Annotated in this window: 38 protein-coding genes (1 of these 38 running past the window's edge); 24 read left to right on the forward strand and 14 right to left on the reverse strand. The window is 51.7% G+C overall.

The features are described 5' to 3' along the window. Together GGR95_RS13745 and GGR95_RS13750 are read left to right on the forward strand one after the other, a co-directional pair. Window positions 1–602, forward strand: partial view of a heme ABC transporter ATP-binding protein gene (locus tag GGR95_RS13745; RefSeq protein WP_184566798.1) — the 3' portion only. The gene continues 178 nt to the left of window position 1, outside the view; only the last 602 of its 780 coding nucleotides appear in the window; its start codon lies beyond the left edge, outside the window; it ends in the stop codon at window positions 600–602. A gap of 81 nt (window positions 603–683) precedes the next feature. Continuing rightward, a complete protein-coding gene (locus GGR95_RS13750) occupies window positions 684–929 on the forward strand; it encodes a DUF1289 domain-containing protein (RefSeq protein WP_184566800.1) in 246 nt (81 codons plus the stop codon). 41 nt (window positions 930–970) lie between these two features. Here GGR95_RS13750 and GGR95_RS13755 read toward each other — a convergent pair whose 3' ends face one another. After that, window positions 971–1,444 carry a Dps family protein gene (locus GGR95_RS13755; RefSeq protein WP_184566802.1) on the reverse strand — a complete coding sequence of 158 codons (474 nt, stop codon included), beginning with the start codon at window positions 1,442–1,444 and terminating at the stop codon, window positions 971–973. 111 nt (window positions 1,445–1,555) lie between these two features. Next, window positions 1,556–2,011: a hypothetical protein gene (locus tag GGR95_RS13760; RefSeq protein ID WP_246423384.1), complete on the reverse strand. Its 456-nt coding sequence runs from the start codon at window positions 2,009–2,011 to the stop codon at window positions 1,556–1,558. A gap of 267 nt (window positions 2,012–2,278) precedes the next feature. On the opposite strand from GGR95_RS13760, the gene GGR95_RS13765 reads away from it, so the two are divergent. Further along, window positions 2,279–4,774: a cation:proton antiporter gene (locus GGR95_RS13765; RefSeq protein ID WP_184566804.1), complete on the forward strand. Its 2,496-nt coding sequence runs from the start codon at window positions 2,279–2,281 to the stop codon at window positions 4,772–4,774. Window positions 4,775–4,858: 84 nt separating this feature from the next. Here the strand turns inward: GGR95_RS13765 and GGR95_RS13770 are convergent, their stop codons facing one another. Next, window positions 4,859–7,645, reverse strand: a complete 2,787-nt coding sequence (locus tag GGR95_RS13770; RefSeq protein WP_184566806.1) for a bifunctional aconitate hydratase 2/2-methylisocitrate dehydratase — start codon at window positions 7,643–7,645, stop codon at window positions 4,859–4,861. A 308-nt stretch (window positions 7,646–7,953) separates the two neighbouring features. Between GGR95_RS13770 and GGR95_RS13775 the strand changes: the two genes are divergently transcribed. Together GGR95_RS13775 and GGR95_RS13780 are read left to right on the forward strand one after the other, a co-directional pair. Continuing rightward, window positions 7,954–8,661 carry a 3-oxoacid CoA-transferase subunit A gene (locus tag GGR95_RS13775; RefSeq protein ID WP_184566808.1) on the forward strand — a complete coding sequence of 236 codons (708 nt, stop codon included), beginning with the start codon at window positions 7,954–7,956 and terminating at the stop codon, window positions 8,659–8,661. Then, window positions 8,658–9,344 (forward strand): 3-oxoacid CoA-transferase subunit B, encoded by a 687-nt coding sequence (locus tag GGR95_RS13780; RefSeq protein WP_184566810.1) that lies wholly within the window; start codon window positions 8,658–8,660, stop codon window positions 9,342–9,344. The genes GGR95_RS13775 and GGR95_RS13780 overlap by 4 nt, the downstream gene beginning before the upstream one ends. A 46-nt stretch (window positions 9,345–9,390) precedes the next feature. On the opposite strand, the gene GGR95_RS13785 is transcribed toward GGR95_RS13780, so the two are convergent. After that, window positions 9,391–10,302, reverse strand: coding sequence for a LysR family transcriptional regulator (locus GGR95_RS13785; RefSeq protein ID WP_184566812.1), 912 nt, complete (start codon window positions 10,300–10,302; stop codon window positions 9,391–9,393). Between the two features lie 124 nt (window positions 10,303–10,426). On the opposite strand from GGR95_RS13785, the gene GGR95_RS13790 reads away from it, so the two are divergent. From GGR95_RS13790 to argE, 4 genes are all read left to right on the forward strand, one after another. Continuing rightward, entirely contained in the window at window positions 10,427–11,404 is a 978-nt protein-coding gene (locus GGR95_RS13790) for a tripartite tricarboxylate transporter substrate binding protein (protein WP_184566814.1), read from the forward strand. A 66-nt stretch (window positions 11,405–11,470) separates the two neighbouring features. After that, a complete protein-coding gene (locus GGR95_RS13795; protein WP_184566816.1) occupies window positions 11,471–11,980 on the forward strand; it encodes a tripartite tricarboxylate transporter TctB family protein in 510 nt (169 codons plus the stop codon). Between the two features lie 12 nt (window positions 11,981–11,992). Continuing rightward, window positions 11,993–13,474, forward strand: a complete 1,482-nt coding sequence (locus GGR95_RS13800) for a tripartite tricarboxylate transporter permease (protein ID WP_184566818.1) — start codon at window positions 11,993–11,995, stop codon at window positions 13,472–13,474. Window positions 13,475–13,478: 4 nt separating this feature from the next. Next, window positions 13,479–14,672, forward strand: coding sequence for an acetylornithine deacetylase (gene argE / locus GGR95_RS13805; RefSeq protein ID WP_184566820.1), 1,194 nt, complete (start codon window positions 13,479–13,481; stop codon window positions 14,670–14,672). Window positions 14,673–14,819: 147 nt separating this feature from the next. Here argE and GGR95_RS13810 read toward each other — a convergent pair whose 3' ends face one another. Continuing rightward, a complete protein-coding gene (locus tag GGR95_RS13810; protein ID WP_184566822.1) occupies window positions 14,820–15,266 on the reverse strand; it encodes a GNAT family N-acetyltransferase in 447 nt (148 codons plus the stop codon). A gap of 415 nt (window positions 15,267–15,681) precedes the next feature. Here GGR95_RS13810 and GGR95_RS13815 point away from each other — a divergent pair, with 415 nt between their 5' ends. Continuing rightward, window positions 15,682–17,286 carry a class I adenylate-forming enzyme family protein gene (locus tag GGR95_RS13815; protein ID WP_184566824.1) on the forward strand — a complete coding sequence of 535 codons (1,605 nt, stop codon included), beginning with the start codon at window positions 15,682–15,684 and terminating at the stop codon, window positions 17,284–17,286. A gap of 125 nt (window positions 17,287–17,411) precedes the next feature. Here the strand turns inward: GGR95_RS13815 and GGR95_RS13820 are convergent, their stop codons facing one another. Then, window positions 17,412–18,041, reverse strand: coding sequence for a TetR/AcrR family transcriptional regulator (locus tag GGR95_RS13820; protein ID WP_246423385.1), 630 nt, complete (start codon window positions 18,039–18,041; stop codon window positions 17,412–17,414). A 350-nt stretch (window positions 18,042–18,391) separates the two neighbouring features. On the opposite strand from GGR95_RS13820, the gene GGR95_RS13825 reads away from it, so the two are divergent. The 7 genes from GGR95_RS13825 (at window position 18,392) to GGR95_RS13855 (ending at window position 26,666) form a co-directional block, all read left to right on the forward strand. Continuing rightward, window positions 18,392–19,546 (forward strand): C4-dicarboxylate TRAP transporter substrate-binding protein, encoded by a 1,155-nt coding sequence (locus tag GGR95_RS13825; protein WP_184566828.1) that lies wholly within the window; start codon window positions 18,392–18,394, stop codon window positions 19,544–19,546. 193 nt (window positions 19,547–19,739) lie between these two features. Continuing rightward, window positions 19,740–20,879, forward strand: a complete 1,140-nt coding sequence (locus GGR95_RS13830) for a C4-dicarboxylate TRAP transporter substrate-binding protein (protein WP_246423386.1) — start codon at window positions 19,740–19,742, stop codon at window positions 20,877–20,879. A gap of 192 nt (window positions 20,880–21,071) precedes the next feature. Continuing rightward, a complete protein-coding gene (locus GGR95_RS13835) occupies window positions 21,072–22,223 on the forward strand; it encodes a C4-dicarboxylate TRAP transporter substrate-binding protein (RefSeq protein WP_184566832.1) in 1,152 nt (383 codons plus the stop codon). Window positions 22,224–22,292: 69 nt separating this feature from the next. Continuing rightward, window positions 22,293–23,444: a C4-dicarboxylate TRAP transporter substrate-binding protein gene (locus GGR95_RS13840; RefSeq protein ID WP_184566834.1), complete on the forward strand. Its 1,152-nt coding sequence runs from the start codon at window positions 22,293–22,295 to the stop codon at window positions 23,442–23,444. Window positions 23,445–23,515: 71 nt separating this feature from the next. Next, entirely contained in the window at window positions 23,516–24,064 is a 549-nt protein-coding gene (locus GGR95_RS13845) for a TRAP transporter small permease (protein ID WP_184566836.1), read from the forward strand. After that, window positions 24,061–25,368: a TRAP transporter large permease gene (locus GGR95_RS13850; protein WP_184566838.1), complete on the forward strand. Its 1,308-nt coding sequence runs from the start codon at window positions 24,061–24,063 to the stop codon at window positions 25,366–25,368. Before GGR95_RS13845 ends, GGR95_RS13850 begins: the two co-directional genes overlap by 4 nt. Window positions 25,369–25,847: 479 nt before the next feature. Next, window positions 25,848–26,666: an acyl-homoserine-lactone synthase gene (locus GGR95_RS13855; RefSeq protein ID WP_246423387.1), complete on the forward strand. Its 819-nt coding sequence runs from the start codon at window positions 25,848–25,850 to the stop codon at window positions 26,664–26,666. Between the two features lie 5 nt (window positions 26,667–26,671). On the opposite strand, the gene GGR95_RS13860 is transcribed toward GGR95_RS13855, so the two are convergent. Further along, window positions 26,672–27,199, reverse strand: coding sequence for a response regulator (locus tag GGR95_RS13860; protein WP_184566840.1), 528 nt, complete (start codon window positions 27,197–27,199; stop codon window positions 26,672–26,674). Window positions 27,200–27,655: 456 nt separating this feature from the next. On the opposite strand from GGR95_RS13860, the gene GGR95_RS13865 reads away from it, so the two are divergent. Continuing rightward, complete coding sequence (locus GGR95_RS13865) at window positions 27,656–29,026, forward strand: sensor histidine kinase (RefSeq protein WP_246423388.1); 1,371 nt, start codon at window positions 27,656–27,658, stop codon at window positions 29,024–29,026. A 254-nt stretch (window positions 29,027–29,280) separates the two neighbouring features. Here the strand turns inward: GGR95_RS13865 and GGR95_RS13870 are convergent, their stop codons facing one another. After that, window positions 29,281–29,778 (reverse strand): hypothetical protein, encoded by a 498-nt coding sequence (locus GGR95_RS13870; protein ID WP_184566842.1) that lies wholly within the window; start codon window positions 29,776–29,778, stop codon window positions 29,281–29,283. Window positions 29,779–30,047: 269 nt separating this feature from the next. Continuing rightward, on the reverse strand, window positions 30,048–31,415 hold the full coding sequence (locus tag GGR95_RS13875) for a cytochrome P450 (protein ID WP_343042288.1): 1,368 nt from the start codon (window positions 31,413–31,415) through the stop codon (window positions 30,048–30,050). Between the two features lie 491 nt (window positions 31,416–31,906). Here GGR95_RS13875 and GGR95_RS13880 point away from each other — a divergent pair, with 491 nt between their 5' ends. The 3 genes from GGR95_RS13880 (at window position 31,907) to GGR95_RS13890 (ending at window position 36,660) form a co-directional block, all read left to right on the forward strand. After that, a complete protein-coding gene (locus tag GGR95_RS13880) occupies window positions 31,907–32,890 on the forward strand; it encodes a response regulator (RefSeq protein WP_184566844.1) in 984 nt (327 codons plus the stop codon). Between the two features lie 229 nt (window positions 32,891–33,119). Continuing rightward, window positions 33,120–35,981, forward strand: a complete 2,862-nt coding sequence (locus GGR95_RS13885; RefSeq protein WP_184566846.1) for a PAS domain S-box protein — start codon at window positions 33,120–33,122, stop codon at window positions 35,979–35,981. Window positions 35,982–36,288: 307 nt separating this feature from the next. Further along, entirely contained in the window at window positions 36,289–36,660 is a 372-nt protein-coding gene (locus GGR95_RS13890; RefSeq protein ID WP_246423389.1) for a response regulator, read from the forward strand. A 173-nt stretch (window positions 36,661–36,833) separates the two neighbouring features. Here GGR95_RS13890 and GGR95_RS13895 read toward each other — a convergent pair whose 3' ends face one another. The 5 genes from GGR95_RS13895 to GGR95_RS13915 all read right to left on the reverse strand — a co-directional run bounded on the left by GGR95_RS13895 (window position 36,834) and on the right by GGR95_RS13915 (window position 40,379). Continuing rightward, the gene (locus GGR95_RS13895) at window positions 36,834–37,163 is read right to left on the reverse strand and encodes an Hpt domain-containing protein (RefSeq protein ID WP_184566848.1); all 330 of its coding nucleotides are present in this window, start codon (window positions 37,161–37,163) and stop codon (window positions 36,834–36,836) included. Beyond that, entirely contained in the window at window positions 37,163–38,143 is a 981-nt protein-coding gene (locus GGR95_RS13900) for a response regulator (protein WP_184566849.1), read from the reverse strand. The genes GGR95_RS13895 and GGR95_RS13900 overlap by 1 nt, the downstream gene beginning before the upstream one ends. Window positions 38,144–38,484: 341 nt before the next feature. Continuing rightward, window positions 38,485–39,078 carry a TetR/AcrR family transcriptional regulator gene (locus GGR95_RS13905; protein WP_184566851.1) on the reverse strand — a complete coding sequence of 198 codons (594 nt, stop codon included), beginning with the start codon at window positions 39,076–39,078 and terminating at the stop codon, window positions 38,485–38,487. A 2-nt stretch (window positions 39,079–39,080) separates the two neighbouring features. Further along, the gene (locus GGR95_RS13910) at window positions 39,081–39,734 is read right to left on the reverse strand and encodes a DsbA family oxidoreductase (RefSeq protein ID WP_184566853.1); all 654 of its coding nucleotides are present in this window, start codon (window positions 39,732–39,734) and stop codon (window positions 39,081–39,083) included. A gap of 90 nt (window positions 39,735–39,824) precedes the next feature. Then, a complete protein-coding gene (locus GGR95_RS13915) occupies window positions 39,825–40,379 on the reverse strand; it encodes a carboxymuconolactone decarboxylase family protein (RefSeq protein ID WP_184566856.1) in 555 nt (184 codons plus the stop codon). Window positions 40,380–40,739: 360 nt separating this feature from the next. On the opposite strand from GGR95_RS13915, the gene GGR95_RS13920 reads away from it, so the two are divergent. The 3 genes from GGR95_RS13920 to GGR95_RS13930 all read left to right on the forward strand — a co-directional run bounded on the left by GGR95_RS13920 (window position 40,740) and on the right by GGR95_RS13930 (window position 45,875). Continuing rightward, complete coding sequence (locus GGR95_RS13920; protein ID WP_184566858.1) at window positions 40,740–41,903, forward strand: Na/Pi symporter; 1,164 nt, start codon at window positions 40,740–40,742, stop codon at window positions 41,901–41,903. Window positions 41,904–41,920: 17 nt separating this feature from the next. Beyond that, on the forward strand, window positions 41,921–42,175 hold the full coding sequence (locus GGR95_RS13925; RefSeq protein WP_184566860.1) for a hypothetical protein: 255 nt from the start codon (window positions 41,921–41,923) through the stop codon (window positions 42,173–42,175). 724 nt (window positions 42,176–42,899) lie between these two features. Continuing rightward, window positions 42,900–45,875 carry an NACHT domain-containing protein gene (locus tag GGR95_RS13930; RefSeq protein WP_184566862.1) on the forward strand — a complete coding sequence of 992 codons (2,976 nt, stop codon included), beginning with the start codon at window positions 42,900–42,902 and terminating at the stop codon, window positions 45,873–45,875. The last annotated feature ends 227 nt before the right edge of the window (window positions 45,876–46,102 follow it).

Raw genomic sequence — 46,102 nt, forward strand, 5'->3', positions numbered from 1 at the left:
AAGGGGCAAACATCGCCAAAATGCCCGCGTGGGAACTGGCGTCACGTCGCGCAGTCCTGCCACAAGCCAGCACATTGGCCTTTCCCTTTACTGTGATCGAAGTGGTGCGCATGGGGCAGCAAAACGGCAGCTCGGGTGGGTTTGAACCAATAGCGATGGCCGCGTTGGCCCGCGTGGGTCTACAGGATTATGCCAACCGCTTCCTTCAGGACCTGTCGGGTGGCGAACAACAGCGCGTGCAATTGGCGCGGGTGCTGGCGCAGGTGTGGTTCCCTGTGGTGGATGGCATGCCGCGCTGGCTGTTCTTGGATGAGCCTGTCTCGGCGTTGGACATCGGGCACCAATTGCAAGTGATGCAAATCATGCGCGACTTTGCGCAGGCGGGGGGCGGCGTGATCACGGTGATGCATGATCTCAACCTGACAGCCATGTATGCGGACCGCGTTATGATGATGTCTGGTGGGCGTTTGATTGCCAATGATGCACCTGCGCAGGTGCTGACGGATGACATCCTGTCGCGGGCTTATAATTGCGATTTACAGACCAATGTACTGCCTGCGGCAGGCGTGCCGTTCATTCTGCCGCATATGGCGCAGGTTTAGCGCCGGCGCGGTGCGAATTTTACTCGCTTTAAAGGGGGAAGGTTTGATAAGGGGACGTGAAACACCCTGAGTAGGTTCCCCATGTCCAAGATTCCCAGCCCCTGCATCGACGTATGCAAATTTAGACGCGAAGGTCACTGTATCGGGTGCTCAATGACCAAAGCACAAAAATCTCTGTTCAAATCCATCAAGAAGGACGCGCAGCGCAAGGGGTTTGTTGAGATGTTGACTGCGCAGCAAGAGCGGATGGGGAAGTACAGCCATTGGGAAATCAAATACCGCAAAATGCTGCTGAAAAAGAAAATCGCGGCCGAGACTGTTCTCTGACCGCGATGTTCCGTATTCTTAGCGTGCTATCTGAGCAGGGTTTAACCCGCGAGGTGTGAACGCAGGAACCAAGCAAATTTCTCATGCACAGTGCCGCGTGCAATGCACAGATCTTCGGTCAGCGTATCGCCGTGTTCGGCTGCCAATTCACCACAACCAGCCAGCGTGGCTGCCAGTGTTTCTTGGGCCTCTTTCATCATGCGGATCATTTCAACGTCGCTGGCAGTGCCTTCATATTCGGCAACCTTAGAGCGTTTGAGCATACCGGACAAAGTGCCTTCGGCGTGAACGTCTAACATGCGAACACGTTCGGCCAAATCGTCTTGGGCGATAAAGTGATCTTCGTAGATTTTCTGGAACAGGTCGTGCAGGGGGCCGAAGGCCATGCCCTTAACATTCCAGTGGAAATTTTGCGCAAGCATTGTTGTGACGGCTGTTTCCGCAACGGATTGGTTCAGCGCATCGGCAATTGCGGTTTTTGCGTCGGTGGTCAACGCGGAAGCTGTTTGTGTCATCGATACACCTCAGAATCTAAATTGGGATTTAGCTGGCTGGCGTGATGCTGGCTCGCTGTGTTTCTAAACATAGCGACGAATTTTGATTTGCCAAGGCCTTTTAGAATAATTCTAAACTTGAGGAAATTGCTCGGATATCCGCCCGAGCAAATAGCCGATGTATCTGCGGTCTGGTGCTGCGATGCGTGACCTCAGCAAAAATGCCAGACTGCTGGTGTCATTGTCCTCGATCGAGGCAAGGCAGCGCATGACCCATGCCTCGTCAAAAGACAATTCACTGGCGCCCGGTTGAAACCACTTGATCGGCTTGTTCACAGCATCTGGAAGACACTTTACCAAAGTCGCAACAAAGGTGCGTTTGGCGTCTTCACCCTCAAGTGTAAGTAGCGCGCAGGCCTCAAATAAATCGGTACGCGCCGCAACACGGCAGCCCATCGCCGACAGGCGTAAATGGTTCAGAAGGTCCCGTGACCTGTCACTGATCCTCTGGGGATTTAACCCGGCAGGCAGGTGGGCCTGTGATGTATAAGGCACTTCAATGTGACGCAGCATATCAAGATATTCCATGCACCGAGGTAGGGTGTTTCGTTTAATTCTGACTTTATATGTAAGGTATTCGTGCGCGTAAAAAAAGGGGGAAGTTTTGACTGCTTTTTTTTGGGGGGGAAATTGCGGCGGACCGGGCATTTCACAGCAGGGGAGGTCGCCAATTTATCGGGCGTTTAGGCCGGATTGGCCTGGGCAGTGCAGATTGGTCGATATTTGTACAAAAAATCCCTCATGGGATGAACGAGCTTGATTCCCTCTTAATCTAAACTCTGTTAAATCATCCACATGAGCATTATTTTAATCACCGGGGTTATTGCCTCACTCTTCCTTGTCATCGCAATTGCAGAGCCGATTGCCGAACGATTGCGCCTGCCGTACAGCGTTATTCTGGCTGTTTTGGGCATTCTGATTGGCGGCGGTGCGATATTTTTCCTGCGAACGGATTTGACGGATGCGCTAAATCCTGTGGCCGAGGCCATTTTGGGCCTGCCGATCCGCTCTAATGTGTTTTTGTATGTGTTCCTGCCGACATTGTTGTTTCAGGCGACGCTGGGGATGAATCTGCGGCGGATGCTGGATGATTGGGTGCCGATCCTTGTGCTGGCTGTGGTTGCTGTGGTCGTTGCAACGCTGGGCGTGGGGTATGCGCTGGCATGGGCCAGCGGGTTGCCGCTTGCGGCTTGCCTTCTCATCGGTGCGATCGTTTCAACAACAGACCCGTCAGCGGTTGTGTCGATCTTTCGGTCCATTTCTGCGCCGCGCCGTCTGGCGCGGATTATTGAGGGGGAAAGCCTGTTGAACGATGCGGCGGCGATTGCGCTGTTTGGTTTGTTCATGGGGTTTGTGATGCTGGGAGTGCCAGACCCCACGCTAACTGATGCATTAGGCCAATTCCCGAAATTGATCTTTGGCGGTGCCGTAACGGGGTGGTTTGCTGCGCGGCTTGCGGTTTGGGTCATGGCGGGTTTTGGCCGTCATGAACGCGCACAGATTTCCGTATCGGTGGCGCTGCCGTATCTGGCCTATATCGGTGCTGAGCAGATCGTGGGAGCCTCTGGTGTGATCGCGGTTGTGACGGCGGGCCTGACGATGAATCTAACAGGCCCGCGCCGCCTGTCGCCGCTGACATGGACCAACCTCAACGAGGTGTGGAACCTTTTGGCGCATTGGGCAGGGGCGTTGATCTTTATTCTTGCCGCCCTGCTGATCCCGCGCCTGCTGGAGGCTGTGCGCCCGACGGATTTTGCCCTGATCGGTGTGGTGATCTGCGCGGCTGTGGTGGCGCGTGCGCTGATCTTGTTCGGGCTGTTGCCCTTGCTGACGCGCCTGCGGCTGTCCCCTGCGGTTGAGCGGCCATACCGCGCTGCGATTTTGTGGGGCGGCCTGCGTGGGGCGGTTACGCTGGCGCTGGCGCTGGCGGTCACCGAGAGCCTGCTTGTGCCTATTGAGATTAAAAGGGTGGTTGGTATTCTGGCCACGGGGTTCACATTGTTCACGCTGCTTGTGCAGGGGACAACACTGCGCAGTGTCATTGGCTGGTTGGGCCTTGATCGCCTGTCGCCGATCGACGAGGCGCTGTCGCGGCAGGTGGTGGCGGTTGCGCTGCAAACCGTGCGTGAAGATGTGTCGCGCGTCACTGAAAACTACGATCTGACCCGCGAAATCGTGCGCTCCGAAGCAAAGGGTTTTGGGGAGCGTCTGGAAGAAACCGTTGGAGCGGCGGAAGACGGTGCAGAAATTCTGGACCGTGACCGCATTACGCTGGGGCTGATCGCGCTGGCGGGCCATGAACGCGACACCGTGTTGGTGCGGATGCGCGAACGGACGATTTCACAGCGTATGGCGGAGCAGGTGCTGTCAGATGCCGACCGCTTGATCGAGGGGGCGCGCTCTGGCGGGCGTAACGGCTACCAACGCGCGGCACGGCGCAGTGTAGGTTATGGACGTGGCTTTCAAGTGGGGGTGGCCCTGCAGCGGCGTTTGAACCTGTCAGGGCTTCTGGCGCGTATGACCGCCGACCGTTTTGAATTACTGCTGTCACAACGGCTGATCCTACGTGATTTGGGGGCGTTCATTGACGGGCGTATTCGCCGTATTCACGGGCGCCGCGTGGCTGACCTGCTGCATGAACTGTTGGCGCGGCGCGTTGAGACGATGGAGACCGCGCTGGAAGGTCTGCGCCTGCAATACCCCGGATATGCAGAAGAACTGGAGCGCCGTTTCATCCGCCGTACCGCGCTGCGGCTTGAGGAACGTGAATACACCAATATGCGGGAGGACGGGCTGATCGGGGCCGAGGTCTATACCTCATTGATGCAAAACCTGAATGCGCGCCGCGCCGCGACAGAACAACGTCCGACACTTGATATTGCGATTCAACGTTCCGAATTGGTGCGGCGTTTCCCGCTGTTTGTGGACCTCGACGAGGCTGCTCTCAAGCAATTGGGTAAGTCACTCAAGACCTTTTACGTCAATTCCGGCAAGTGGATTTTGCGTAAGGAAGATGCCGCCGAGAGCGTGTTTTTCATCGCCTCTGGTGCTGTTGAATTAGAAAGCGCAGGCCAGACATGGCGTCTGGGGGGCGGTGAGATGTTTGGCCAGATGGCGATTGTGACCAAGAAGGCGCGCCGTGCTCAGGTGCGGGCCATTGCACCGTCTACGCTGATGGTGCTGGATGCCGAACGTTTCCGCCGCTTGCTAGAGCGCAGTCCGACCTTGCAACAAAGCATCCGTGCCAGCGCCGAGCAGCGTGGCATAGACCCGACTGTATTGATCATGTGAAGGGGAGGGGGCGGCCTAGGCCGTATGTGCAAGCAGGTAGTGTAGAGAAGGGGCTTGGACCATTACAGTCCAAGCCCTTTTTTCTTAGAAGTGGGCGGAACGTGCGCCTGCTACTTTTTCCACTGGAGGAGAGAACTTGGTCAGGTCAATGCCCTCAACCGCAGTCTTGTATTCCTCGATGGTTGGCGTGCGCCCCAAGACGGCAGCCAGAACAACAACCGGAGTAGAGGCAAGCAGGGATTCGCCTTTCTTCTCGGTTGTATCTTCTACTACGCGGCCTTGGAACAAACGTGTGGAAGTCGCCAGAACGGTATCGCCCTTTGCGGCTTTCTCTTGGTTGCCCATGCACAGGTTACAGCCTGGACGCTCAAGATAGAGAATGTTCTCATACTCGGTGCGCGCTGTGGCTTTGGGCATAAAGTCATCAAACTCAAAGCCTGAGTACTTCTGCAAGATTTCCCAATCGCCTTCTGCTTTCAACTCATCAATGATGTTGTAGGTCGGGGCCGCAACCACCAAAGGCGCTTTGAACTCGACCTTGCCGTTCGCTTTTTCAAGGTTCTTCAGCATCTGGGCAACAATCTTCATATCGCCTTTGTGAACCATGCATGAGCCAACAAAACCCAAGTCCACTTTCTTGTCGCCACCATAGTAGGAAACGGTGCGGATCGTGTCGTGAGTATAGCGCTTTGAAACATCAGCGTTGTTCACGTCAGGGTCCGCGATCATGGGCTCGTCGATGATGTCCAGATCAACAACAACTTCAGCGAAATACTTGGCGTTGTCATCCGGTGTCAGCGCGGGTTTGCTGCCAGATTTGATCTCGGCGATCCGTGCATCGGCTTTGTCGATTAGGCCTTGCAGGGTCTGGGCGTCATTCTCCATGCCTTTGTCGATCATGATCTGGATGCGGCTCTTGGCGATTTCCAGTGATTCAACCAGCGTGTCGTCTTCTGAAATACAGATCGACGCTTTGGCCTTCATCTCGGCTGTCCAGTCGGTAAATGTGAAAGCCTGATCCGCCAGCAAGGTGCCAAGGTGCACTTCGATGATGCGGCCTTGGAAGACGTTATCGCCGAATTGCTTGAGCATCTGTGCTTGGGTTGCGTGCACAACGTCACGGAAATCCATGTAGCTTTTCATCTGGCCTTTGAACGTCACTTTGACGCTTTCAGGGATCGGCATTGTTGCCTCGCCCGTTGCCAGCGCCAGCGCCACAGTGCCCGAATCTGCGCCAAAGGCCACGCCTTTGGACATACGAGTGTGGGAATCGCCGCCGATGATGATGGCCCAATCATCCACAGTGATGTCGTTCAGCACTTTGTGAATCACATCCGTCATGGCGTGGTATGCGCCTTTCGGATCACGCGCAGTGATCAAACCGAATTTGTTCATAAAGCTCATCAGCTTGGGGATGTTGGCCTGCGCCTTGAGGTCCCAAACAGAGGCGGTGTGACAGCCCGACTGATACGCGCCGTCTACCGTTGGCGAAATGACCGTGGCAGCCATGGCTTCCAGCTCTTGCGAGGTCATGAGGCCTGTGGTGTCTTGTGAACCGACGATGTTCACCATGACGCGCACATCTGATCCCGCATGCAAAACCGCACCCGGAGACACACCGCGTGCGTTTTTGTTAAAGATTTTCTCAACAGCGGTCAGGCCTTGGCCCTCGTGCGAGATTTCTTTGGAGGGGGCAAAGGCAGATTTCAATTCTTGGCCAAGGGTTTCGGCAGCAAATGTTTGCAGCTTCTTACCAAAGACCACGGCGTATGAACCGCGCGCTTTGATGAACTCAACCTTTTGGGGCGTCAAAGAGGAGGAGATATCAACCAGTTCTTTATCGCCTTCATAGAGTTTTTTGGTTTTGGTGTTGATGGTCAGAACCTTGCCTGTTTCAACGGAATAGGTTTGCTCCAGCACCGGATCGCCGTTTGCATCCATTACTGTCTTGCCATCTGCATCCAGCTTTTTAACCCAGTTTTTCAGGTCAATGCCGATGCCGCCCGTCACGCCAACGGTGGTCAGGAAGATCGGGGAAATGCCGTTGGTGCCGGCCACGATGGGGGCGATGTTCACAAAGGGCACATAGGGGCTGGCCTGTTTGCCAGTCCAGAGTGCAACGTTGTTCACGCCAGACATCCGTGACGATCCAACGCCCATGGTGCCTTTTTCCGCAATCAGCATCACACGCGCATCAGGGTGTGCCTTTTGCAATTCCTGAATTTCAGCCTGTGCCGCAGGGGTGATCATGCATTTGCCGTGCAGTTCACGGTCCGAGCGCGAGTGCGCCTGATTGCCCGGTGACAGCAGATCGGTTGAGATGTCACCTTCGGCAGCGATGTATGTGATGACTTTGATTTCTTCTTCAATCTCGGGAAGTTTGGTGAAGAATTCGGCCTTGGCATAGCTTTCCAGAACATCTTTGGCGATGGCGTTGCCGTCTTTATAGGCCGCTGCAAGGCGCTCCATATCTGCGTCATAAAGGAAGAATTGTGTTTTCAGGACTTCAGCGGCTTGTTGTGCAATCGCTTGGTCGTTGCCCAAAGACAGTTCCAGAAGGGCGTCAATGGAAGGGCCGCCTTTCATGTGGGACAGTAATTCAAAGGCGAAGGTCGGGGTGATCTCGGCAACGGTTTGCGAACCCAGAATGATCTCTTTGAGGAAAGCCGCTTTGACAACGGCAGCGCTGGTTGTACCGGGCAGGGTGTTGTAAATGAAGAAGTTCAATGCGCCTTCACGGTGGGCATTGCCTGTGTCTTTGATCAGGGAAATAAGCTCGGCTACCAATGCGCCATCGTCGATGGGCTTTGGGCTCAGATCTTGTGCTTTACGTGTTCCGATTTCGTCGAGGTAATCTGTGTACAAACTCATGTTTATCCTGCCGGTATAAAGTTGGATTTAGCTTGGAAATGCGGGGGAAGCATACTGACTTCTACCGCTGGTGTGATTTAGTTGTATGCAATGGTATACTGAATGGTGACGGATTGCAATATAGGCTCGGGGTCTGGTAGCCGCGAGGCTTGTCTTTTTCCAGATGATTTTCTCCAACGCGGGTGCTTTTGAAAAGGCCGTTGCGTGAAAACATGATGGGGTCTTGCTGATGGTTACTGCTCATTATTACGTGGCTCATAGCGGTAATCATGTGCAAACATGGCGCAGGCCACAGGTGGAGGGACGGAATGGATAAAAGAAGTGCAAGCGTAGCGGATGCCGTAGCGGATATCCCTGACGGGGCGACGGTGATGATTGGCGGCTTTGGCGGCTCCGGTGCCCCGATCGAATTGATTCATGCGTTGATCTTGGCTGGGCCAAAGGGGCTGACAGTGGTCAATAACAACGCGGGTAACGGCCATGTGGGTTTGGCTGCTTTGATTGAACAAGGACAGGTAGACAAGCTGATCTGCTCGTTCCCGCGTTCTGCTGATCCAAAGGCATTTACCGATTTGTATCAGGCGGGCGGGATTGAGTTGGAACTGGTGCCGCAGGGCACTTTGGCTGAACGCATCCGCGCAGGTGGGGCAGGGATACCAGCGTTTTATACGCCGACCAGCTATGGCACCGATCTGGCCAAGGGCAAACCTACGGCTGAATTTGACGGGCGTACCTATGTGCAAGAACGATGGCTGAAGGCGGATTATGCCCTGATCAAAGGTGAGCTGGGTGATCCGATGGGCAATTTGACCTACCGTATGGCAGCGCGCAATTTCAATCCAGTTATGGCGATGGCAGCAACCCGCACCATCGCTCAGGTCTCGCGCTTTGTAGAGACGGGGGGGATTGAGCCCGAAGTAGTGATCACACCGGGTATCTTTGTGTCGACAGTCGTCGAGGTGCCAAATCCTCAACAAGAAGAAGTCCTGATCCGGCAAAAGGCGGTTTTCCCATGAGTATCAACCTAGAAAACATCCAGTTGAACAACGCCCAAATCGCATGGCGTGCAGCGCAAGATATTGAAGACGGGGCTTATGTGAATCTTGGCATCGGCTTTCCTGAAATGGTTGCGCAGTTCCAGCCCGAAGGGCGTGAGGCGATTTTTCATACGGAAAACGGCGTGCTGGGGTTTGGCAAAGCCGCCGAGGCGGGGGAAGAGGATTGGGATCTGATCAATGCGGGCAAAAAGGCAGTGACGATCAAGCCGGGAACGGCGTTTTTTCATCACGCCGATAGTTTTGCGATGGTCCGCGGCGGGCATTTGGATGTGGCCATTTTAGGCGCTTTCCAAGTGGCCCAAAATGGGGATCTGGCAAATTGGTCAACGGGGCGCGGTGGGGTGCCGGCAGTGGGCGGTGCCATGGACCTTGTACATGGTGCGCGCCGCGTTGCGGTTATCACTGATCATGTCACCAAAAAGGGCGCACCTAAGTTAGTGGACGCTTGCACGATGCCGTTGACTGGCGTTGGGTGTGTGACGCGGGTCTATACATCGCTTTGTGTTGTGGATGTTGTAGAGGGGCGGTTTGTCTTGCGCGAGAAACTGGCGGCGATCTCTATGGATGATCTGCAATCTGTGACGGGGGCTGTCTTGCATGTTGGCGACACGGTGAAAGACCTTACTACGCCCAGCCTGTGATGTGCTGGGTCAATGCCGTTTGAGGCAACCCGCATCACCTGTGTTGCTAAAAGATGATGCCGTCGGATTTGAGCTTTTCGATCTCGGCGGCAATGATGCTGGAAAAGGCGTGCCCGATGCCACTCAGGGGGCGCTCTTTGGGCACAAACTGTGCAATGTCCCAGCGAATTGACGGCAGGAGCGGGTGGTCTGCAACGGTGTCGGGGTTGCACAGCAAACGCGCCACTGGGTCCACAATCGCAACGCCCAATCCGGCCTCAACCAGTTTGACGACACCGTGCAGGGTGCGGCACTCGGCGGCGATGTTTCTTTCAAACTCGATGGTCTGCATAAGGTAATCGATACGCGTTCTCAGCGGGCTGCCAGCGGAGAGGTCAATGAAAGGTTCGTCTCGGATGCGGGGGAGGGGAATTGCGCCCGGTGCATCCAGATGGTGCCCTTTCGGCAGGATGCAGCGTGCCTCGCAGGTCGCCAACCGCGTGACAGAGGCCCCGTAAGGGTCGGCGTCAAGGGTGATGCCAAATGCCAGATCGCAACTGCGCTCGCTGATCATCCGCAACATCTCACTCATCCCGACATCCAGCAATCGCACGCTGACATGCGGGTGTGTTTTCCTGAATTCCTGTAGGGCGCTGATGAGAAACGTATCGCAAAATATCGGTTGGGCCGCGATGACAAGATGGCCGCGCTGGTTGTTGGCAATAGCACTGGCTTCCTCGGCCATGGCGCGCATGCTGGCAAGGCTACGTGATACGGTTTGGTGAAATTGAAAGGCTTCGGGTGTGGGGACCAGCTTGTTTCGTTTGCGTAGAAATAAGGCAAACCCCGTTTTCTCCTCAAGCGCAGTCAGGAGGCGGCTGATCATGGGTTGGCTTAAACCGCAGTCTTTTGCAGCGCTTTTTACACCTCCAAGGCGCATATAGGCGTCAAAGGCCTTCATTTCTTGAAATTTGATCATGGAGTCGCCTCAGTATGCACTTTGGTTATACTTTAGGTTTCTGTTGCGGGAAATAGAATACTGTGAATTCTCCGTCCTCACATTCCAACAGGTCTTCCGGACCAAGAAAAATGAGGTTCCAAAAATGAAGAAGATTCTCTCGACCCTCGCTATTGCAGCGACGATGACCGCTGGTGCAGCCGCTGCCGACAGCGGCTATCCTGACCGTGCGATTACACTGGTTGTGCCTTACGGTCCGGGTGGTGCATCTGACCTTGCTGGCCGTGCCTTGGCTGAATCGGCAAAGCCGTTTCTGGGCCAGCCAGTGACAGTGATCAACAAACCGGGTGCAGGCGGCATGAACGGCGCACGTTCGGTTGTTGAATCCGATGCGGATGGCTACACGGTGCTGCTCGCACGTGTGGGCATGGCGTTGACGCCTGCTGTGAACCCGCAAGCAACCGTAGATTGGGATGCCTATACGTTCCTGTCCGCGCTTGAGGCCACACCAATGATCCTCGCGGTAAAGGGCGATGCGCCTTACAATACCGTTGAGGAACTGCTGACAGCGATCAAAGACAGCAACGGCGCGATGTCTTATGCGGCGTCTGGCGCGACCGCGATTGACGGTTTCTCTACACAGGCTTTGTTGTCAGATGCGGGCCTTGACCCCCTCACAGCAGCAACGCTGGTGCCCTACAAAGGTGGCGGCGCATTGGCGACGGCACTGTTGGGTGGTCACGTTGACTTCCTTGCTGTTTCCGCTGGTTCCTTGCTGCCGCATGTTGAAAGCGGTGACATGAAAGCATTGATGGTTTACGCGCCCGCACGCATGTCAAAACTGCCCGACGTCCCAACAGCAGCCGAGCTTGACTATGAGCAAGCCGGTCAAGTGACAGGCTGGAGCGCGCTTTATGCTCCTAAAGATCTGCCCGCAGATGTACTGGCGAAATGGCAGGATGTTTTGGGTCAGGTTGCGACGGATGAGACATGGCTGACACTGGCTGACCGCCGAGGCTCTATCTCTACTGTCGGAACTGTCGACATGTCTGCTTATGCCCAAGAACAGTATGAATTGTTCAATGGCTTGGCGAAGAAATTCGGCTACCTCCCTGCTGAATAAAGATTTGTTGTAAAAACGGGGCCGCGACCGCTTGAGGTCGCGGCCTTTATTTTGGGGACACCAGAGATGAACTTTAATATAAATCGTGGCCCGCTGTTGCGCGGAGTGGCTATTGTCGTGTTTTTCGCCTTTGTTGCTCTTGTCCTCATACCAGCCTACGTACCACGCCCGGCGTTTATTCCCGGATTTGCACCGCCGCCTGATATGTGGCCCCGCACCGTTTCGATCACCGGCATTGTGCTTGGGCTGGTCGTGATTGTGGGCGCGTTGACAGGGCGTGTGGCCCCGCAAGACCCCATTGATACAGACGGCGGCTCGTCAAAAACGCATTTGATGCGCTTTGCTGCTGTGGTGCTGTGCTTTGCGGGATTTATTGTGCTGGTGCCCTACATCGGTTTCTTGCTGTCGACGGCACTGCTGACGGGCGCAGCGATCTATCTGGCCGGCGAACGCCGCCACTGGATTTTGGCGCTGGCCATTTCATTATTGGGCCCTGTGTTGCTCATTAGCTTTTTCTCATCCGTGCTCGGAACGCAGTTTCCTATGGGCGCTTTGACCAAACCCTTTGGCTTCTGATCGGAGCTCATGATGTTGACTGAAATTCTCTCTGCCTTTCAGGCTGTTGCCACATGGCAAAACCTACTTATCATGACTGCCGGCATATGGGGCGGCGTGATTGTGGGCGCGATCCCCGGTATGACGGGGACAATGGCGGTGACGCTGGCGCTGCCCTTTACCTTCTACATGGCACCAGTGCCTTCCATCTTGCTGCTGGTCGCTTTGTACAAAGGCTCGACCTACGGCGGGTCGGTTTCTGCGATCTTGATCAAGACACCGGGCACCGCGTCTGCGGCTTGTACAGCACTGGACGGGTATCCGCTGGCGCAGCAGGGTAAGGCAGGCAAAGCGCTTAACATGGCGCTTTATTCCTCGGTGACGGGCGATTTCATCTCAAACCTGTCGCTGATTTTTCTGGCGGCGCCGTTGGCTATTCTGGCGCTGCGTGTCGGGCCGCCTGAATATTTCATGCTGATGCTTTTTGCACTTTCTACCGTTGCCGGTGTGTCGGGGAATTCTTTGTTGTTGGGCGTGGTATCTGCCTCTTTAGGTCTACTGCTCGCCACTGCGGGAGAGGACCTTTACGGCTCGTTCCGCTTTGCATTTACCGATGACATGCAGGCGGGCCTGTCGGTCGCACCTGTGTTGATCGGCCTCTTTGCGCTTCCTGAATTGATCAAGCTAATCGTCTTTCGGGCGGCAAACCGTGACGTGGCCGCAAAGCTGGGGGACCAGCAGGTCACCCGTGCAGAGTTTATGGGCTCGCTCAAATCCATTTTGCGCGGCTCGGGCATCGGTGTCATCATGGGAGCCATCCCCGGTATCGGACCATCGGCGGCGGCTTTCTTTTCCTACGGCGAAGCGCAACGCAGCTCGAAAAACGGCGAGAATTTTGGTAAGGGTGAGCTGGAAGGCATCGCAGCGTCGGAATCCGCCAACAACGGCGCTTGCGGGGCCACGATGATCCCGCTTTTGGCGCTAGGTGTACCGGGTGACGTGATCACCGGTGTCATGCTGGGGGCCTTTATGATCCAAGGGCTGACCCCTGGGCCGCTGTTGTTCCAGACCAATATTCACGAAGTGTACATGCTGTTTATCGGCATGCTGATGTCTTCTGTGTTGCTGTTCGGGGCAGGTAAAATGACAATGCGGATGTTCTCTTATGTCTCGCATATTCCGCAGACCCTTCTGACGCCAGTTGTTTTGCTTCTGTGTCTGTTCGGAATTTATTCCATCTCGTCCAGCATGTTTGATGTGACCATCTTGTTGATCATGGGGGTTGTCGGATTTTTGATGTTCCTGATGAACATCCCTGCGGCACCTTTCCTCATCGCCTTTATCCTAGGCCCGATGATCGAGGAAAACCTGCGCCGCGCGTTGGCGATCTCACGCGGGGATCCGATGGTCTTGTTGTCTTCGCCGATCACATGGATTTTTGCTGTGTTGATCGTGTTTGTTGTCGGGTTGACCATTCGACGCGAAATTTCCAAATCCAAAACCAGAAAGGCCTAATCAAATGAGCCTCCCCCTCAAAGCCACCGATAGCCACCCTGCATTGGAGAACACCAAAGCGCATCTGCGGGCGCTGATTGGTTTTGACACTGTGTCCAAAAATGCCAACCTTGGGCTTATTGATCATATGGCCGCGCATTTTGAGGCGCTGGGGGGCGAGGTGGTGATTTTGCCTGACGAGACAGGGCAAAAGGCCAACCTTGTTGCGCGGTTTGGGCCAGCGGATGTGGCGGGTGTGGTTCTCTCAGGGCATACAGATGTCGTGCCCGCTGAGGAAGGCACGTGGATCACGCCGCCTTTCAATATGGATGAGCGCGAGGGCCGTCTGTACGGGCGTGGCACCTGCGATATGAAAGGGTTCGGTGCCTGTGTGATGACAGCAGCTGAGCAGTTCTCAAAGATGGAGCTGAAGCGCCCCCTGTGGCTGTGTTTCTCGCATGACGAAGAAGTTGGTTGTCTGGGTGCACCTGCGATTGCGGCGTTTCTGGCTGCGCAAGACGTGCCGCCGGAACTGGCGATCATAGGTGAGCCGTCAAACATGCGGTTGATCACGGGGCAAAAGGGCAAGATTGCGATGCGGGTCCATGTCAAAGGGACGTCGGGCCATTCCTCCTTTGCGCCATCGCACGTCAATGCCATTGAGTACGCATCGCGTATCATCGGTAAGATTGCAGAGCGCGCAACGCGTTACGGCATCGAAGGCCCGTTGGATGAAGATTTCAGCGTGCCACAAGCAACAATGTTGACCACGATGATCACAGGCGGTGTCGCAACCAATGTGACGCCAGAAGCCTGCCAGTTTACGTTTGAGCTTCGTTCAATCAGCGGCATGGACCCCGAGGCAGATATGGCAGCGCTTATCAGCGACATTGATGCCGAGATTTCCGCCGAGATGGCAGAACGGGCCGAGGGCTGCGGCGTCGAATGGGAACGCATTTTCGCATATCCCCCCATGGGCGAAGCACGCGAAAGCGCTGGATACGCGCGTTATGCTGACCTCATGCCCGAGTGGGGTGGGAAAGTGTCTTATGGGTCAGAAGGGGGCGTGTTTGAAATCACGGGTAAAATCCCTTCGGTCATTATCGGGCCCGGATCTATTGACCAAGCACATAAAGCCAATGAATTCGTTGAATTGACACAGCTTTCGGAGTGTCTGAATTTTCTGGAAAACTTGTCGGACGCTATGACACGGGGCTAACGGGCCGACCTTTTGTGAAAGGTCAGATGCGTCTGGGCTTTGCATTATGTAACTGACCTAACTGTCCCTTGTATTGTAGAGGGGCAGTTGAGGTTGTTCAAAATGGGTCGTTTTTGGGAGCCCTCTTTGATTCAAAAAACGGCAAGGTTACAGCGTCTTTTCGAGGTTTAGATTGCCCTTTCTCGTAGCCTGATAGCCGCATTTCTCATAGAAATTCTTAGCTGTTTCGGTGCTTTCCAGAAAACACTGATGAACATGCTGGCTGCGGGCAAACTCTTCTAAGGCGTTGAGAATTGACTTGCTCACGCCGGAAAAGCGTGCGTCAGGTCGCACATAATTAAGCAGGATTTCCCCGCATTGGTCCACCATTCCAACACCAACAATTTCGTCTGCAATCTCAGCGACATAAACTGCAGCATCTTCTCTGTTGACCCATGATTTCCACGCCAATTCGGTCTTGTTCGCAATCCAGCCTGCTATTTCTCGTTCGTCATCATTGTGATCGGGGCTGCATAGCTCTGAGATCGAAGCGCGCAATACTTTGATGGCTGATACAGCATCAGATTCATCTCCACTCCGAACCAAAAAATTCAAATGCCCGACTCCTTCAAATTCCTTGAGAACCATAACAAATGGGAGTGGCTGGGCAACGGAGACTTGGTCGCACAGCCATCATTTGCCGAGCGTTCCAGAAACCCTCCTTTTGGGCACAAGCAAAAGCGGCCCCGTTTAACACCACCAAAAACCCCGTTCACAACCTAAGTAGTTGTTGAAGGTTTTTGGCGTAAGTGGAGAAGCCGTGTTGAGCGATGGGGGGCTGATATGTTCGGAGTTACCTCTCCTAAATTCTAAAATATGTGAGGTCATGTCATAGGGTGCTGGCATTCGCATGGTATGGCGTTGCCGTTTTTCCTATAATTCGCAGTTATTTAGTGGTGATCCTCATGTTTGGCAGTTGAAGTTTTTTTAACTTCGAGCAATGAATGGCGCGAACTATGGGAGAGTTTAAATGCCAGAATGGTCCAGTGCGATTGTTGATCGTATCCAGATGGAAACCCACTTTGACGGGAGAGAGTTGAAGTGTTTTACGGATCGGCCTGCCGATCTTAACGCGATGTTTGCAGCGGCTGTTGCACGCGCGCCAGATGATGAAGCGGTGGTGAGTGGTGAGACACGTTTTACCTACACAAGCTTTGATCACGTCGTGGGGCGCATTGCTGCGGGTCTGAAGGCGAATGGCATCGTAAAGGGCGACCGTGTTGCGCTATTGATCAGCAACCGGTGGGAATTTACCGCAGTGATGATGGGCTGCCTGCGCCTTGGCGCAATTGCTGTGCCGATCAACATCCGCGAATCTGCGCCCGAGCTTGAGTTCATTTTGCAGCAATGCGGCGCGCGGATCGTTGTGCATGGGATGGATGTGGCGGATCGCCTGCCAGAACGCAGGGCTCTGCCTGCGCTAGAGCACATTTACTGCGTTGGCGGGGATGTTGATGGGTCACAGCCGTTTTCAGATTTGATGGCTGACGCTCCGTTCACTGGCGTTGTTGAGGTGGACGAAGAGGACGTCGCCGTTATCCTCTATACTTCGGGAACCACGGGCCAACCCAAAGGGGCAACGCTTACCCATTTTAATATCGTGCACTCGACACTTCACTTTGAGGCGGCGATGGAGTTGGGGGCGAATGAGCGGTCTTTGCTTTGTGTTCCTGCCAGCCATGTTACGGGTCTGATTGCAACGGTGTTCACCTCTATCCACACGGCGGGCTGTGCCGTCATGATGGAAACATTCGCAGCGCATGAATTTCTGACACTTGTGGCAGATGAGAAGGTGACGCTGACCTTGATGGTTCCCGCGATGTACAACCTGTTTTTGCTGCGTTGCAATCTGGCTGATTACGATCTGGCTGCATGGCGGATTGGGGGGTATGGCGGGGCGCCCATGGCGCAATCTACAATTGCGGAACTCTCCGAAAAACTACCGAACCTTTGCTTGATGAACGCCTATGGCGCGACGGAGTTGACCTCGGCTGTCACGATCCTGCCCATTGGGTATGGGGTCTCGCGCTCGGACAGCATCGGTGTCGCGATGCCTTGCGCCGAGATTCGACTGGTGGATGAAAAAGGCCAAGACGTACCTGAGGGCGAGCACGGAGAACTGTGGATCAAAAGCCCGATGACCGTCCCTGGATATTGGAATAACCCTGAGCGCACGCAAGGCGAATTCCAAGACGGCTATTGGAAAAGCGGCGATATGGGATCGCGGGACGCCGAAGGCTTTATCTGCCTGCATGACCGCCGCAAGGATATGATCATTCGGGGCGGGTATAACATCTATAGTGTTGAGGTTGAAAATGCGCTGATGGCGCATCCTTCCGTGATTGAATGCGCGGCCATTGGCCGGCCTGATCCTGTGCTGGGAGAGAAGATGCATGTCTTTATCCACACAACAGACACAACATTGGACCGCGATGCCATTCGTGCTTTTGCCAAGTCAAAAATGGCAGATTACAAAGCGCCGGATTTCGTGACATTTGATCCTGAACCGCTGCCTCGCAATGCCAACGGCAAGATTGTGAAGAATACTTTGCGAGCGTCTTTGCAAGAGAGCTAGGGCAGGGCGGTTTACTGGCCCCAAAGGTTAATTTGAGGTCAGTAAAGACGTGCCGAAAAACAGATGTCAGGCCACCCTCTATCGGGTGGCCTGTACGCCACCTTTATGTTTTGTGCTGCGGCGTTCTATGCCTTGATGCCGTGGATAACTGTGTCAGCAAGGTTTTGGGCGATGGCTTCGCGTTCTTCTTGGCTTTGATCCGGGCGGATGCGGTACCAGTCACCCAACCCGTTGAGCGCACCCAGCAGGGCGCGGGTGGCCATCGCAACATCCGGTACGTTTAGCGTGCCTTCTTCGATGCCTGTGCGGATGACATCACGGAACAGGTTTTCATATTGATTGCGCGCGTCAATCAGCTTGCCCATGATCTCGCGTTCTTCTGTGGTGCTCGAACCCAGCAAATAGATGTCCACGCTTAGGCGTACACTGCGTTGGAACGGGAAAGTATCCATAATGACGTTGGCATGTGCCACTGCCATCTCCAACAGCTTTTGGTCCGCAGGAATATCTCTGGCAATCAATGGATTGATTGTATTCGATAAAGACTGCATCGCTTGATTGTGCACTTCGATAAGAATTGCATTTTTAGACCGGAAATGATGGTAAACCCGACCCTTGGTTGAGCCAAGCAGGCTTGCAACGTCATCAATCGTTGCTTTTTCTGGCCCCTTCGCCATGAAACACTGTGCCGCAGCATCAATGATCTGCTGCACGCTGTCTGTCTTGCCTTCTGGCAATGTCCCTAGATCGCTCATCGCCCCTCCCATATAACGTTGACGGCTTGGCCGCCTTATTCATTAGAACTAGACGGCGTTTTGTTTCCTGCTTCCTCCCGAAACAGAATGCCGTGTGTGATCAAAACTATGACCCAACGTTACAGGGCATACACGAAATTCGCGCTAGTAACTCTATTAATTCGAGTTGACACTTCGGGCGGCATGTAAGTTAACATACTCTGGAGAATGTTTCCCGCTTTAAGTGATTTGACAGGGTACATGTGGCGACTCGGGAGTGTGGGTCGTGGTGGGAGACAGAGGACAAAAAAATTGGTCTGGCAGCCGTCGATTTATATCGCACGGCGCTGGATTTTGCTTGGAGGAGCATCATGAGAAATTCTGGAATCAACCTAACCCTAGCGGCAACGCTTGTCGCAACTGCAATTGCTGGACAGGCCGCTGCCAAAGAACGGCTTAACTTTGCTTACGGCTATCCGAACAACTCGGCCATCGGCCTTGCTGTCGATGATTATGCCGCTGCGGTAGAAGAGCGTTCAGGTGGCAATATCACCAGCACGGGTTTCCCCATGTCGTTGCTGAGCCTTTCCGAGACCAGTGCAGGCGTGCGCGATGGTCTGGCGGATGTGGGCTTTGTTCTGACACCTTATTTTGCGGCGGAATACCCGACCAACCTGTTCCTGCATGAATTGAACCTGTTGATCAATTTGATTGAAAAGCCAACTGGTAAAGAGCCATTGGCCTATACTGGCGCGATGCTGGAATACACGTTGAACGACTGCCCCGAGTGCTTGGAAGAATTCAAGGCGCAGAACCAAGTCTATACAGGTGGCGGTGTGACCCCGCTTTATAACCTGCTGTGCAAAGACGTGAAGGTGACATCGGTAGAAGACCTGAAAGGCAAACGTCTGCGTGCAGGCGGTGCTGGTTTTGTGCGCTTTGCCGAGCATTTTGGCGCCACTGGTGTGCGTCTGCCCGTCAGCGAAGTGTACGAAGCGCTTGATCAAGGTATCCTTGACTGCGCCATGCTCAGTGCGCCGGAATTGACCAACTATAACCTGCATGAAGTTGTCACAGACATCACTCTTGGCGTGCCGGGCGGGGCCTTTGCTGGTGTTGCCAGTGCCAACGTGAACCTTGATCGCTGGAAGGGGATGGATGATGAATCCCGCGCTGCGATGTTGTGGGCAGGCAGCCACATGACGGCTGATGTGTCATGGAATTTCTATTCGGACGACACTGCTGCAATCCAACATGCCCGCGAAAATGGCATCAACATCTATCAGCCAGAGCCAGAATTGGTGGCCGCTGTGCAAGAGTTCATGAAGCAGGATCTTGATACTGTTTCGACCCTGTTTAAGGACAATTACAATGTGGCCCGGGCCGCAGAGATCACGGCCGCTTTCCCAGCACTTTTGGAAAAATGGGGTGGCCTTGTTGCTGATGTTGAGAGCAGCGAAGAGCTGCAGGAGCTTTTCTGGACCGAAGTTTTGTCCAAGATCGATCCAGCGACATACGCCCAGTAATTTAGGGCGTTAAAGGGGCTGGAGACGGATTTCCGTTTCCAGCCACGCAATTTTTCTACGTGGTTAGGGGGCACCCTGATGCCAGTAGAAAACACATTAATCAATGTTCATTCGCTATTGCCAGCGGCGGAGGTCTGCTCTGAACGGCGCAAACAGCGAATGACGGCTATGGAGAAAATTAATGAGTCCCTTGATGAAATTCACTTTGCTTGCGTCAGTCGCAACCGCACTTATTGGCAGCAGCGCAGTTGCCAAAGAACGGTTGAACTTTGCATATGGTTTCCCTGTAAATTCAAACGTTGGCAAAGCCGTTGAGGCCTATAAAACAGCTGTTGAAGAACGCTCAGGCGGTGAAATCGTCGTCACGGGCTTTCCTATGACACTGCTGAGCACTTCAGAATCCAGCGCAGGTGTGCGTGATGGATTGGCAGATGTGGCGTTTGTCCTGCCGCCGTACCACGCGGCCGAATATCCGACCAACCTGTTCTTGCATGAATTGAATCCCATGCTGAATCTGATGAAGCACCCCAAAGGTAAAGAGCCTTTGGCCTATGGCGGTGCCATGCTGGAATATACGCTCACCAAATGCCCCGAGTGTCTGGACGAGTATAAAGCGCAAAATCAGGTCTATACAGCCAGTGGTGTGACACCGCTTTATGGTATGTTGTGCAAAGACACCAAGGTGTCAAACCTAGACGAAATAAAAGGCAAACGCTTGCGTGCGGGTGGTGCTGGATTTGTCCGTTTTGCCGAAAACTTTGACGCAAAAGCTATCCGGATTCCAACCAGCGAAGCCTATGAAGCGCTGGATCAGGGCATCATTGATTGTGCGATGATCTCTATTCCTGAATTGACCAACTACAATCTTTACGAAGTTGTGACAGACATCACCCCCGGTGTTCCGGGCGGTGTGTTTGCGGGTAACTCCTCGGCGAACGTGAACCGCGACCGTTGGTTGGCGATGGATGATGCAACCCGCGAAGCAATGTTGTGGGGCGGTGCCACCATGAGCGCGAGCGCGACTTGGTTGTCCTATCTTGATGATGCTGACGCGACCGCAAAAGCACGTGAATTGGGGATCAATTTCCATGAACCAGCGCCGGAAATGGTCGCAGCGGTTCAGGAGTATGTGAAGCAAGATCTTGCCAATGTGGCCAAGCTTTTCAAGGAAAACTACAACGTGGCCCGCGCCGATGAAATCACCGCTGATTTCACTCCGCTTCTCGAAAAGTGGTACGGTCTGGTTGATGAAGTCGAGAGCTTTGAAGACCTGCGCCAAGTCTACTGGGATGAGGTTTTGTCCAAAGTTGATCCAGCGACATACGCTCAATAACCATTTTTAAACGCTCCAGTCGGGCACTTGGTTTACAGGTGCCCGACTGGAAACCATCGGGAAATAACGTGAGAAATTATTACTAATTATCATATCGGTCAGGAGGATTGGCCGAAGTGTTATGTCAAACGTCGAGCCGAGCAGCGCATAATTTTCGCGTCGTTCAGCCTGACATCCTAGGGAGGGAAAAACATGACTGCATTTAATAAAAAAGTACTGGCCGTGGCCATCGCGGCAAGCTGTATCGCAGGTACAGCTATCGCCAAAGAGCGGTTGAACTACGCGTACGGCTATCCAATCACCTCAAATGTCGGCAAGGCATTTGAAATCTATAGCGCGGCTGTGACCGAACGCTCAAAGGGTGAAATTGTCATGACGGGCTATCCCATGACATTGCTCAGCACCCCTGAAGCCAGTGCCGGTGTGCGCGACGGCTTGGCGGATGTCGCTTTTGTTTTACCGCCCTATCACCCTGCGGATTACCCGACCAACCTGTTTTTGCATGAGCTGAATTCCCTTATTAATCTGGTCGAAGAGCCAACAGGTAAAGAACCATTGGCCTATAGTGGTGCCGTTTTGGAATATACTTTCACCAAATGCCCTGAGTGTCTGGATGAATACAAAACCCAAAACCAAGTCTTTACCGCGGGCACCTCGACACCTGTTTATGGCCTGTTGTGCAAAGACGTAAAAATTACCTCGCTTGATGATTTCAAGAACAAGCGCATGCGCGTTGGAAGCGCGGGTTATGTGCGTTTTGCCGAAGCATTTGGGGCGCAAGCCATCCGTCTGCCTGTCGGCGAAGCCTATGAAGCGATGGATCAAGGCGTCATTGATTGTGCGATGCTGTCCATGCCTGAACTGACAAACTATAATCTTTACGAGGTCGTCACCGACATCACCCTAGGCGTGCCGGGTGGGTTGTTTGCCGGCAATGCACTGGCAAACGTTAACCGTGACCGCTGGCTTGCGATGGATGATGCAGGCCGTGAAGCGATGATCTGGGGCGGGTCCACTCTGACCGCGAACGGCACGTGGATTTCCTTTGTTGATCACGAAGCTGCGCTAGAAAACGCACGCGCGCAGGGCATTAAAATTCACCAAGCAGATCCTGAATTTGTTGCTGCGGTGCAGGCGTTTGTAAAGGAAGACGTAGCAAGCGTCGCGACGCTGTTCAAAGAAACCTATAACGTTGCCCGCGCCGAAGAGATCGCAGCAGATTTTCCGCCTCTGCTGGAGAAATGGAACGCGCTTATCAAAGATGTCGAAAGCGCCGAAGAGCTGAACCAGATCTACTGGGATCAGGTGATGTCTAAGGTCGATCCAGCCACCTACGGACAATAACACTAGAAACGATTTGGCAGAAGCGTACCGGAGCATGGTGCGCTTCTGCTTAACACACTGAGGAATACTATGACCGCTCTATCAAAACTAACATTGGCTGCAATCCTGACCGCGTCGAGCATCGCAGGTGCTGCCAGTGCCAAAGAAAAACTGAATTTCGCCTATGGCTACCCAGAGAATTCAAACATCGGCCTTGCTGTCACTTCTTATGCCGCAGCCGTAGAAGAACGCTCGGGCGGCGAGGTGACGGTTACAGGTTTTCCAATGTCCTTGCTCAGCCTCTCTGAGACAAGTGCAGGTGTGCGTGACGGGCTTGCCGATGTTGGTTATGTTTTGACGGCATATTTTGCAGCCGAATATCCAACCAACCTTTACCTGCACGAATTGAACCAACTTCTTAATCTAATCGATAACCCAACTGGCAAAGAGCCTTTGGCCTTTGCAGGCGCTATGCTGGAATACACGGTCAAGGATTGCCCCGAGTGTCAGCAAGAGTTCAAAGCGCAAAACCAAGTCTATACAGCGGGCGGAGTCACGCCTGTCTATAACTTGCTTTGCAAAGACGCTAAAATCACCTCCATTGAAGACCTGAAAGGTAAGCGCCTGCGCGCAGGTGGCGCTGGCTTTGTGCGTTTCGCAGAACATTTCGGTGCTCAGGCCGTGCGTTTGCCCGTGAACGAAGTTTACGAGGCGCTTGATCAAGGTATCATTGATTGCGCCATGTTGAACGCGCCTGAAATCACCAACTACAGCTTGGAAGAAGTCTTGACCGACATCACCATGCGCATTCCGGGTGGTGTCTATGCAGGTACCGGAGGCGGTAACATCAATCTGGACCGCTGGAACAATATGGATGACAAAGCGCGTGAAGCGCTGTTGTGGGGCGGTAGTCGCATTACGGCTGATGCCACGTGGAACTTCTATACAAATGATGCGGTTGCGATCCAAAACACCCGTGACGCCGGTATTGAAATCCACCAACCCGATGCAGCGTTGATCGCCGCCGCACAGGAATTCTCACGCCAAGACCTACAAGCTGTCGCAGCTTTGTTCCGTGATACCTACAACGTGCCACGCGCCGAAGAAATCGCACAAGAATTCCCGGCCCTTTTGGAAAAGTGGAACGGGCTTGTGGCTGATATCGACAGCGCAGATGCGCTTCATCAGCTTTATTGGGATGAAGTCATGTCTAAAGTCGATCCCGCAACCTACGGAAAATAACAGTCTCCAATCGCCCCTGCGGGCGCCAAATGGCGCCCGCTTTCCTCTCCTCTAACATCTGGATTTTACCCATGAAAGCTATCGGTAAAGCTATCTCTTGGCTGATCAGCGGCCTGACATCGGTTGCTGGTATCTTGGTGGTACTGCTGGTCTGTCACGTCACCATCGACGTCACCATGCGATTTGTGTTCGGGCACCCCCTGAACGCCACCATTCTCTACGTTTCCGCCTTTTACATGGTGGGCATCGCCTTCTTGCCGCTTGCTGCGGTTGAGGAAAAAGACGGCCATATCGCTGTTGAACTGTTGGTTGAGCGTTTCCCCAACAAGGTGCAATCACTCATCGCGATTTTTGGCACGATCATCACCATCGTTGTTGCCGCTGCTGTCGCCATGCGTACTGGCCAAGAGGCGCTGGCCAAATATGCGACGGGTTCCTACTCTATCGAAGCGGGGGGGAAGGTGCTGACGTGGCCTACATATTTCGTTTTGCCATTGGGGTTTGGCTTGATGGCGCTTGTCGCCCTCTGGAAGCTGTACGGGATGGTGACTGGACGTGAAACAGGGCTGAGCAGCCTTGCGATTGAAGACCCCTATCTGGGTGACAAGGAAGTAATATGACCGAGCTACAAATAGCCGCCATTTTTATCGGCGTACTCTTTTTTCTGATCCTGATGCGGATTCCAATCGGTGTCTCACTGATTGCTGTGTCTTTTGGGGGCCTTTGGTCGATGTTCAACTGGAACATCGCGTGGGGTTCACTGGGGATTGTACCTTATAACTTTGCCAACTCATGGGTGCTCAGCTCGATCCCTGCATTCTTGTTTATGGGATTTATTTGTTATCACACCCGGCTGACGCAGGGGCTGTTCAGTGCAGCGCAGGTTTGGTTGTCGGGGCTGCCCGGTGGTCTGGCGATTGCATCGGTGTTCGGCTGTGCAGGCTTTGCTGCTGTGACAGGATCTTCGGTGGCGTGTTCTGCTGCGATGGGTAAAATTGCCGTACCTGAAATGATGCGCCACAAATACAGCGCGGAATTGGCCACTGGTACAGTCGCGGCTGCGGGGACCATCGGGGCGCTTATTCCGCCTTCGATTTTGATGATCCTTTACGGCATTATCTCTCGGCAATCTGTGAGCCAGCTTTTCCTTGGGGGCTTTGTCGTCGGATTAATCACGATTTTTGCCTACATCGCGCTGATCATGGTACGTGTCTGGTTGAACCCGAAACTGGCACCGCCTGTTGAGACCAAAGCCACCTTTGCAGAAAAAGTCCGCGCGTTGGGCCAAACTTGGCCTGTGCTGCTGATCGTGATCGGTGTGTTTGCGGGGCTGTTTGGCGGTGCTTTCACCCCAACCGAAGCAGGCGCAATCGGCGCATTCCTGTCCACCATCGTAGCCTTCGCAAACGGCACACTCACCCTGAAGGCGTTGCGCATGGCGGTGACCGAAACGCTGACAACCACATCTGCGTTGTTGGTTATCGCAGTTGGTGCCAGCTTGCTAACACGGTTTTTGGCTCTTTCCGGTATCGGCGACGCCCTGTCTGGTACGATCCTGTCGTTCGGCGCATCACCGATCCTGATTATGCTGGGCATCGTTGTGGTCTATCTGGTGCTTGGGATGATGTTGGAGCCTGTTGGCGCCATGCTGTTGACCCTGCCCATCGTTATCCCTCTGGTTGAGGAAACAGGCTACAGCTTGCTGTGGTTTGGCATTGTGCTGGTCAAACTGCTTGAGATTGGAATGATCACGCCACCGATGGGGATGAATGTTTTTGTTATCAAAGGCGTGGTTGGCAATATCGCAACCCTGACGAGCATCTTCCGTGGTGTGTTCTGGTTTGTGATTGTTGATTTGTTCATCATCGCACTGTTGATCGCATATCCGCAGATTGTCTTGTTTCTGCCGCAGATGGTAGGCTGACGACCCAAGCGAGGGCGGCGGCAACTCATAGCCTCCGCCCTCCTTTTGATTACATGTCTGGCATCTGCTTGACGTACTGAAGCCCGCGCTTCCATTCCCAACGATATTTTTGTCAGGCTGCAATTACTGGTTTTTGGTACCTTCACTCGGTCACGTTGAGGGGGGGCTTCCAGATGAATGACCTTGGCTCTTTCCTCGCCCAGAAGCAAATTCCTCGTATTAGATTTTTGGTTAGTGAAGTGCACAGAGAGCGAAGGCGTGCCGCGTTTTGTTGGCAAGCCCGTGTCTAGCTAGAAAAAGGCCGTCTCAATCAGCGTGATTACGGGGTTTTTGCGATATTACGCATTTCAAATGAGATTTTTTTGCCTTTAAAATGATCACAAGCCTATGAGAGTACAGTGTAAATTATTTTTAAAAATGTACGAAGTGGTTAATAGGAGGTTTTGGGGTTCAACTACGGCGAGAAAGTGGCATCATTGATGAAAGATGGGGGATTCTCTGATTTGAGAATTTGTGTGTGTCAAAAGGGAACTGGAATGACTGTGGATCTTATCAAGAACCAACATGACTGTAGGGTATCAGTATTTCCTGCGCTTGAGCAGGTGGAACCGGATACCAAAACGCGCATCCAGCGAAACGTTCGCAAGCCAGATATCGCTTCAATTCTATCGGAAGAAACCTCAAAGATCAGTGAGGCCGAAATCAGGGTGAGCACCCTCAGCGTTCACAATATTCATGAACACGGGAATCTTTTTACAAATTACCTCAAGGCCCGTAGGGATGTGTTTATCGTTCAAAAAGGGTGGAGTTTACCTGAAGTAGACGGGATGGAGTTTGATCAATACGACACACCTCTGGCCCGTTGGGTTATCTTGCATGAATACGGAGAAGTTCTTGCCGGGATCAGGCTGACGCCTACAACCGCGAGATGTGCCCAATACACCTATATGATACGAGATGCCCAGTTGGGGTTGTTGAAAGACATCCCAAGGGACATTCTCTATATGGAGGCGCCTGTAAAAGATGAAATCTGGGAAGCAACGCGACTGTTTGTTTCAGCTCGGGTTTCTGCCAGCAGGCGGTCGCGAATTCAGACACTATTGATGGTGGGTATGGCGGCCTCAGCCAGAGAGCTTGGGATTAGTCACATCATCGGGATTGTACCTTCGGTTTTTCACCGCTGGATGAAGAGAATTGGCATGTCTGCTGAGGCAATCGGCCCGTTACTCGAGATTGAAGGGGATAGAACCCAAGCCGCGATGATGGACGTGCGCCAACCCATTGCCCGGCCCGCCTAAAAGTTTCAGGCTTTTGACTTTCTCGGGGTGTTGACTGGATAGAGGTCGTCACTAAAGATATTTACGACCTCTTTTCGGGTGAGGGCGCTGGCATTTCCCAAGGGAACTTCGGGTTGGGTGTCTTGCGAAAGTCGCAAATAGTTTATGGCGTGTTGGGCGCGCACTAGTTTTGCGGATAATTTGATCCGGATACCAATTTGCAGGACATCAAAAGGTTTGGTGACATAATCTGTTGCGCCAGCTTCAATGGCTTCGGCGAGGGAGATTTCGTCACGCCGTCCGGTCAGCATGATAATCGGAACTTCTTTGTAGCCGGGGACCTTTCTGATCCGTCTACAAAGCTCAATTCCGTCAATGTCTGGCATGTCGATATCCAGAATGATGCAGTCGTAGGTCGCTGTCGCGCTCAGCAGTCCCGCAAACGCGCGTGTTGCGGATGTGTGGCAGGTGACATCGCTGAACCCCACATTCCGAAGAATGACGGGTAGCAGATCAACGATGTGTTGATCGTCATCGACAACAAGAATTTTCACGTTGGATATCCACCTTTATAGAACTTTCTTGTTGAAGCACATTTCTGACAAAACTATGGCATTTATGGGTTTTTTTGTGAAAGTGCTCAGTTTATCAAAGATGATCAGAAGCCCGCGTCGCCAGCTGGGTTACTGATCAATTTCATGTTTGGTTTGTGTTTGAGCCAGGCGGAGGGGCAGGAATATCCGACCTTTTTTCAGACGCGGCTCGTACTCCAAGTCGACGATAAGAATTTTCGACAGCTACCCTTGCGGCGCATCCTGCTGACTTGGAAATTGTTTAATATGCATAGTTTTGATGCTATTTGTGTTGCTTGATCGTAAAAATCTGTGACAATACAGTAAGCAATTAATTGCTTATCAGCCCTTATTTTGCCATGTTAAGGTATTAGTTACCACCTATGGTTGCGTCATGATTGGGGGTGACGCCGGTCGATGTATGTTGGGACCTGACGGATGGAAATGCACAAAATGACTTCCATAATTGGCACGTTTGGCAGAGGAAATAGCCGCTTGCCGATCATTGGACGGATGAAGGACTATGCTATCGTTGGCCAAAAGGCCTTGGTGCAGCGTACTCTTATCTATAGCACGGCACTATTTTTGGCGGGTTTCTATTACAGCACGATGGTGTCGGTATGGTTTTTCGTCGCGATAGCAGCATGTGAAATCTACGATTTTCTCCTGCTCAGGTGCATCTCAAATTCAAATGCTACCAAACCTATGAATGTGCGCCGCACGATGGTGCATATCTATGCGTCCACTATCATTAGCGCGATCACGATCGCGCTTTTTTGTGTCGCGATCGCGATACAGCAAGGGACATACGGAAACCACTTTTTGCCGCTGTTCTTGCTTCTATCGGCCTCTATCTTCGCGACAATTACCAACCACCAGTTTATTTTGGTTTTGGCGACGCGGCTGATGATCTATGTGCTTGCCATCCTGTACATTCCTATCATGGATGTTTGGATTGTTCGGCCGCCGATCACTTCTGAACTGTGGCTTAATCTGTTTACTGTCCTTTTCGTCCTCGGGTTCATCATTGAACTGGCGCGTACTTTTATCGGTGGCTACGTAATTGCCATTAAAAGCCGGCGTGCGCTCCAGATTGAACATAAAAACGCTTTGGCAGCGAGCGAGGCCAAAACACGTTTTCTTGCAACTGTGAGCCACGAATTACGTACGCCGCTGACGTCGATTAAGGGATCTTTGGATATTATCAATTCGGGCCGTCTGGGCGCCCCGCCTGAGCAGATGGTGCGCCTTTTGGGGATGGCCGAGCGGAACAGCAACCGATTGAATGATCTGGTCGATGATTTGTTGCTGTTGCAGTCTTCCGACGCGGGAAGGCTCTCGCTGAATTTCGATCATGTGGATCTGGGAGCTGTTATTATAGGGGCAACCGAGGCGTTTGATGCTTACGCAAAAAGCCTTAAGATTGATTTGAAATATGACATTCCTGAAGGCGTTTACTTTGTCGATGGGGATGCCAAGCGTTTGGATCAGGTCGTGACCAACCTACTGTCAAACGCTGCAAAATTCTCCGATGAAAAAGGGCGCGTTGAAATCGAGATGAGCCGGAGCGGGGGGGATTTGATCTTGTCAGTGTCGGATCAAGGAATAGGCATTCCTGAAGACAGTGAGGCTACGATATTCGAAGAGTTCGGCCAGATTGACTCAAGCGATCAACGCAAATTTCAGGGCACGGGACTTGGGCTCGCTATTTCAAGGCGTATTGTCCAAGGCCATGGTGGCAGTATCCGATATGAAAGCGTTCTGGGGAATGGAACAACATTTTATGTCACCTTACCGGCAGCTGAATAAGGCTAATGCTTTTAACGGTTGTGGGGGATTTAGCCTTGGTCGCAGGGGGGCTCCACCACTCTGACACCTTCTGACGTTTGTTAACGGGTGTTAAGGGCTAGAGACGACTTGGCCTTGCCGAAATTTTTGGCAGCGCGTGTTATGGTGCTTTTTGTAACCCAATCTGGGACATCTTTGGACAACAGACGATGGCCCTAAGGGGAGAAATGCACACCGCCGATGGGCTTAAGCCCACGCGGCGGTGCGCAGAGACTTTAATCGACTGGTAGAAAAACGGGCATGGTAGGGAGGACAGAGCGGTAGGACGTTGTCAGGCTTGTCTCTACTTTGAAAGCGTCGCGATACTTGTGCCGTTGCAATTGGACATAGCGCGCATATCTGGCATTAAATGAGGGCAGGGCGCCTTTGTCGAGGATAATCCGGTCAATCCAAACCGACCCTGCCGCTGTCGCTTTGATCTGTATGCTGTGCCGTGAGACCCTGATGTTACTTCTGTATTCTGTACTTTCGAGCGTTCTGGCGGATTCGCACAAGCTTTCGATTTTGATGTGACCGGTGTTACGGTTGAACAGCCCCAAAATAGCGAACTCAGTTGCGTAGCTTGAGCCTGCTTGCATCTGAACTGCGGGCAGGCTTTTGTAGCGTGATAAGTTCCCAGACCCTTCGATGCTGTCTGAAAAATGGCTTGCACGGGCAAAAAGCACGTCTGGGGGGCATTGGTAGAACCCCTTGATGAATAGTTCGACTGACATATCCGACTCCCCTTTATGAAGTTTTGATCGGTGGAGAGCCTGCGCTAAAGTGTGAGGCATCCGCCGAGTCTACAGAGTTCACTGCATGGGGATTCGTACTGATTCAGTATGGCAACAGAATGGCTGACTTCAGCTATAGTCTTGGTTAAATTCGAGGTTTCGCCCTATTTTTGACGCCTCATAGCTTTTTCGGCGGAGGGTAGGCAGCCAAAACAGGAAGATGAAAGGGCGCGCTACTGCATTGAACAAAGTCGCGTGCCGCTTTCTGATCAGGGGGTTACGGGTTTGGTATTTAGGATCAAAGGACCACCCGGCCGCATGGTGAATGTCAGGTTTGGCGGTAAAACGGGGTGGTCTGATGGTTCAAACGACACCCGCCGCAAAACAGAGCCGATCAGGATCATGATTTCCGTTTCGGCATATTGTGCACCAATGCAGATACGCGGTCCGTCACCAAACGGAATATATTGCCCGCGGGGATATTTTCGATCAAGAAACCGGTCGGCCTTATATTCCGCCGCATCTTCCCAAAGCAGCTCGTTGCGGTGCAAAGAATAGACCGGAAACATGATCACATCACCCTTTTTAAAGGTGACACCTTTGATTTCAGTTTCGTCGCTGGCATCACGTGCGAAGAGCGCACCAGCAGGATACATCCTTAGAGTTTCACGCACATGTGCTTGCAGCTTGGGCATCTGTGGCAAGGTTGCAAACGTCAGCGGACCGTCTGGGCAGGCGGCGGTTATTTCGTCCCTAATTTCTTTTTGTACATCTGGATAGAGCGAGAGCAGGTAAATGCCCCATGCAATCGTGTTTGCAGATGTCTCATATCCGGCCGCAACAAAGGTCAGCAAGTTATCGATTGTGGTCTCTACATCCTCGTGATCGGATTCTAACGCTTCGATCAGCAGGTCTAGAAAATCCTGAGACTCTTCATGCGGGTTCGCCTGACGATTGGCGATAACATCCCGTGTGAGTTGCCTTAGGTCGGTGATGGCTTTTTTGCTTCGAAACCACTTCAGACGAGGGAGCCATTTGGGCAAGCCCATCAGGTCAAACAGCGACATATAGCTGATATAGTCGGTAAACTGCCGCATGCCTTGTCGGATGTCACGTTTGGAGACGGCTTCACTGCCTGAAAACATGACGCGAGAGATGTTAGTTAACGTCGCTTCTTGGGCCGAGTCCGCAATATCGACTTCACCATTCGCCCGCTCAAGGAAGTCAGCAAGCTCTTCCCCAGTTTTTGCAAAATGGCTGGTTAGGACTGGCAGGTTTCGGGCGGCGAATAGGGGAGCATAACGGTGCCTTTGAGCCCGCCATTGTTCGCCTTCGGCCAGAATCATGCCTTTGCCAACCGCGGGGCCAATAACGTTTCTGGTGAACTCGGACTTAGGGAATCGCCGCCCGACACCGGCAAGAAGCTCGGTGACCATTTCGGGGTCACAAACGTAATGAATTTTGGCGGGCCCTTTGAGGTAACGTTGGGTAAGCGTCGCGTCAGGGATCACCGAGAAGATATTCTTCCCGGCCTTCTTGGCAAAATCAAGAAGGCTCATGTCTGCGCCAGCAAGCTCAGCTTCGATAGGGAATGGGGTGGCCGATTGTGTCGAGCGCGGGGGATTTTTTGCAGTCACCGTAAAATGATCCTCAAAATTTTGTGCTTTAGGTTGGCCCGCTTACGATGCGCTTAAAAAGGTGGTTTGCCCACCTAATTCTTGCCATATTTGCGCCAGATCCCCAATTTCCTACCGTAAACTTCTATTTCTGGTTCTGCTTTGTGCACATAAGGTACGGCTTGGATGGAGGCTGAATTTTGTCGGTAGCATTGTGTCGCTACGGGTGTTGGTGCCTGTGGTATAGATGATTATAAAAGCCCACTGGGGCGTCTTGGTAGCGTACCTTGTCGTATTTGGCCTGTGACATCATTCAAATACTTGAACACCTTTAGAAAAAAATTCAACTTTTTAGGGAAGAATTTCCAACATATTTTTGCCAGATTGCTTACATAAGATTATCCCAGCTTGAGTCGACATGGTAAATGCAGTTCGCAGATCATGTTGACATTATAAGAATGGTGCGGGGGAACGTACTCATCACCACGCAGTACGCATACAGGAGAAGACCAATGAAAATACTCATGGTAGACGATGATCCAATTGCACTGGACCTGCTAAAGACATGCCTTCAGGAAGCTAACTTTCCTGATGTCACTGTCGCGCAGTCAGCAAAAGAAGCTGAGGCGATGATTGCCGATCCGTCTAGGTCGTTCGATTGCTTCTTGCTTGATATTGAAATGCCCAAGAAAAACGGCGTTGAGCTGTGTAGCTACATCAGGGGTATCGACCGTTACCTGATGACGCCTGTACTGATGATTACGCGCCTGAATAACAGTGCTTCCATCGAAAAATCCTTTCTCAAAGGTGCAACGGATTACATCGTTAAACCGTTTGACTTTGATGATGTTAATGAGCGCATTCAGGTTGCGCATCGCTTGGTTCTTGATCGTAAAGTGGCGATTGAGAGCTACCTTGCCACGCAAGTGCAGGCTAAAAAGCACAACCGGAATGGGCCGTCTGAAATCCGTCAGCGCAAGACTACAATCCTTGAAAAAGATCACTACGAGATCGAGGACACAGGGCTTCTTCCTGATTTCACTTTAGAAAACTACATCAACAAAATGATCCGCGCTGAATCTTCTGACGTGGAAGTGATGTGTGTTAAGGTCGTGGATATGAAACTGCTGTCCAAGAGCCTTGGCAGGGAAGAATTTAATGCTTTCATCGCGGACCTTCTGGCCGCCATCAAAGAGTATGCTGGAAAGAATGAAGTTTTCATTTCGCACCTCGGAGACGGCGTCCTTCTTTGCGCGGCGGATCAGGTGAACTATGGCGATCCGAGGCGCATTGAAAAAGGCGTGCGGAATATTTTGGCGAAAACCAACACTACTTGGAGAACCGGTATGGGGAGCACACCCGAAATCTCCATTGGTAAGCCTTTCAAAGTGAGTAGGACTGGCCGCCCCAACTTTAATCGTTTGGTAAAGGTCGCTCTTGCGCGGGTTGAGGCCAGAGACTTAGATAAAACGACGTTATATTCTAAAGTAGGTTAGGCCTTATTCGCTTTTGAGCGGTCTGCCTTCTCCGTAAGGATTCTAAAATTTGGGGCCGTGAATGATGTGGGGATGTAAATTTTCACCTCCCCAGCCCAAGTGCAAGTGTGGCATCGTTGACCCAGAGTGGGTGTGACTTCAGTTGAGAGTGCTTTTGTTAAGTTATTGATTTTTCAGGATGGTGTGATCTGTGACGATTTCGAAATACTATGTTTCAGGGCGCTGTTAAGTGGCTGATTTTGTAACCGGAGTGACTTGGAAGCGGGCGGCGCTTCTTTTTCTATGCGTTATTGTTACATCCTTCTTGATTTATGTGACCGCACAGTCACAATCATCCCGAAGCAACGCTGTATTTGATACCATCACGTATGACAGCAGGGCTGCTTTGGTCGCTCGAATTGGCCAGATCGAGCGGACATTGGATGGTGCTGCCGGGTTGGTGGATGTTGCTGATCGAGTTTCTCACGATGAATGGCATGCATATATCGCTGCATTGTCTGTTGAGGATAAAATGCCCGGCATGATGGGTATCTCCCTGATCGAGCCGATGAAAAACGGAGTTCAGGTTTCCAACCGGCCGATCCTTCCTGCAGGCTTGCTTGATGCAGAGGAAATCTATCCGAAACCGATCCCTGACGTGGCTGCTCCAAATGACAGCTTTGTCGTCACTGTAATCGAGCCACATGAAGTAAATGGTTCGGTCCTTGGTTTGGATATTGCCTTTGAAGAAAACCGTAGAAAAGCTGCAATAAAAGCGCGCGATACAGGGCGTATCGTTATTTCGGATCCTATTACGCTGGTTCAGAACGGGAAAAAGCGTGCCGGATTTATTGCGTTACGCCCCCTGTATGGAGATGAATCCTCCGCGCAGGATGTCCAAGCACGACGTGAGGATTTCCGTGGGTGGGTCGCAATGGCATTTGACGACGAATTATTCGTTGACCTATCCGGTGGGCAAGGAAGCAGTTTTAATCTGGAGGTAATCGGCCTTCAGATAGCGGCTGATGATCGCAGGATCTTCACGTCTAGTCCGGACGCTGCTGTGGATCAGGCAAAGGTACAGACAACGGATGTTATCGAAGTATTGGGACGTAAATGGGCGCTTACCTGGTATTCCACCCCAGAGTTTGAAAAGGGGCAACGCAGCATTTCTATCTGGGTGATCGCGATTTTCGGAGGGATCATAACACTTGTCATTGCGCAGCAGAGCCTTGCCAATCAGCGCTACACATCGGAAATCGCAAAAGAGGTGGAGTTACGCACGCGAGAGGTGGTGTCGCTTGCCGAGCAAAGCAAGGCGATAATCGATAATGCTTTGATTTCATTGGTTATGGTCTGTGATAATGGCAGAATTTTATCCGCAAACCCAAAGTTTTGCTCACTGTTTGAGCGAGACGAATCCGATTTGGTTGGCCACAATTTTTCCGATATTTTGTCGGGAGCTGAATACGGTGACGGTGTGAATGCCGTTCTAAAACAGTGCACAACACCTAGCGGGAAAAAGCTTCAGCTGAAAATACAATCTAGCAGCTGGATGGGGCCAAGGGGAAATAAAAGGCACGTTGTCATGGTAGATGACATTACGCTTGAGCACACTGCGGTTACCGAGCTTCGCGAAAACGAGCGTCGGTTCAACTTTGCGCTGAACGCCGCAGAAGCGGGTGTGTTTGATGTTGATCTTAACACGGGCTTTTCGGTTGTTTCGCCTTCTTGGTATGCGCTGTTAGAGATTGACCCAGAGACCTTTGAAGGGAACCCGCAAGTAGAGTTCCTGAAAAGAGTTCACCCAGACGATATTGCTGACGTGATGGAAGCTGACAAAAATTGCATCTTGGGTAAAACAAGTCACGCAGCGTCAGAATTCAGGGTTTCTTTGCCATCAGGTGAATGGCGTTGGTTACGGGCTAGTGCCGCTGTTGCAACGCGTGACAGCGACGGCCGGGCAACCCGATTTATTGGTGTGCAAACGGATGTCACGGCGCTCCGCTCGACGCAGGATGAATTGGATAAAAGCAGACTTCATTTCCAGCATATCGTTGAAAACGCACCTGTTCCGCTTGCGCTTTTGGACCGTGAGGGCAACTTTCTTAAAGTCAGTCAAGCTTTGGTGAGTTCTAGCGGCTATAGCGAAGAGGAGTTCATGGCGATGGATTTCCGCACTGTCATGCATGAACACGATCTCGGCGACTTACTGGAAGCGACCAGCCGGCAGCTTGAAGGGACGCAACGGAATTACCGAAACGAGCGGCGTTTCCGGCTTAAGAACGGCCAAATGATTTGGGTGTCCGTCAGTATATCAGTCGCTAAAATCGATGAGCTGGGTAACCTCTTTTTTATTGCACAACTTATTGACGTCAATGATCGTAGAGAGGCCGAGAGAAACAAGCGCGAGTTTTTTGCCAATATGAGTCACGAGCTACGTACGCCACTTACGTCGGTTAAGGGCTCGATTAGTCTTGTACTGGGAACGATGCGTGATCAGTTGCCCGCAAATGCAGCCAAGTTGCTGGACATCGCGCAAGGTAATAGTGAGCGTCTGAATGGGCTGGTTAATGATTTTCTGGATTTAGAGAAAATATCTACTGGCAATATGCCATTTTCCTATGAGCATTCTGACATTCGTGAAATTGCGCGTGAAGCAGGGAATTTGATTGAACCGATGGCTAATGCGAACGGTGTCGAAATCGCCGTTTCTCTTGATCACGAAGTGGCTATGGCGTGGACCGATGCAAATAGGCTAAGCCAAGTATTGACCAACCTGCTCTCGAACGCTGTCAAGTTTTCGGAAAAGGGATCCAAGGTCGACATGTTCGTCGAGCAAACGCTGCACGAGGTTCAGGTGTCGGTCAAAGACACGGGAGCGGGGATTCCCTTGAGCTATCAGTCACGTATTTTCGAACCCTTTAGCCAGAGCAACTCTGTCGAGACCCGCTCCAAGGGCGGTACAGGCTTGGGATTGAGTATTGCAAAGTCTCTCACAGAAGGCATGGGGGGGAGGATCAGCTTTGTGAGTGGAGAAGGGCAAGGAACAGTCTTTACGATCTCGATTCCGAACGATTTTGTGCCAGAAAAGGTGGCGTCTATCGGGTGAACCGTCAGATCTATCAATCGAATATTTCAAAAAATGGAACTGTTGATCTGATTTTTGTTGCCCAAGTGAAGTCAGAGGTTTGATTTCTTGCTTGGGTGCTGTATTCCCCTACTGGGATATTAGGCTGCTGTCAGCGTTAGGGTTGAAGTCTGTAGGCCTTTGGTGGGGAAGGGAATTGTCATGAGTATTCGGAATGTTCCTGACTGGCTAATCAATTATTTCTGTGCATTATGATGCCCAATGGGCATGAGTGTATCGAACAATGTTTGTCTCCTCATGAGGAGAAAATGCCTGAAGGAAATGTGTTTTGTTAAATAAGATAAAAATTCTACATGTTGAAGATGATGCCGACATTCGGGAAATTACTGAGATGTCTCTTTCGCTCAACGACAAGTTTGATCTGGTTCAATGTCCTGGTGGTCAAGAAGCGCTAGATGTTGCTGTAGATTATCGTCCTGATGTTTTGCTTTTGGACGTAATGATGCCCGCGATGAGCGGTGAAGTCTTACTGCAGAAATTGCGTTTACTGGATGGTTACGCTGACATCCCTGCGATCTTCATGACTGCGCGTGCGCAGAAAACAGAGCAGGATACACTTATTGCCGCGGGTGCGATTAAGGTTATTATCAAACCCTTCGACCCGATGACCCTTAGCGATCAAATTATCGAAGTTCTATAGGTTTCTGTTGTTGCAAGGCAGGGGCAGGATTGAAAACTGCTGTAGCCAGCAAGGAGCAAGGCTTGGTCCGCCGTACACGTGATGAAGGGCGCCAGCGCATGGAAATGGTCGATTGAAAAGACTAATGTCTAGGCCTCTATAAGGTGGCTAGGTGCGTTTGGTAGTGGGGGCGTTCACTCGTTTGACTGGCTACGACCCGCCAGATCAATAAGTTGGATGATCTCTGCCCTTATGGTCGCGTCATCGACCGCTTGCCCATCCAGATGTTGTCGTATGGCATCTTCTGTCGTTGCGGCATGGGCGCCTAACTCTCCAAATCCGAGGGTCCCTGCGGTTCCTGCGATCTTATGCGCAATCGAGCAAATTTCTTCGATCGCCTCTGCTCTGGCCGCGTCGTCATCTAATCGACCATATGCATAGTTTAACACTGCACGCCGTTTTTCTAGTTCGATGAGAAACCGGGTTCTTACTTTAGCCAGACCCGCAGATAGTTCAGTATTCATTAGCCGAATAGCCTTCTTGTGAATGCCCCGTTTTGCTTAGGGGAAGTCTCAAGCGCATTAGCTTCGCTTTCGGCATTTTGTAAAGTCTTCAACAGTGCATTCACCGAGCTGCGCGAAGAGCGCCAGTCGAGCTGAACAGGCTCGCTCACAACGGCGTGCAACACCATGGGGCGGCCATCACAATAATATAGATCCATTTCGCGCAAGCGTTGCGCAACAGCGGTTTGGAATTCTTTCTGGTCAAACGATCTGCCTGTGTCACGGACGCAGGCAAAATCACCTTCGCCTGCATGCGCTACAAAGAATTTAAAGGGCTTCAGGCAATCGGATATGGCTTCTGCGACATCAGTCATCGCAAATTGGAATTCATACTGGCTGGCACCTCGGAAAATGTGTTTGGCGTCTTTTACCGCAACGCTGAAAACGCAATTCCCAAAGAGGGCGGCACGCGACATCTGGAGAAGATAATTTTCAAGCGAAAGATAATCAATAACTCCATCAACATCCACGATATGCAGGCGTTGGCTGGTATCAGCCGGGTTCATTATCGCGTTATCGGCTCCGCTCCAGTTGACTGGATTGCGGTCCTGCTGCTGTTTGCGCTCTGTCACCAAGGCGTCAATGAGTTTCAATCGGGAATCTAATTCCTGAATGTCGAAGGGTTTGGTGATATAGTCTGTGGCACCAGCAGCGAAGGCGCTGTCGACATATTTGCGATCGGCCATTGCTGTGATCATCAAGATCGGGGTCCGCGCGTACTCTACCGTATTGCGGAGTTGGGAAACCAAAGAGATCCCGTCCATGCCCGGCATTTGGATGTCAAACAAGAGACAGTCAAACGGGTCTGTTGTGGCCTCAAGAATATCTAGCGCTTCTTGTCCTGACTCCGCCAAAACAACCGACGCGTAGCCGAGTGCATTCAAGATTTCTGACAGCAATTCACGAATGATCTCGTCGTCGTCTACAGCAAGGATTTTCATTTCTTATGCCCTTCAAATGCAGCGCTATGTACTGCCGTGCTATTTGTGCTCATCTGAATACAACCTAGGGGCACAATTGGGCGTAAATATGGTTAATGGATGTAAAAAGGGGCCATTGTTGAAAAAACGGCGATTTTAATGGGGGAGGATACGTAATTTCTGCCGTGCGAATACAGCTTCAGGTTGTGTCTGCCGTTGCATTTCTGGGGGTCATTCCCTCGTGTTTATTGGGAATTATTAACAAAACGTTTATTTTGGCGGGCGGAGTGCATTCGCCCCTATCACTGTGGCTGAGATCGATGTTTTAGTAAAAAAATACTATGCGATTGATGCATTTCACCTCACAAACGCAGCGATTCCACCTCTGTTGCCATATCTTCGGCTAAATTGACGAGGTCAAATTGATCCGTCGCTTGGTGCATTTCAAGGCGCAATGCTGTTATATTTGCCTGATAGCGACGGGCAAGCCTTTCGGGGTTTGCATCAGCGGGCAATTCGCCCTGCTCTCGGGCCGCAGCAAAGGCCAAAGCGATGTCACGCCGAATGGCCCCCATATAGTCACGGGCCTTTTCAGCAATCAGGGGATCAGTCGAGCGGGTATCAACTATCGTTTTGGTCAGCATGCAGGCTTGGCGTTTTGCATCGTCAGGGTTCAGCTGTGGATAGCTCCGCAAGTGATCAGCCAGACCTTGTAGGGGCGTAGCCGCCTGTGCTATCTTTTGGGCCAATAGCTGGCGGGAGAAATTGAAATACTTCTCTAGCGCCAGCAGGTAGAGGTTCTGCTTGCTCTGGAATGCCGCATAAATACTGCCCGGCTTCATGCAAAGCGCCGCCTCAAGGTCCTTCAGAGACGTTGCATGATACCCTTTGTCCCAAAATAGGGACATGGCAGCATCCAGTGTCTTGTCACGGTCATAAGGGGCGGCGCGGGGCATGGTCAGGTTTCTGCCTTGGTCAGTTGCTTTAGAATGTTCGTGTAGTTGTCGACGCCTTGTGCACCAGTGACAAGGTGCTGGCGGTCAAAAACCACCGCAGGAACGCCCTGAATGCCTTGCTTGGTCCAGAAGGCTTCGATCTCGCGTACGTCTTTGGCAAAACGCTGATCGTCAAGAACAGCAAGAGCTTCGGCGCGGTCCAGACCGTTTTCGCCTGCAATATCTGCCAGCACGTTGATGTCTGACAAGTCACGGCGATTGGTGAAGTGCGCGGTAAACAGCGCCTGCTTCATTTCGTGTTTGCGCCCTTGGGTTTCAGCCCAATGCAGTAATTGATGGGTGTTGAATGTGTTGTGCATCCGCGAGCCTTCACCCCAACCGAACTCAAAGCCCAGATACTTGCCAAGGGCGGTCATCTGCGTGCGGCTTTGTTCGGATTGCGCACGGGTCGAGCCGTACTTCTCACTGATGTGCTCAAACGTGTCTTGGCCTTCAGGGGGCATGGTCGGGTTCAATTCGAACGGATGCCATTGAATTTCATGCGGCGTGCCTGTCGCTTCTAGCGCCTGAGCAAGCTGGCGGTAGCCAATAATGCACCAAGGGCACATGACATCAGAAATGATATCAATACGCAGGGGGGAGGTTTCATTGGTCATACCGGCTCCGTTTGTGTTGTGTCATGTTCTATTTAAATAGGGCAGGCGGCCCGGAATTGGTAGCCGGGGCGCCTGTTGTTTTAGGACCGTTTAGTCTGCTTTTTTCCATGCAAACTTTTCAAACACTTTGTCCACTGGTGTTTGTGCCAGATGGTTTGTGTAGTTCGACATGATTTTCTGGCTGTAGCCCAAGATCACTTCGAGGATGTTGCGCTTGGTAAAGCCCGCATCCAGAAACGCTTGTACGTCAGCTTCTGCAACATTGCCGCGATCACGAACCAACTGCAGGGTAAATTTGCGCAGGGCTTCAAGGCGGGCGTTGGGCAGGGGGGTCTCGTTGCGCAAGGCTTCGGTGATGGCGTCATCTACCTTCATCATCTTCGCGATCCCTGTGTGAGCAGGCACACAGTAGTGGCATTCGTTCTCGACGTTGATGGCCTGCCAGACAACTGTCAGCTCGTCGTTGTCAAAGCTGGAGTTCACAAAGGCTTCGTGAAGTTTCTGGTAGCCTTCCAAAAGGCCGGGTGCTTCGGCCATGACGGCGTGCAAGCCGGGCAGACGGCCATTTGCGGCAATAGATTTTGCAACAAATTCTTTAGACGCTTCGGGGGCGGATTCTTCGGTGTGGATGGTGAAATCAGTCATTAGTTTCTCCTGAGGTTATGAGGCCAGCCAGTGATTGGCTGTTCGTTGTGATCCATATATGGGCAGTTTGAGCGATTGCTCAATGGTTGATTTGAGTAATCACTCAAATGTGAACGTAAACCTCTACGCGCGACATGAGCCGGCTTTGGACGGCAAGGGAGCGCTGTCAGAAGCCTCTGAAAATACACCATGTGGGGGGAATGCGACGTTTAGAGAGTTTCCAGACGTTAACAGCAATGCTGGCTCATGCAGTCACATAGCTGAAATATTCGGATCATACGAAAGCACGTATTGTCAATTGGCGTCGGTTTGCTTCCAGATCGCTGCGATTCTGACGTCTGCTATACGGGGGTCCCGCTAATGTCGTCTACTACTACGAATACACAAAGCCATACGTCCAGTTCGAACTGGCTGCCTTGGTTCAAGGTTCTTGGGTTGGTCTATTTACTCCTGATTGCCGTTTCCATGATCAGTACTGGCTTTAAGGTTGCTGCAGGCGATCAGGCTAAGGAATTATTTGCATTTGCAAGCAATCCACTCACCGGCGTTATCGTCGGAACAATTGCAACCGCGCTCATCCAGTCTTCCAGCACGGTCACTTCTATCATCGTTGGCCTTGTTGCGGGCGGTCTGCCTGTCGGAATCGCCATTCCCCTGATCATGGGGGCCAATATGGGCACAACGATCACCAACACCATCGTCAGCTTGGGTCATGTGCGTCAGGGCGAAGAGTTCCGCCGCGCATTCGCTGCGGCAACGGTGCATGATTTCTTCAACCTTTTCAGCATTCTGATATTCCTGCCACTGGAAATCATGTTCGGGTTTCTTGAAAAGATCGGCGTCTATCTCTCTGGCTTTATGGTCGGTGGCGATTCAATGGCGATGGGTGGGTTTAACTTTATCAATCCGATTGTGAAGCCTCCGGTTAACGCTCTGAAAGATGTATTTCAAAGCATAGGCGCCAGTGACATGGTGATGGGCATTGCCTTTATTGTACTCGGCATTACCCTGATTTTCTTGGTTATTACAGCCATCGGTAAGTTGCTAAAGGTTCTCATGGTGGGGCGTGCCAAAGCAATTTTGCACACAGCTGTTGGCCGTGGCCCTCTCTCCGGCATCCTGTCGGGTACGGCTATCACGGTTCTGGTTCAGTCGTCATCGACCACAACCAGCCTTGTTGTGCCGCTTGCGGGATCGGGCGTGTTCAGCCTCAAACAGATTTACCCGTTCACTTTGGGCGCTAACATCGGTACGTGTATCACGGCACTTTTGGCGGCCACAGCCGTTGACGGGGCTAATGCAGTCTTCGCATTGCAGATCGCATTGGTTCACATCTCATACAACGTGATCGGTGTCGCGGTAATCTATGGGCTGCCTTTCACACGTAACATCCCAATCTATGCCGCTGAGTGGCTGGCTGACCTCGCAATGAAAAGCACACTCTACGTTGCTGCTTATATCGGGCTGGTCTTTTTCATCGCACCCGTCGCGCTGATTGGCATTAGCCAACTGATGGGCTGGTAAATTCAAGGAGATATGAAATGAGCGATTTTAAACAACGTAGCGAGTCACTTCGGGCACAGATCACTGACATGGAGCAAACGCTTGGCACCATGAAGAACCAGCTTCAGGCCGAAGAAGAGCGCGAGCAACACGACGCGATTGACAGGCTTGAAGAATACCTTGGTGATCTGGAGAACAAGCACGCCAAACTACAGGACTTCTGGAAAGTTCTACGTACAGAGGTTTCCGGTATTTTCTCGGGCAGCCGTTCTGAGGTTGGTAAGGACAAGTAAAGTCCTGACTTACGGACCTTGCTAGCGGGAATACGCATGCATCGTTCGACAAATCCGTCTGAGGTTGGGCATCCCCTGACTCCAGACGGATTTAGCTTGCGGTTTCGGAAATTTCGAGCTTTGAAGCTCTACTGAGGACCGCAACACCAACGGGTCTTTCCCCGCGTGGTTGTGAGCATGGCTTGCTGCTTATCCCTGCCTATTGTTGTCGGCCCAATTTTGCACTAGTTACATGCATCGCTGATTAAATAGCAGATGGAATTACTAAGTGTCTGAAAGTAATGTGTATAACTTGCATCAAAGTGCAAGGCTATCCGTCGCACCGATGATGGACTGGACATACTAACGATAAAATCAAATATAAATCAGTGGCTTGTGGTAGGTGAACTCACATGTTGTTCAAATGGTTGTTCAAAGTGGGCTGAAAAACAAAAAAAGATTGTATATTCGGCGTGCAAATCTTGACCTGACAAGCTTCGGGGCGACCACCCGAATGACCAGCCCCAGCTCAAAGCGGACATGGCCGAACGACATCAAGGGCGGAAACCGGTCATTCGCTGCGCTCGCGAGAAAATCGGCACCTCGGGCGGGAAGCGGAAGTTCGCTGCAAGAGCGAATATCAATACCTTGTCGCATTTTCAGATCAACGCGAAAGGTACCTATCAACGAGCGGTAGAATCTGGTTAGGGTAGCCTCAATTGAACTCTTTTTATGGGAAGCAATAATGTTCTCGTTTCTAGCAACGATTTTTTCGGGCAAACTTGCGAAGACGATGGTTGCGATCTGGACCGGCGACAAGGATCTTATTGGGACGGCGACCGAACTTGGCGCAGAGTTCTTCGACGCAAAGCTAAACGATTACCAAGAGGCTCGAAAAGCCCAACGATTCTTTGCCGAAATCGAGGATGAAGTATTCGAGAGTGTTCAAGCCTACGCTGAAACTGAATTCCGGTCTGTCTTGCCTGGTGATGTTAAACTTTCGATTGAGACTGCGCTGTCCTATGTCTGTAGCAATAGGTTTCTAGAGACCTGCCTTGAGCACGGGCTACGGACTGAGGTGATCCTAGATGTTTTTCACAAGGAGAACATAAGAAAGCCATCCGAGCTGTGTTTAGATGAAAGCGTATTCTTTTCACTGGGTAACCATGTCGTTGCTAAAGTCGTCTCTTGTATTGACGCATTTCCAAAATTCTCACTTGAAGCTTTAAAAGCCGTGTTGGCTGACACGTCGGAAATTCTTGATCGTGTGTCTCGAATCGAATTGTTGGTCAATGATCTCCACCATACTACGGTAAAACCAAAATCGCCGAATGAAGTGATTTATCGAACTGCGCTTACAAACAAGCTAGGCAAGGTCAACATATTTGGAGTTGATACTACCGGCTTACCGAAACGCTATGACCTTTCGCTCGCTTATGTAAATTTGACTATTTCTGGGCGTGAAACAAAAAAATCTGAAAGTTCGGTAAAAGTAATCTCTCTTGCACTCAGAAACCCTCAACCTTTAACGATCGTAACTGGCGAACCAGGATCTGGAAAGACAACTTTGCTTTCTTGGCTTGTGCTTTCAATGGTGAAGAAACAGCTTCCCGAACAACTTAGACATTTAAACGATTTCTTCCCCGTATTTGTCCGCCTCAGAGATTTCGCGGGGCAGCCTTTCCCAGAGGGTAGCGAGCTCGTTACATGCTCGCTTGGGGCTTTTGGAGCCAAACTTGACACTGATTGGGTCAGTGACATTGTGAAAAACCGCAAGCTTCTTTTTATGCTTGATGGCTATGATGAGCTACCTGAAGGGTGCCGAACTCGAGCTTCACGGTGGGTGGAGGAACTCCTGGCAGCATGGCCTGAATCGAAGGCAATACTTTCATCAAGACCTTATGCTGTCGCAGAAGTCGATCAGCTCGTAAGTGAGTGCGGCACAGCCAACCGCGAATTGAATGTCCAGCCCATGGATCCTGATCAGGTAAGTCAGCTGATTTCTCGATGGTACAAAGCCTACGAACATCAGGTCACACATAATCAAGAGAACAATGAGAACGACCTAAAACTGCTTCAGGCCCGCCTCATCAAGCAGGTTTTTTCAAATAGGATATTGCGAACCATCGTACGCAACCCATTGATTTGTTCACTACTTTGCTTTGTGAATGCTGATCGCAAAGGCATTGTCCCGAGTGATAGAGGCGAATTATACAGAATTGCGACAAGCGCATTAGTGGCGCGACGGGACGCAGAGAGGGGCATCGAAGCCGAGAGCGGCGTTGTCTTGACTGACCGGCAGAGCACAAAAATTCTATGCTTCATCGCCGAGTATTTCTATCTCCGAAAAAGCTTTCAAGTAAGGCTTGAAGACGTTGCGGGAAATCTCAAGGAGTATTTGCCCTCGTTGGGCATTGAACCATCTCAGTCTGATGCCATTTTACGGTATCTCGCGGAACGAAGTCACGTCTTGAGAAGCCCAACAGTGGGTTCAATCGACTTTTCTCACAAAACATTTCAAGAATACTACTATGCTCTACGAATCGTAGAAAAAGGAATGGTTGAGTGGGTAAGGGACAACTTCACTAATCCAGATTTCAGTGTAGTTTGCGCTTTCACAATGTCTCTTTCGACACCAGCTTTTGCGGATCAATTGGTTGCTGGCTTGCTCGAGAAACTGCCAAATTTGGGCGAGGCAGATCGCCGTCATTGCATGTTAGTCTTGCAGGGATCAATTCGTGACATCGCAGAACTGAGGCCAGAGCTACGGGAGACGGTGAGAAGCCATTTGGCGGAAGTCCTTCCCCCCAAGAACAGCCAAGAGGCAGATGAGCTTTCCGGCAGTGGGGCGATTATCGTAGAACCGTTAGGCGAATTTGCGGTTAAAGAATCCAAACAGTATTGGCCTTACTGCATTGCAGCACTCATTGGTTCGATGGAGCCAGACGCGTTATTCGCCCTTAAGCGGTTTGCTGAGTTAGATGACCCCGAGATAGACCAACTCCTTGTAAACGGACGACCTCTGTTTCCCAATAATGCTTATAGTCGTGTAGTACTGGCAAATTGTACAACGTTGTTGGCCATGGAAATAGTGACCAAAGAGGACGCGCACGTTGCGCTCCAGCTTCCTAGACTACAGCAATTAATCGTCAAGACTGATCTGGATGAAGAAACGTTGAGAGGTTTGGCCGGGTTGAAATCCCTCAAACACCTCGTTCTTCAAAGAAAATGCGATATTCAATCGCTTTCATTCCTGGATGGTTCTAAGCAAATTGAATTGCTGGAGTTGTACGGTGCGGAAGCGCTTCCCTCGACAGAATTTGAGAAAATTGGCCTTTGCGAAAATCTGACTAAGTTGGTGATTCATTCTGGGAAGCTTGAGGCCGTTGATTTTGTAAGAAAATTGCCTCGCCTAGAGTTTATTGATCTTAGCGAGTCCTTGAATTTTTCAGACTTATCACCTCTGCGTCGTGCTAATGGCCTTAGCGAAATCAAACTTCCTTACTCCTGGATGTATGATCAATTCGACTTCGACGCAGACGACGTAACTATGAACAGGCTCCAAAGAGAAGTCAGTGGCTCAGATGATGACATTTTTGAATTCATAGGAGACATCGATGAATTCAGTGAGAACGAACTCATTTCCCAACGTCTAATTGATCAACTTGTTCAGGAAGATGCTGCGTACCAAGGGTTTGATGAACTGGATTTCAGTGTTTGAAGCAAGCCTCCGCATCAGTTTGGCGACACGATTATAACTCTATCAAGCCACACGCATCTCAGGACAACAAAGAAACCATTGCCGCTCGACCTGCACTTAAGCAACTGGAGAGTTCTAGGCCGTGCACTCTTTAGTAAGCGGTGCGTCGATCCCACCTATTTGACGTAATTCCACGGTAGCAGATCGTTGATCTGGCTTTGTTTGTGGCCTGCAACGATGGCTGTGAG

The organism is Sulfitobacter undariae (assembly GCF_014196805.1).
In the GTDB taxonomy this organism is placed as follows: domain Bacteria; phylum Pseudomonadota; class Alphaproteobacteria; order Rhodobacterales; family Rhodobacteraceae; genus Sulfitobacter; species Sulfitobacter undariae.

Coding starts and splice junctions, on each gene's coding strand:
- GGR95_RS13760 (WP_246423384.1), bottom strand. CDS start 2,011: ATGGAATATCTTGATATGCTGCGTCACATTGAAGTGCCTTATACATCA.
- GGR95_RS13900 (WP_184566849.1), bottom strand. CDS start 38,143: ATGAAAATCCTTGCTGTAGACGACGACGAGATCATTCGTGAATTGCTG.
- GGR95_RS13830 (WP_246423386.1), top strand. CDS start 19,740: ATGAAATTCACTTTGCTTGCGTCAGTCGCAACCGCACTTATTGGCAGC.
- GGR95_RS13850 (WP_184566838.1), top strand. CDS start 24,061: ATGACCGAGCTACAAATAGCCGCCATTTTTATCGGCGTACTCTTTTTT.
- GGR95_RS13845 (WP_184566836.1), top strand. CDS start 23,516: ATGAAAGCTATCGGTAAAGCTATCTCTTGGCTGATCAGCGGCCTGACA.
- GGR95_RS13920 (WP_184566858.1), top strand. CDS start 40,740: ATGTCGTCTACTACTACGAATACACAAAGCCATACGTCCAGTTCGAAC.
- GGR95_RS13780 (WP_184566810.1), top strand. CDS start 8,658: ATGAGTATCAACCTAGAAAACATCCAGTTGAACAACGCCCAAATCGCA.
- GGR95_RS13770 (WP_184566806.1), bottom strand. CDS start 7,645: ATGAGTTTGTACACAGATTACCTCGACGAAATCGGAACACGTAAAGCA.
- GGR95_RS13915 (WP_184566856.1), bottom strand. CDS start 40,379: ATGACTGATTTCACCATCCACACCGAAGAATCCGCCCCCGAAGCGTCT.
- GGR95_RS13815 (WP_184566824.1), top strand. CDS start 15,682: ATGCCAGAATGGTCCAGTGCGATTGTTGATCGTATCCAGATGGAAACC.
- GGR95_RS13865 (WP_246423388.1), top strand. CDS start 27,656: ATGGAAATGCACAAAATGACTTCCATAATTGGCACGTTTGGCAGAGGA.
- GGR95_RS13825 (WP_184566828.1), top strand. CDS start 18,392: ATGAGAAATTCTGGAATCAACCTAACCCTAGCGGCAACGCTTGTCGCA.
- GGR95_RS13765 (WP_184566804.1), top strand. CDS start 2,279: ATGAGCATTATTTTAATCACCGGGGTTATTGCCTCACTCTTCCTTGTC.
- GGR95_RS13895 (WP_184566848.1), bottom strand. CDS start 37,163: ATGAATACTGAACTATCTGCGGGTCTGGCTAAAGTAAGAACCCGGTTT.
- argE (WP_184566820.1), top strand. CDS start 13,479: ATGAGCCTCCCCCTCAAAGCCACCGATAGCCACCCTGCATTGGAGAAC.
- GGR95_RS13930 (WP_184566862.1), top strand. CDS start 42,900: ATGTTCTCGTTTCTAGCAACGATTTTTTCGGGCAAACTTGCGAAGACG.
- GGR95_RS13820 (WP_246423385.1), bottom strand. CDS start 18,041: ATGAGCGATCTAGGGACATTGCCAGAAGGCAAGACAGACAGCGTGCAG.
- GGR95_RS13910 (WP_184566853.1), bottom strand. CDS start 39,734: ATGACCAATGAAACCTCCCCCCTGCGTATTGATATCATTTCTGATGTC.
- GGR95_RS13775 (WP_184566808.1), top strand. CDS start 7,954: ATGGATAAAAGAAGTGCAAGCGTAGCGGATGCCGTAGCGGATATCCCT.
- GGR95_RS13905 (WP_184566851.1), bottom strand. CDS start 39,078: ATGCCCCGCGCCGCCCCTTATGACCGTGACAAGACACTGGATGCTGCC.
- GGR95_RS13750 (WP_184566800.1), top strand. CDS start 684: ATGTCCAAGATTCCCAGCCCCTGCATCGACGTATGCAAATTTAGACGC.
- GGR95_RS13790 (WP_184566814.1), top strand. CDS start 10,427: ATGAAGAAGATTCTCTCGACCCTCGCTATTGCAGCGACGATGACCGCT.
- GGR95_RS13925 (WP_184566860.1), top strand. CDS start 41,921: ATGAGCGATTTTAAACAACGTAGCGAGTCACTTCGGGCACAGATCACT.
- GGR95_RS13755 (WP_184566802.1), bottom strand. CDS start 1,444: ATGACACAAACAGCTTCCGCGTTGACCACCGACGCAAAAACCGCAATT.
- GGR95_RS13835 (WP_184566832.1), top strand. CDS start 21,072: ATGACTGCATTTAATAAAAAAGTACTGGCCGTGGCCATCGCGGCAAGC.
- GGR95_RS13840 (WP_184566834.1), top strand. CDS start 22,293: ATGACCGCTCTATCAAAACTAACATTGGCTGCAATCCTGACCGCGTCG.
- GGR95_RS13880 (WP_184566844.1), top strand. CDS start 31,907: ATGAAAATACTCATGGTAGACGATGATCCAATTGCACTGGACCTGCTA.
- GGR95_RS13855 (WP_246423387.1), top strand. CDS start 25,848: ATGAAAGATGGGGGATTCTCTGATTTGAGAATTTGTGTGTGTCAAAAG.
- GGR95_RS13870 (WP_184566842.1), bottom strand. CDS start 29,778: ATGTCAGTCGAACTATTCATCAAGGGGTTCTACCAATGCCCCCCAGAC.
- GGR95_RS13785 (WP_184566812.1), bottom strand. CDS start 10,302: ATGATCAAATTTCAAGAAATGAAGGCCTTTGACGCCTATATGCGCCTT.
- GGR95_RS13800 (WP_184566818.1), top strand. CDS start 11,993: ATGTTGACTGAAATTCTCTCTGCCTTTCAGGCTGTTGCCACATGGCAA.
- GGR95_RS13795 (WP_184566816.1), top strand. CDS start 11,471: ATGAACTTTAATATAAATCGTGGCCCGCTGTTGCGCGGAGTGGCTATT.